The sequence below is a fragment of the Ilumatobacter coccineus YM16-304 genome (genome assembly GCF_000348785.1).
Taxonomy (GTDB): domain Bacteria; phylum Actinomycetota; class Acidimicrobiia; order Acidimicrobiales; family Ilumatobacteraceae; genus Ilumatobacter_A; species Ilumatobacter_A coccineus.
In genome coordinates this window covers 1031998-1089668 of the sequence record NC_020520.1, presented here as the reverse complement: position 1 = coordinate 1089668, position 57671 = coordinate 1031998, and the positions used below count along the sequence as shown (strand labels likewise).

Annotated in this window: 44 protein-coding genes (2 of these 44 only partly in view); 20 read left to right on the top strand and 24 right to left on the bottom strand. The window is 67.9% G+C overall.

Going from position 1 to position 57671, the window contains the following annotated elements; all coding sequences use genetic code 11:
- The 6 genes from YM304_RS04900 to YM304_RS04875 all read left to right on the top strand — a co-directional run.
- On the top strand, window positions 1-902 hold the 3' portion of the coding sequence (locus tag YM304_RS04900) for a GlxA family transcriptional regulator (RefSeq protein ID WP_015440538.1). It extends 139 nt beyond the left edge of the window; the window shows 902 of its 1041 coding nt (coding positions 140-1041); its start codon lies off the left edge, out of view; it ends in the stop codon at window positions 900-902.
- The gene (locus tag YM304_RS04895; protein WP_015440537.1) at window positions 899-1543 is read left to right on the top strand and encodes a DJ-1/PfpI family protein; all 645 of its coding nucleotides are present in this window, start codon (window positions 899-901) and stop codon (window positions 1541-1543) included. The genes YM304_RS04900 and YM304_RS04895 overlap by 4 nt, the downstream gene beginning before the upstream one ends.
- 77 nt (window positions 1544-1620) lie before the next feature.
- Window positions 1621-3111, top strand: coding sequence for a YncE family protein (locus tag YM304_RS04890; protein ID WP_015440536.1), 1491 nt, complete (start codon window positions 1621-1623; stop codon window positions 3109-3111).
- Window positions 3112-3240: 129 nt separating this feature from the next.
- A complete protein-coding gene (locus tag YM304_RS04885; protein WP_015440535.1) occupies window positions 3241-4743 on the top strand; it encodes a beta-propeller fold lactonase family protein in 1503 nt (500 codons plus the stop codon).
- Between the two features lie 96 nt (window positions 4744-4839).
- A complete protein-coding gene (locus YM304_RS04880) occupies window positions 4840-5997 on the top strand; it encodes an Mrp/NBP35 family ATP-binding protein (RefSeq protein WP_015440534.1) in 1158 nt (385 codons plus the stop codon).
- A gap of 25 nt (window positions 5998-6022) precedes the next feature.
- Window positions 6023-6361 (top strand): metallopeptidase family protein, encoded by a 339-nt coding sequence (locus tag YM304_RS04875; RefSeq protein WP_015440533.1) that lies wholly within the window; start codon window positions 6023-6025, stop codon window positions 6359-6361.
- 1 nt (window position 6362) lies between these two features.
- On the opposite strand, the gene YM304_RS22025 is transcribed toward YM304_RS04875, so the two are convergent.
- Window positions 6363-6926, bottom strand: coding sequence for a nuclease-related domain-containing protein (locus tag YM304_RS22025; RefSeq protein WP_015440532.1), 564 nt, complete (start codon window positions 6924-6926; stop codon window positions 6363-6365).
- A gap of 210 nt (window positions 6927-7136) precedes the next feature.
- Here YM304_RS22025 and YM304_RS04865 point away from each other — a divergent pair, with 210 nt between their 5' ends.
- The 3 genes from YM304_RS04865 to YM304_RS04855 all read left to right on the top strand — a co-directional run bounded on the left by YM304_RS04865 (window position 7137) and on the right by YM304_RS04855 (window position 10252).
- Window positions 7137-8921, top strand: a complete 1785-nt coding sequence (locus tag YM304_RS04865; RefSeq protein ID WP_197536929.1) for a DNA polymerase — start codon at window positions 7137-7139, stop codon at window positions 8919-8921.
- Window positions 8922-8987: 66 nt separating this feature from the next.
- Window positions 8988-9782: a DUF4328 domain-containing protein gene (locus YM304_RS04860; RefSeq protein WP_231897650.1), complete on the top strand. Its 795-nt coding sequence runs from the start codon at window positions 8988-8990 to the stop codon at window positions 9780-9782.
- Window positions 9779-10252: a SixA phosphatase family protein gene (locus YM304_RS04855; RefSeq protein WP_015440529.1), complete on the top strand. Its 474-nt coding sequence runs from the start codon at window positions 9779-9781 to the stop codon at window positions 10250-10252. The genes YM304_RS04860 and YM304_RS04855 overlap by 4 nt, the downstream gene beginning before the upstream one ends.
- A 64-nt stretch (window positions 10253-10316) precedes the next feature.
- Here the strand turns inward: YM304_RS04855 and YM304_RS04850 are convergent, their stop codons facing one another.
- From YM304_RS04850 to ccmA, 9 genes are all read right to left on the bottom strand, one after another.
- Window positions 10317-11099, bottom strand: a complete 783-nt coding sequence (locus YM304_RS04850) for a hypothetical protein (RefSeq protein WP_015440528.1) — start codon at window positions 11097-11099, stop codon at window positions 10317-10319.
- On the bottom strand, window positions 11096-11614 hold the full coding sequence (locus YM304_RS04845) for a cytochrome c-type biogenesis protein (RefSeq protein ID WP_015440527.1): 519 nt from the start codon (window positions 11612-11614) through the stop codon (window positions 11096-11098). The genes YM304_RS04850 and YM304_RS04845 overlap by 4 nt, the downstream gene beginning before the upstream one ends.
- Window positions 11611-12228, bottom strand: coding sequence for a TlpA family protein disulfide reductase (locus YM304_RS04840; RefSeq protein WP_015440526.1), 618 nt, complete (start codon window positions 12226-12228; stop codon window positions 11611-11613). The genes YM304_RS04845 and YM304_RS04840 overlap by 4 nt, the downstream gene beginning before the upstream one ends.
- The gene (locus YM304_RS04835) at window positions 12225-14315 is read right to left on the bottom strand and encodes a heme lyase CcmF/NrfE family subunit (RefSeq protein WP_015440525.1); all 2091 of its coding nucleotides are present in this window, start codon (window positions 14313-14315) and stop codon (window positions 12225-12227) included. The genes YM304_RS04840 and YM304_RS04835 overlap by 4 nt, the downstream gene beginning before the upstream one ends.
- Before the next feature lie 64 nt (window positions 14316-14379).
- Entirely contained in the window at window positions 14380-14898 is a 519-nt protein-coding gene (locus YM304_RS22020; protein ID WP_015440524.1) for a cytochrome c maturation protein CcmE domain-containing protein, read from the bottom strand.
- 10 nt (window positions 14899-14908) lie between these two features.
- Window positions 14909-15055 carry a hypothetical protein gene (locus YM304_RS24555; protein ID WP_154723305.1) on the bottom strand — a complete coding sequence of 49 codons (147 nt, stop codon included), beginning with the start codon at window positions 15053-15055 and terminating at the stop codon, window positions 14909-14911.
- The gene (gene ccsA / locus YM304_RS04825) at window positions 15052-15825 is read right to left on the bottom strand and encodes a cytochrome c biogenesis protein CcsA (RefSeq protein ID WP_015440523.1); all 774 of its coding nucleotides are present in this window, start codon (window positions 15823-15825) and stop codon (window positions 15052-15054) included. The genes YM304_RS24555 and ccsA overlap by 4 nt, the downstream gene beginning before the upstream one ends.
- A 48-nt stretch (window positions 15826-15873) precedes the next feature.
- The gene (locus tag YM304_RS04820; protein ID WP_015440522.1) at window positions 15874-16560 is read right to left on the bottom strand and encodes a heme exporter protein CcmB; all 687 of its coding nucleotides are present in this window, start codon (window positions 16558-16560) and stop codon (window positions 15874-15876) included.
- Entirely contained in the window at window positions 16557-17252 is a 696-nt protein-coding gene (gene ccmA, locus YM304_RS04815) for a heme ABC exporter ATP-binding protein CcmA (RefSeq protein WP_154723304.1), read from the bottom strand. The genes YM304_RS04820 and ccmA overlap by 4 nt, the downstream gene beginning before the upstream one ends.
- An 87-nt stretch (window positions 17253-17339) precedes the next feature.
- Between ccmA and YM304_RS04810 the strand changes: the two genes are divergently transcribed.
- Window positions 17340-18803 carry a class E sortase gene (locus tag YM304_RS04810; protein WP_015440520.1) on the top strand — a complete coding sequence of 488 codons (1464 nt, stop codon included), beginning with the start codon at window positions 17340-17342 and terminating at the stop codon, window positions 18801-18803.
- 63 nt (window positions 18804-18866) lie between these two features.
- Here the strand turns inward: YM304_RS04810 and YM304_RS04805 are convergent, their stop codons facing one another.
- Together YM304_RS04805 and YM304_RS04800 are read right to left on the bottom strand one after the other, a co-directional pair.
- Window positions 18867-25670: a beta strand repeat-containing protein gene (locus YM304_RS04805; protein ID WP_162142035.1), complete on the bottom strand. Its 6804-nt coding sequence runs from the start codon at window positions 25668-25670 to the stop codon at window positions 18867-18869.
- A gap of 230 nt (window positions 25671-25900) precedes the next feature.
- On the bottom strand, window positions 25901-26641 hold the full coding sequence (locus YM304_RS04800; protein ID WP_015440518.1) for an enoyl-CoA hydratase-related protein: 741 nt from the start codon (window positions 26639-26641) through the stop codon (window positions 25901-25903).
- Window positions 26642-26667: 26 nt separating this feature from the next.
- Here YM304_RS04800 and YM304_RS04795 point away from each other — a divergent pair, with 26 nt between their 5' ends.
- Together YM304_RS04795 and YM304_RS04790 are read left to right on the top strand one after the other, a co-directional pair.
- Window positions 26668-26946, top strand: a complete 279-nt coding sequence (locus YM304_RS04795) for a hypothetical protein (RefSeq protein ID WP_015440517.1) — start codon at window positions 26668-26670, stop codon at window positions 26944-26946.
- A 59-nt stretch (window positions 26947-27005) separates the two neighbouring features.
- Complete coding sequence (locus YM304_RS04790; RefSeq protein WP_015440516.1) at window positions 27006-27581, top strand: TetR/AcrR family transcriptional regulator; 576 nt, start codon at window positions 27006-27008, stop codon at window positions 27579-27581.
- Window positions 27582-27681: 100 nt separating this feature from the next.
- Here YM304_RS04790 and YM304_RS04785 read toward each other — a convergent pair whose 3' ends face one another.
- From YM304_RS04785 to YM304_RS04775, 3 genes are all read right to left on the bottom strand, one after another.
- Entirely contained in the window at window positions 27682-30489 is a 2808-nt protein-coding gene (locus YM304_RS04785) for an FtsX-like permease family protein (RefSeq protein ID WP_041298018.1), read from the bottom strand.
- A complete protein-coding gene (locus tag YM304_RS04780) occupies window positions 30486-31187 on the bottom strand; it encodes an ABC transporter ATP-binding protein (RefSeq protein ID WP_015440514.1) in 702 nt (233 codons plus the stop codon). Before YM304_RS04780 ends, YM304_RS04785 begins: the two co-directional genes overlap by 4 nt.
- Window positions 31188-31255: 68 nt before the next feature.
- Window positions 31256-31795: a PadR family transcriptional regulator gene (locus YM304_RS04775; protein ID WP_015440513.1), complete on the bottom strand. Its 540-nt coding sequence runs from the start codon at window positions 31793-31795 to the stop codon at window positions 31256-31258.
- Between the two features lie 210 nt (window positions 31796-32005).
- Here YM304_RS04775 and YM304_RS04770 point away from each other — a divergent pair, with 210 nt between their 5' ends.
- A complete protein-coding gene (locus tag YM304_RS04770) occupies window positions 32006-33364 on the top strand; it encodes a carotenoid oxygenase family protein (RefSeq protein WP_015440512.1) in 1359 nt (452 codons plus the stop codon).
- A 183-nt stretch (window positions 33365-33547) separates the two neighbouring features.
- Here YM304_RS04770 and YM304_RS04765 read toward each other — a convergent pair whose 3' ends face one another.
- From YM304_RS04765 to YM304_RS04740, 6 genes are all read right to left on the bottom strand, one after another.
- Window positions 33548-34669 (bottom strand): acyltransferase family protein, encoded by a 1122-nt coding sequence (locus YM304_RS04765; RefSeq protein WP_015440511.1) that lies wholly within the window; start codon window positions 34667-34669, stop codon window positions 33548-33550.
- A gap of 23 nt (window positions 34670-34692) precedes the next feature.
- Entirely contained in the window at window positions 34693-39273 is a 4581-nt protein-coding gene (locus YM304_RS04760) for a DEAD/DEAH box helicase (RefSeq protein ID WP_015440510.1), read from the bottom strand.
- Between the two features lie 87 nt (window positions 39274-39360).
- Complete coding sequence (locus YM304_RS22015) at window positions 39361-41109, bottom strand: hypothetical protein (RefSeq protein ID WP_015440509.1); 1749 nt, start codon at window positions 41107-41109, stop codon at window positions 39361-39363.
- Window positions 41106-41642 carry an RNA polymerase sigma factor gene (locus YM304_RS04750; protein ID WP_015440508.1) on the bottom strand — a complete coding sequence of 179 codons (537 nt, stop codon included), beginning with the start codon at window positions 41640-41642 and terminating at the stop codon, window positions 41106-41108. Before YM304_RS04750 ends, YM304_RS22015 begins: the two co-directional genes overlap by 4 nt.
- 193 nt (window positions 41643-41835) lie before the next feature.
- Complete coding sequence (locus YM304_RS22010) at window positions 41836-44205, bottom strand: HD-GYP domain-containing protein (protein ID WP_015440507.1); 2370 nt, start codon at window positions 44203-44205, stop codon at window positions 41836-41838.
- A gap of 208 nt (window positions 44206-44413) precedes the next feature.
- Window positions 44414-46054 carry an ABC-F family ATP-binding cassette domain-containing protein gene (locus YM304_RS04740; protein ID WP_015440506.1) on the bottom strand — a complete coding sequence of 547 codons (1641 nt, stop codon included), beginning with the start codon at window positions 46052-46054 and terminating at the stop codon, window positions 44414-44416.
- Between the two features lie 275 nt (window positions 46055-46329).
- Here YM304_RS04740 and YM304_RS04735 point away from each other — a divergent pair, with 275 nt between their 5' ends.
- Window positions 46330-48105: a DEAD/DEAH box helicase gene (locus tag YM304_RS04735; RefSeq protein ID WP_015440505.1), complete on the top strand. Its 1776-nt coding sequence runs from the start codon at window positions 46330-46332 to the stop codon at window positions 48103-48105.
- Window positions 48106-48195: 90 nt separating this feature from the next.
- Here YM304_RS04735 and YM304_RS04730 read toward each other — a convergent pair whose 3' ends face one another.
- On the bottom strand, window positions 48196-49608 hold the full coding sequence (locus YM304_RS04730; protein WP_015440504.1) for an LCP family protein: 1413 nt from the start codon (window positions 49606-49608) through the stop codon (window positions 48196-48198).
- Window positions 49609-49734: 126 nt separating this feature from the next.
- Between YM304_RS04730 and YM304_RS04725 the strand changes: the two genes are divergently transcribed.
- The 3 genes from YM304_RS04725 to YM304_RS04715 all read left to right on the top strand — a co-directional run bounded on the left by YM304_RS04725 (window position 49735) and on the right by YM304_RS04715 (window position 52348).
- Window positions 49735-50394 (top strand): metal-dependent transcriptional regulator, encoded by a 660-nt coding sequence (locus YM304_RS04725; protein WP_015440503.1) that lies wholly within the window; start codon window positions 49735-49737, stop codon window positions 50392-50394.
- A 99-nt stretch (window positions 50395-50493) separates the two neighbouring features.
- The gene (locus YM304_RS04720; protein ID WP_015440502.1) at window positions 50494-51000 is read left to right on the top strand and encodes a hypothetical protein; all 507 of its coding nucleotides are present in this window, start codon (window positions 50494-50496) and stop codon (window positions 50998-51000) included.
- Between the two features lie 64 nt (window positions 51001-51064).
- Entirely contained in the window at window positions 51065-52348 is a 1284-nt protein-coding gene (locus YM304_RS04715) for a hypothetical protein (protein ID WP_015440501.1), read from the top strand.
- On the opposite strand, the gene YM304_RS04710 is transcribed toward YM304_RS04715, so the two are convergent.
- Window positions 52336-52821: a pyridoxamine 5'-phosphate oxidase family protein gene (locus tag YM304_RS04710; protein ID WP_015440500.1), complete on the bottom strand. Its 486-nt coding sequence runs from the start codon at window positions 52819-52821 to the stop codon at window positions 52336-52338. The genes YM304_RS04715 and YM304_RS04710 overlap by 13 nt on opposite strands.
- Before the next feature lie 229 nt (window positions 52822-53050).
- Here YM304_RS04710 and YM304_RS22005 point away from each other — a divergent pair, with 229 nt between their 5' ends.
- Together YM304_RS22005 and YM304_RS22000 are read left to right on the top strand one after the other, a co-directional pair.
- A complete protein-coding gene (locus YM304_RS22005; RefSeq protein ID WP_015440499.1) occupies window positions 53051-53659 on the top strand; it encodes a helix-turn-helix domain-containing protein in 609 nt (202 codons plus the stop codon).
- Complete coding sequence (locus YM304_RS22000; RefSeq protein ID WP_015440498.1) at window positions 53656-54393, top strand: hypothetical protein; 738 nt, start codon at window positions 53656-53658, stop codon at window positions 54391-54393. Before YM304_RS22005 ends, YM304_RS22000 begins: the two co-directional genes overlap by 4 nt.
- Window positions 54394-54419: 26 nt before the next feature.
- Here the strand turns inward: YM304_RS22000 and YM304_RS04695 are convergent, their stop codons facing one another.
- Complete coding sequence (locus YM304_RS04695; protein WP_015440497.1) at window positions 54420-56567, bottom strand: HelD family protein; 2148 nt, start codon at window positions 56565-56567, stop codon at window positions 54420-54422.
- Window positions 56568-56716: 149 nt separating this feature from the next.
- Here YM304_RS04695 and hemE point away from each other — a divergent pair, with 149 nt between their 5' ends.
- On the top strand, window positions 56717-57671 hold the 5' portion of the coding sequence (hemE, locus tag YM304_RS04690; RefSeq protein ID WP_015440496.1) for a uroporphyrinogen decarboxylase. It continues 113 nt past the right edge of the window; the window shows 955 of its 1068 coding nt (coding positions 1-955); it begins with the start codon at window positions 56717-56719; the stop codon falls past the right edge of the window.

The window sequence follows — 57671 nt, the reverse complement described above, 5'->3', positions numbered from 1 at the left end:
CTTCACTCGACGGTGGTGTGGTCACCACGGAGAGCGCGGTCCGTCTCGACACCGAATCCTTTGCCTCGATTTTGGAACCGATCGACACCCTCGTGGTCGCCGGCGGGTTCGCCGTCTGGCGTCATCGATCCGACCCTCGTTTCGTCGCTGCACTCGACGATCTCATCGCTCGATCGACCCGTCTGGTCACCGTGTGCACGGGCGCCACGCTCGCCGCGGTCACCGGCGCGCTCGACGGTCATCGCGTCACCACCCACTGGGCCCGTGCGAACCGGCTCGCCGAGGCGCACCCGGCGGTCACGGTCGACGCCGATCCCATCTTCATCCGCTCCGATCTGCCCGGGCGTCACGACGTGTGGTCGTCTGCCGGCGTGACCGCGGGCATCGATCTGTGTCTGGCCATCGTCGAACACGATCACTCGACCGAGATCGCGCAGGAGGTCGGCCGCTGGCTCGTCATGTACCTCCGCCGGCCCGGCGGGCAGTCACAGTTCGCCTCACCCACCTGGATCCGTCAGGCTCCGGTCGGGCCGATCCAGCAGGCGCAGGAGTCGGTGATCGACGACCCCGGTGGCGACCATCGAGTGGCCGCGCTCGCCGCCCGGGTGGCGATGAGTGAACGGCACTTCGTCCGCAGGTTCACCGACGAGGTCGGACTGTCGCCGGCGAAGTTCGTGTCGCGCATCCGCATCGACGCAGCGCGCCACGAGCTCGAGCGCTCCGACGACACGGTCGCCTCCATCGCCGCACGGTGCGGATTCGGTACCGCCGAGACGCTGCGCCGATCGCTGCACCGTCACCTCGGCGTCAGCCCCGAGGCATACCGGCAGCGCTTCTCCCACGCTGCCGATTCGCGCACTCTCATCCAGCATCCACCACACACAGAAAGCAGTTCCGCATGAGCCTCCAGGCCGTCATCCCACTGTTCCCGAAGTTCACCGCACTCGACGGCATCGGCCCGTACGAAGTGCTCCAACGCATCCCCGACATCGACATCACGTTCATCGCCGCGGAGCGAGGGGTGGTCCGCTCGGAGAACGGCATGCTCGGCATCGAGGCCGACGGCACGTTCGACGACTTCCCCACTCCTGACATCGTCGTCTTCCCCGGCGGGCACGGCACCCGCGCCCTCCTGACCGACGAGCAGGTGCTCGACTGGGTGCGCTCGGTGCATCCGACCACCACGTACACCACCTCGGTGTGCACCGGTTCGCTCGTGCTCGCCGCCGCCGGGCTGCTCGAGGGGCTGACGGCGACGACGCACTGGGGAGCGCGTGACGTGTTGACCCAGCACGGTTCGACGCCGGTACCCGACCGCGTGGTCGAGCACCTCGATCGACGGATCATCACCGCTGCCGGCGTGTCGTCGGGAATCGACATGGCGCTCCGCCTCGTCGAGTTGCTCTACGACCGCACCGCCGCCGAAGCCGCGCAACTGATGATCGAGTACGACCCCCAGCCACCCTTCGACATGGGATCGCTCGAGAAGTCGAACGACACCGTGATGACACGAGTGATCGAGTACGCGCAGCACCGCGACTGATCGTTTCGACGCGCCGCGTCGACGCACGTGCGCCGAGGATTGAGTGGGTCTTGAGTGACCTCGTCGATCCTCGACACATGCCACGACGAACACGCATCGCGCTGACCACACTCGGCTTTGCCACCGCGGCGCTGGGAGCGTCTGCCCTCGGAGGCGTGCTCGGTGCAACCGGCACAGGCGCCGGCGCCGACCAGGCGGAGACCGTGTTCGTGCCGGTCACGCCGTGCCGTCTGGTCGACACGCGGCCAGGGCCGTCGACCAACGTCGGCCCGCGGGCGACACCCATCGGCGCGGACGACACCGCGACGTTCACCGCGTGGGCGACGGGAGACGGCAACAGCGACTGCGAACTGCCGACCGACGCCACGGCCATCGTCGCCAACGTCGTCGCGATCGCGCCCACCGCCCGGTCGTTCATGACGTTGCACCCCGCCGACGTCGACAACCCCGGCACGGCCAACCTCAACTACGTCGCCGGCCAGGCGCCGACACCCAACGCTGCGACGATCCCGCTGTCGAGCGACGGTCGCTTCAGCGTGTACAACGCGTTCGGTGACGTGAACGTCGTGGTCGACGTCAGCGGCTACTTCCAGCCGTCGTCGTCGATCGGCAGCCCGGGCCCGGCCGGCCCCGCAGGTCCGGCGGGCGCCGACGGCCCACCCGGTCCGGTGAACCGGATCGACGACGAAGCGATCGCCTCGTTGCGATGGGACCTCGACCCCGGGCGAGAGGGCGTCGTTGCCGTGGGACACCTCCCCTTCGACACCGCAGCGAGCCCGGACCACGTGTTCGCAGCGAACTACGAGTCCGACGACGTCAGCGTCGTCGATCCGGACTCGGCCGATGTCGTCGCGACGATCGCAGTCGGCGACGGCCCGTTCGGCATCGCCTACGGCTTCGGGATGATCTACGTCGTCAACCAACTCGACGCCTCGGTGACCGTGATCGATGCCGACGAACTGAGCGTCGTCACCACCATCACACTCCCCGGCGGATCGAACCCGTCGGCCGTCACGACCGGCGACGACCTCGTCTACGTCACGGCCCAGAGCCTCGACCGCGTCATGATGATCGACCCCACCTCGAACGCACTCACCGGAACGCCGATCGACACCGACAACGGACCGAACGGACTCGCCTTCACCGGCGACGAGCTCTACATCGCCAACCAGTCGGCCGACTCGATCCAGGTCGTCGACACCACGTCGAACGCGATCGTCGCAACGATTCCCGCCGGCGACGACCCCTCCGGAATCGCTTTCACCGGCAGACACGTCTACGTCGCGAACGTGCAGGGCGACGACGTCTCGGTCGTCGACACGACGAGTCACACGATCATCGACACCATCGCCGTCGGCGATGCCCCCGTGACCCTCGCCTACGACGGTTCGCTGCTCCACGTCGCCAACAACAACGACGGCACCGTCCTGGCGATCGACCCGACCATCGACGAGGTGGTCGGGGCGCCGATCGACATCCCCGGCGCATACGACGTCATGTTCGACGGAACCAACCTCTACGTCTCGTCGCTCGCCGACGACACACTGAGAAAACTCCTGACGCGCTGACACCGTGGCGCGCTGACACCGTGACGCACTGACACCGTGACGCACTGACACCGTGGCGTTCCGGTCCGTTCAGGCCACGCGAGCAGGCGTTTGACACTCGGTTGACGGTCCCGTGCATCACTGTCACCCATGAAACACTCACGAGCTGTCACCGTAGGAACCGCCGGCGCGCTGGCACTGGGATCGATCGGAGTCGGTACGCACTTCGTTCGCGGTGCCGACGCGGTCGACGAGACCGTCTTCGTCCCCATCACCCCGTGTCGATTGATCGACACCCGACCCGGCGACGTCAACGTCGGGCCGCGATCGACCAAGATCGCGGCCGACGACACCGCAACCTTCGGAGCCCACGACGGCACCGACGCCGACAGCACCTGCGAGATCCCGGCATCGGCGACAGCGATCGCGACGAACACCGTCGCCATCGCGCCGACAGCCCGAAGCTTCATGACGCTCTTCCCGGGCGACGTCGACAACCCCGGTACCGCCAACCTCAACTACGTCGCCGGCCAAGCGCCCACACCCAACGCCGCGAACGTCCCCCTGTCGCCGTCCGGCGAATTCAACGTGTACAACGCGTTCGGCGAGGTCCACGTCGTCATGGACGTGAACGGCTACTACCAGCCGTCGTCGAACGTCGGGAGCACCGGCCCCGCAGGACCCGCTGGGCCCGCCGGATCGAACGGCACCCCTGGTCCGGCCGGAGCGCCCGGCGCAGACGGTGCAGACGGCGCGCCCAATCGCATCAGCGACGAGCAGATTCTGCTCGGGCAGTGGTACGACGACCCCGGGCGTCCGGCCGTCATCGACGTGGGCGACCTGCCACAGGGCATCGCCAGCGACGGGACCAGAGTTTTCGTGGCCAACCACGACGACGACGATCTGTCGATCGTCGACCCGGTCGCCAACATCGTCACCGGCACGCTCCCGCTCGGCACGAGCCCCCGCGGGATCGCGTACGACGGCACACACATGTACGTGACGACCGACTCGAACACCGTCATCGTCGTCGACCCGGCGACCGAGACCATCGTCGGCAGCCCGATACCCGTCGGCGTCAGCCCGAGAGGCATTGGATTCGCCAACGGGAAGATCTACGTCGGCAACCAGGGATCGGTCTCGGTGATCAGCACCGCGACCAACGCCGTCGTCGCGACGATCACGACCTCGGTCACCGCGTCCCACGCTGGTTTTGCGACCGACGGTGAGTACATGTACGTCACCGACGGGCAGAACAACGACGTGTACGTGATCGACACGGCGACCGACACGCTCGTCGGGTCGGAGATCGCCGTCGACCCGGGCCCCAACTCCATCGTCCACGACGGCCAGTACGTCTACGTCGCGAGCGGCTTCTTCACCAACGTCGTCACCGTCATCGACCCGGTCACGCTGACGGTGATCGACACCTTCACCGTGGGCAGCAGCGCCGGCCACATCGCCTACGACGGCAACTTCCTGTACGTGACCGACTCGACCGACGACGTGGCCCACGTCGTCGACCCGCGCAATCGAGCCGCGGTGAGCACCATCGAACTCGGGTCGAACCCGGGCCGAATCATGTTCAACGGCACGAACCTCTTCGTCATCGACGGGAGCGACGACACCGTCACCAAGGTCCTGCCCTTCTGAGCCACCCCGGACGGTTTGTCTCTGAGACAAACCGTCCGGGTGGGTTTCCACGGGCCATCCCGTGGGAATTCGACGCCGTGTCGCCACACTGGACACATGGCTCAGACTCCCGTCACCGAAGATCAGGTCATCGAGGCCCTCCGACCGGTCGAAGACCCGGAACTCCATCGATCGATCGTCGACCTCGGCATGCTCAAGGCCGTCCAGATCCGCGACAACGGTGTCGTGGGCGTGCTCGTCGCCCTCACCGTTCCCGGCTGCCCGCTGAAGGGCGAGATCACCAAGCGGGTGTCCGAAGCAGCCACCGAACTCGACGGCGTCGAGTCGATCGACCTCGAGTTCACCGTCATGACCGACGAGGAACGTGAGAACGTCCGCAAGCTCGTACACGGTGGCGGCGGAGCGGCCTCGGCCGGATCCAACCAGGCACACGGCCACGCCGAAGGACGCGAGATCCCCTTCGCCAAGAACGGCTCCAAGACCCGCCCACTGCTCATCTCGTCCGGCAAGGGCGGTGTGGGCAAGTCGTCGGTCACCACCAACCTCGCCGTGGCCCTCGCCGCGCAGGGTTACTCGGTCGGCGTCGTCGACGCCGACATCTACGGCTACTCCATCCCCCGCATGCTCGGCACCGACCGCGAACCGGTCGTGATCGACGAGATGCTCGTGCCGCCGGAGATGTGGGGCGTTCGCTGCATCTCGATGGGCTACTTCGTCCCGCCGGGCCAAGCCGTCATCTGGCGTGGCCCAATGCTGCACAAGGCGCTCGAGCAGTTCCTCACCGACGTGTTCTGGGACGAGCCCGACTTCCTCCTCATCGACATGCCGCCCGGCACCGGCGACATCGCCCTCTCGCTCGCCCAATACCTGCCGCGCGGTGAGGTGTTCGTCGTCACCACGCCGCAGCCCGCCGCACAGAAGGTCGCCGCCATGTCGGCCGCCATGGCCGAGAAGGTCAACCTCCCCGTGCGCGGCGTGATCGAGAACATGTCGTGGTTCACCGGCGACGACGGCAAGCGCTACGAGATCTTCGGATCGGGCGGCGGCCAGGAACTCGCCGACGAGATCGGTGTACCGCTGCTCGGCAAGCTGCCGTTGGTCGAAGCGCTGCGCGAAGGCGGCGACGACGGCAAGCCGATCACCGCGGTCGACCCCGAGTCGGAGACGGCGCAGGCGTTCCACGAGATCGCCCGCCAGATCGCCGTCGACATGAAGCCCAAGAAGGTCTACTCCGACGCCCTCAAAGTCATCTGATTCTGGCCCTGGTTGCGTCGTAGTCGTGGAGATCGTTCCGAAGTATCGGTTTGATCGGTTGGTGGCTGATGCGCTCGACGATCTGCCCGACGAACTGCAGCACGTGCTCGACAACGTCGTCGTCCAGATCCACGATCGACACCCCGTCGAGCACGACCTCCTCGGCCTCTACGAAGGCGTACCGCACACCGAACGCACCGGGCAAGAAGGCCCCGACGTCGTGTCGATCTACCGACACGCCCTGTGCGAGATGTGCGAGACCATGGACGAACTCGTCGACGAGGTGTACGTCACCGTCATCCACGAAGTCGCGCACGCCGCCGGCATCGACGACGAACGACTCCACCAACTCGGCTGGGGCTGAGCTACGTCCGTCGAGTCGACACGTCGTCGACGATCACCTGCTGCCCGAGCACCTCGGCGATCGACTTCGCGTCCTTGACCGAGATCGGGCCCGGTGTGCCCACACGATCGACCAACGCCTTGCCCCAGGTGACGCACACCCCGCCGATCTCGACCTCCTTGGCGATCATTCCCCACTTCGCGTTGGTAAAGCACAAGGTCGCCGACACATCGACCCAGTCGAACCCGACCGGCACGAGCAACTGACGCACCCGCTCCGCGGCGAACGACGCCGTCGTGATCCGCCCCTGCTGGTCCTGATCACCGAGATGCAGGCGCTGATCGCCCTTCGGGCCGGTGACCGACACCGCCCCCGACGAGTGCTCGGCCACCACCGTCCAGACACCGGTCGGAGCGACGATGAGATGGTCGATTCGATGCGTGGCATCGGGAATCCGACACCCGTGCAGCACCGCGCCGATCGGCGCGAGTTCTCGATCGAGACGAGCACCGAGTCGGCGCTCGCGGATCGTCGTGCGTCCCCACGAGAATCGCTTCGAGGGCTGTGAGCGACGACGGTCGGCCACGCGTCGATCGGGCGCCGACCACGCCGGTGCGGGTGGCGCGTCGAGCCGCGCCCGCTCATCCGGCCTCGGTGGAGGAAACGACGCAGCACTCACACCGCCCGCATCGGCACGCGATCCGCCCGCCTTGAGCCGCCGACCTGGTTATTTCCATCCGGGATGGAAATAACCAGGTTGGCGGTGGGGGTCTGTGGTCGACGTAACCTGCCGACAGTGGACGAGGGCGACGACACGGGCAGCCTCCCCGACATCGCCGGACTGGCCGACCTCCCGGTCGACCACGGCGCACCGCTCGCCCTCGCGATCGCCACCGATACGGGCGCCGCGATCGTCACCGCCCGAGGCGACGCGCTGTTCGTCGAGCCCGCCGACATCGCCGCCGCCATCGAGCATCTCGACGCTGCGCACTCGCCCCGCTGGGTGTGGTGGTCGAAAGACACGGCCCGGCACCTCCTCGACCTCCACGTTCGAGTCGCCAAGTGCTGGGACCTCGTTGCGTCGCATCGGTTGATCAACGGTGGATGGCAGAGCGACTCCGACCGCATCTGGGCCGCGGCCCATCGCCTCGACATCGCATCCATCCCGACCGACGCTCCCGTCGACCTGTTCACACACGACCTCGACGAGGGCGACCCCGACCAGCCGGTCCGCGCCGACGGCTACCTTCGGCCCGACTGGGTACAGGGCGGATGGGCGAGCGCACCGCAACGTCTCGAGGCGTGGGCCCGCCTGGCCATGCAGGTGTACGACCTGCACCATTCCACCATCCGCTCCCCTGCCGATGACACCCTCGGCCCCACGCCCGACCCGGCGCGTCGGGAGCGGACCGTCTGGTCGGAGTCGGCGGCCGAGATGCTGTGCGCCGAACTCGAACGAGACGGGCTCCCCTTCGACCGTGCGACGGGCGAGTCGATCATCGCCGGATTCGTCGGCCCGCGACCGGCGAACGTGCTCGAAGAACGCGAGCAACTCGAGCGCCGAGACGCCGAGGTGCTGCAGCACCTGCCGCCCGGGATCGACTTCGACCTGCGCAGCCCCGACCAGGTGAAATCGCTGCTCCGACGCGTCGGCATCGAGGTCCCCGACACCCGCGCCTGGCGACTCGAACGCCTCGTCGACGCGCACCCGATCGTTTCGCCGCTGCTCGACTGGCGACGAGCGGAACGCATCCGCACGACCTTCGGCTTCGCGTGGGTCGACGAGCACGTCGGCGCCGACGATCGCTTGCGCGGCCACTGGTCGGGGTCCGACGGTGCCGCCGGACGGATGACCGCCACGGCCGGGCTCCACAACATGCCCGCCGAGCTCCGACCGGCGATCGCGGCCGAGCCGGGTCACGTGTTCGTTCGTGCCGACCTCGGTCAGATCGAGCCGCGCATCCTTGCCGCCGTGTCGGGCGACGCGGCTCTCGCCCGGGCGACGCACGAGGACGACATGTACCTGACCGTCGCGACACGCCTGCGCGTGGAGCGTGACATCGCCAAGGTCGCCGTGCTCGGCGCCATGTACGGCCAGACGACCGGAAAGGGCGCCGAAGCGCTCGCCGGCCTCGAGCGCGAGTACCCCGTGGCCATGGGCTACCTCCGCGCCGCCGACGAGGCCGCGCAGGGCGGCAACGACCTCACCACCTTCGGAGGCCGACGGGTGCGCATGTCGGGGTCGGTCAGCGACCAGATGACCGACAGCGACGTCCGGTCGCGTGCCGCGGCTCGCGGTCGGTACGGGCGCAACGCCATGGTGCAGGGCGCGGCCGCCGAGTTCTTCAAGATGTGGGCCGTGCTCGTTCGGGCTCGCGGTGCAGCTCTGGGCGCCCACGTGGTGCTCTGCTTGCACGACGAACTCGTCGTGCACGCCCCCGAGCAACACGGCGACGACGTGGCCGAGGTGCTCGAACGATGCCTGCAGGAGACGGCGCATCGGTGGGCGCCGGCCGCCGACCCGGCCGTTCGATTCGTGGCCGACACGAGCGTGATCCGCCGCTGGTCGGAGGCGAAGTGAGCGTCGGCGCGACCGAATCCGATGCTCGGCGCGCCGATCGCATGTAGCGTTTCGGCCGTGAGCGACATGCCGCCCCCGAACCAGCCCGGCACACCCCCACCTCCGCCGGGAGGAGCGCCACCGCCACCACCGGCGAATCTGACCCCGCCGCCGGGGTACATGGCCTACAGCGCGGCCCCTACGCCGGCGAAGCCGTTGTCGAGGGTCAAGGGCCTCGCCACGGCGACGATGATCCTCACCGGCATCGCCGGACTCGGCGGCGTCATCACGGCGATCACCACCCCGAGCGCCGTCGACAGCGCCAACGACTTCCTCGCCGGCCGACTCAGCGAAGACGACTTCCTCGACGACTACACCGCCTTCGGCCTGACGCAGTCGCTGCAGAGTCTCGGCACCATCGCCACCGCCGTGCTCACCATGATCTGGCTCTACCGCATGGCGGGCAACGTCCGATCGTTCGGCCGGGCCACCACGTGGGCACCGATCTGGGCCGTGTTCGCATGGATCCTTCCGCCGGTCCTGATCATCATCCCGTTCCTGATGGTGCGCGAGGTCTGGAAGGCGAGCGATCCATCGGCACCACACGACGCCACGAGTTGGAAGCAGAGCCCCGACAACCCGCTGATCTGGGTGTGGTTCGTGGTCTACGGCATCGTGCCGACGATCATCGCTGCCATCTCGTTCGAGTCGTTCCTCGGCGCCGGCTTCAGCCAGGAGGCCGACGAGATCGCCGAGACGCTCGACGACTTCGGCACGCTGCAGATGGTGAGCGCCGGTGTCAGCGTCGTGGCCGCGATCGTGTGGATTCTGGTCGTGCGTCAGCTGACCGCTCGCCACGTCGAACTCACCAACGAACGATGAGTTCCGGCGACACGATCTATCTCGTCCGCCACGCCAAGGCGGGCGAGCGTCGCGTCTGGGAGGGTGACGACGTCGACCGCCCGCTCAGCAAGAAGGGGTGGCGACAGTCGGAGGCGGTGGCCAAGCGCCTCCAGAAGCACGGGGCCAGCGCGCTCTACTCGAGCGCCTACGTGCGCTGCATGCAGACGCTCGAACCGCTCGGCAAGCTGATCGGTCAGCCGGTCCAGGAGGAGCCACGGCTCTTCGAGTACGAGCCGTTCGAACCGGTACTCGACCTGCTCGCCGAAGTCGAGAACCGCGCAGTGCTGTGCAGCCACGGCGACATCATCCCCGATGTCATCGCCGCGCTGCAGCGGCGGGGCATGGAGATCCACACCCCCGCCGACTGGCGCAAGTCGAGCATCTGGGTGCTGCGACGCAAGAAGGGTCGCATCACCCACGGCAAGGTCTGGCCTCCCGCCATCGCCTGATCAGCGGTCGGCTGGTCGACGTTCGGCGGACCGGCCATCGGTCGGACAGCGCGCTCGGCCGGACTCAGGAGTCGGCGGCGGCCGCGTCGGCGCGAATCTCGTCGGCGAAGGCACCGATCAGGTCGGCCATGTCGGCCGGAGGATTGCGTGACTCGCAGTCCTCGACGAACGGCAGCGCTCGCACCGGGTCGTCACGGAAGCTCGACTCGATGATCGCGATGAAGCAGTACGGGTCGGCGTACGTCTCGTCCATGTCGATGGCACGGTCGAGGGCGAGCAGCGCGAGCTCGAGCTGCTGCGCTGACGACGCTGCGTCGAGGTTGTCTCGCGTGCCGAGCGCCAGCGTCCACCCGTAGTAGGCGAGCGCCTCCGGGTTGTCGACACCGCGCTCCTGCTCCGATTCGACGACGCGGAAGAACAGTTCGTTGGCCGCCGGGAAGTTGCCGTCGTTGAGCGCGGCGCGAGCGCTCGCCAGCACGGCCCGCACGTCGTCGCCCGGCGTGAACCCGGTGATCTCCTGGTTGGCGCCGCGTTCGCCCCACGCCTGGGCGAGGGCGATGCCGATGCCGGCCGAGCCGAGGGCGACGGCTGCGACGACGGCGATCGTTCGCGACCAGCGACGCGGCTGCTTCGGGGCGAGCTTGCGCTGGCCGGCTTCGATCTGGCGCAGCACGTCGGCGGCGCGCGAGGTGTAGCCGTCTTTGAGCGTCTCGTAGTCGGCGTCGTCGACGTCGCCCGCGTCGTGTTCTTTCTCGAGATCGCGCAGCGACCGCAGCAGGAAGCGACGCTCTTCTTCGAGTTCGGCGAGTTGGTCGAGGTCGCGTCCGGAGCGGATCGTCGAACTCACGCGTCGCCTGCCTCGGCGCGTTCGGCGTCGTGCTCGTCGGCCATCGCCGCCGCGACGAGATCGCGATCTTCCTGCGTGGCACCGGCGCTCCCGAGCGCTTCGAGGCGCCAGCGCCGGAACGCGAAGCCGAGCATCACGACGCCGATCACGAACCCCATCACCGGGAGCACCCACACGAGCGCATCGAACCCGGACGCCTTCGGCACCAGGAGGATCTCGCTGTTGCGGGCCTCGAAGTAGGCGAGGATCTGATCGTCGGTGAGTTCGTTCTCGCGGACGAGGTCGGCCACTTCGTTGCGGATCGCTCGCGATGCGTTGTTCTGCGATTCGAACACGCTCTCGCCATCGCAGATCGGGCACGCCAGGCGGCGGGTCACGTCGTCGACACGGTCTTGCGGTGTCTGCGGGCCGGCGTCACGCGTGGCACCGACCACCACGAGGACCACGACGATGACGAGCATGAACAGCCAGCCGGGCCACGACTTGAGCCGCCGGTTCAGCGACGATGCGCTCATCCGAACGCCTCGCGGAGTTGCTGCACCGTGACGCTGAGCCCTTCGGCGGTGACCCGCGAGATGAACCGGGCACGGATGATGCCCTCCTTGTCGATCACCCAGGTCTCGGGCACGGCGGCCACGCCGAACGCCACCGAGAACTCGTCGGCCTCGGAGTAGATGATCGGCCAGTCGCCGCCACGCTCGTCGAAGAAGCGCTCGACGCGTTCGGGGGTGTCACCAACGACGACCGAGTAGAACTCGGCGCCGTCGGTACCGAGTTGTGCCTGCTGGTCGACGAACTCGATCAACTCGGGGTGCTCTTGGATGCACGGCACGCAGTCGGACGTGAAGAAGTTGAGCACCACGTAGCTGCCCTTGCGTCGAGACAGGTCGAACGGGGTGCCGTCGTCGAGCGTGCCGACGGCTTCGGGAGCCGGGCGCACCTCGAAGTCGGCGGTGGGGCCGGAGTCGGGTTCGGCGCCCACGAGCAATACGAGCAACCCGATCATGACCACGGCGATGCCGAGGGCGATGAACGGTGCGAGACGCGACGATCCCGAGGTCGACGACGAGGCCGACTCGGGCGCCTGGGTGGTGCTGGCGGTCGTAGTGGTGGTGGCTTCGTCGGTCATGACGCCCCGATCGTCTCGGACTCGGGTTCGTCGTCGTCGCTGAAGTCGGCGGGGTCGAAGCGGTCGACGTCGACGTCGTCGATCTCGTCGGACGACGAGCCGATTCGGGCCAGGTCGGCGTCGTTGCCGTCACCGACAGGCGCCGATACGGGCGACAGCGGATTGCGGCGGCGCGAGCCGGGGAATGCGGCGAGCAGCGTGCCGATCGCCATGACCAGTCCGCCGAGCCAGAGCCACAGGATCATCGGCTTGACGAACACACGGATCGTGGCGCTGGTGTCGCCGGCGACCGCACCGGGTTCGAGGGTGAGGTACACGTCTTTGGTCAGGCCGGTGCGCACGGACGGGGTGCCGATCGCCTGGCCGTTCGCCAGGTAGGTGGTGATGGCCGGGCTGTAGACCTGCTCGCCGTCGAGCAGCACGTTGGCCTTGAGCGCACGCTCGCTGCCGGCGCCGTTGAGTTCGTCGGTGACCGATTCGAGTTCGAACGTGTGGCCGCCCCACGACACGACGTCGCCGACCTCGACCTCGAGGTTGGCCGAGTGCGTGAAGCTGTTCGACGCGGCCAGCGCGACGGCGATCATGATGACGCCGAGGTGGACGATCATGCCGCCGTTGGCGCGTCCGACCAACCCGCGCCAACCCTGGCGACGCGTGGCGAGCACCACCTGGCGCAGTGCCGCACCGGCCGCGAATCCGGCGAGCGCGAACGCGACGAGCGGCGCCCAACCGTCGGCGCCGACGAGCACCGCGGTGGCCAGCGCGCCCACGCCGACCCACGCCGGCCAGAACAGCCGGGTCGACAGGAGCTCGGTCGAGGCCTTGCGCCACGGCAGCACCGGGGCGACGGCCATGAGAAACAGCAACACGAGGCCGATCGGCATCGAGAGGCGGTCGAAGTACGGGGCACCGACGACGGTGCGGCGGTCTTGGAACGCCTCGACGAGCAACGGGAAGATCGTGCCGAGCAGCACGACGAACGCGAACACCGTGAACAACACGTTGTTGGCGAGGAATGCGCCCTCGCGTGACAGCGGCGAGTCGATCGCTCCGGGCGAACGCAGCCGGTCACCGCGCCAGGCGATGAGGCCGAGCGACACGACCACGATCACGGCGAATCCGGCCAGGAGCCAACTGCCGACCGGACCGTCGCCGAACGCGTGCACCGAGTTGATGACCCCCGAGCGAGTGAGGAACGTGCCGAGGATCGTGAGCGCGAACGTCGAGATGAGCAGGCTCAGGTTCCACACCCGCAGCATCCCTCGACGCTCTTGTACGAGCACCGAGTGGATGTACGCCGTGCCGGTCAGCCAGGGCAGCAACGACGCGTTCTCGACCGGGTCCCAGGCCCACACGCCCGACCAGCCGAGCACCTCGTAGCTCCACCAACCCCCGAGCAGGATGCCGATCGTGAGGAACGCCCACGAGAACAGCGCCCAGCGGCGCGTCTCGAGCAGCCACCCCTCGCCGAGCCTGCCGGTGATGAGGGCCGCGATCGCGAACGCGAACGGCACGGTGAACCCGACGTAGCCGAGGTAGAGGATCGGCGGGTGGAACAGGACCAGGATGTGGTTCTGCAGCAGCGGGTTCGGGCCCGGGCCCGACGTGACGCCCGGAGCGCCGTTGGCGAACGCGTCGGCCGGCCCGAAGCTCAGCATGGCGAAGAACGCGGTGACGACGAACATCACCACGAGCGCCCACCCGACGAGCTCGTCGCCGGTCCGTTTGCGGAAGCGCCAGGCGACCGCACCGGTGAACCCGGCGAGCGTCAGCGCCCACAGCAGGATCGAGCCTTCGAGCGCCGACCACATGGCGGCGAAGTTGTACAGCGGCGGCGTGTCGGCCGAGCCGACCTGCTGGATGTAGGCCAGCGAGAAGTCACGGGTGATGAGCGCTCGCTGCATCATCACGACGGCGAGCACGCAGCCGGCGAGCGACAGCCAGGCGTAGCGCTGCGCCTGGCGGAGCAGACGCTGATCTTTCTGGATGATGCCGAGGCCGACCGACAGTGCGCCGAACACGCACGCGGCGAGCATCAGCAGCAGTCCGGCTCGGCCGAATGCGCCGTTGACGGAAGCAGCGATCATCGTGGCGCGACCGTACCGGCGTCGACGGGGGTGGGGGCAGCGGCCACGGGGTGATCCAGATCGTTCAGACGTCGACCGGTTCGCATCCGGCTTCCTCGGCTTCAGCCTCGGCGGCGTCGAGGTTGGCCTCGTTCTCGGCTTCGTACTCGTCGGAGTGCTTCACCTCGACGCGGTCGCCCATGAACACGTCGTTCTCGATCTCGCCGTGCACGACGACGGGGATGCACTCCTGGAAGATGCCGCCCGGTTCGCCGTCGTACTCGACCGGAATGGTGGCGTCACCGAACGACATCGTGAACAACGTGCGCCCACCCACCATCTCGATGGTGCCTTCGTCGACCGTGCCCTGGAGGCGGAGTCGGCGATCGGCCTCGCAACCGTCTCGCTGGTCGATCTCGTCGACGTTGCAGAAGTAGTCGACGGCCGAGTTGAGGAACTGGGTGACGATGACGCCGCCGGCGACCACCACCAGCGCAAGCACGACCAGCGGAATGACGTTGCGCTTGCGTTTGCGGCCGACAGCGGTGCCGTCGGCGTTGGTGCGGGGGGTGAGGTCCATCTCGGGCATGTCGGGTGCGGCCATGATGCTCGGTTCAGGTCCAGTACTTGTCGTCGTCGGCGACTTGTTTTCCAAGTCTTCTGCCCGACGAGACCACGCGCCAGGCGAAGAACCCGACCGTGAGGAACGTGAGGGCGTAGCCCCCGTAGATGAATCCGGCGTCTTCGATGAAGGCGATCATCGTGCTTCTCCTTCGGCGCGGCGAGCGTCGAGTGCGACGTCGAGGCCACTGTCTTCGAGCAGGTCTTCCATCGTCATCGCACGGGTGCGGTGCAACACGAGCCAGACGTACAGGCAGGTGAAGGCGACGACGCCGACCAGCAGCGTGAACAGCATCAGACCGTCCATGTCGATGTCGCCGTCGGTGTCGAGCACCGAGGCCGTCTGGTGCAGGCTGCGCCAGATGACGACCGACCAGTGGACGAGCGGGATCAACAGCACCGAGAGCAGTCCGACCACGGCCGACCGCTTCGCCCGCTGCTGGTGCGTGCCACCGAGGCGGCGGACGGCGAGGTAGCCGATGTAGGTGACGAACAGGAGCGCCGTGGTGGTGAGGCGGGCGTCCCACTGCCAGAAGACGCCCCAGGTGAGGCGGCCCCACATGGCGCCGACGACGAGTGTGACACCGACGAACGCGACGCCGATCTCGGCGCTCGCTCCGGCGGCGCGATCCCAGCCGAGCGAGTGCTTCTTGGTGAAGAGGTACATGCCCGACGCGATCGCCGTGACGACGAACGACAGGTAGGCGAGCCAGATCGTCGGCACGTGCATGTAGAGCAGGCGGACGGATTCGCCCTGGTTGACGTCGGCCGGCGACAGGACGAGGCCGAACAGGACGAGCCACCCCATCATGACGATCGTGGCGATGCCCAGCACTCGCGTGGCGTTGGTGCCGGTTCCGCGACCAGCCGTTGCGGTCGCTGTGGCGGTGGGGTCGTCGATCGCTGTCATGAGATCCAGTCGGTTGTGCTCTGCGCTGAGCTGCCTGTTTCGTCGTGTCTATTCGTCGATCAGCGGACCGAACGCCAGTGCGCCGCCGACACCGAAGGCGACAGCGAAGACCGTCAGCAGGCTGACCCACTGCCAGCCTTCCGACACCGCTGCGCCTGCCGTGCCGAGGGCGGATTCCACCGCTCGGGTTGCTCCGATCAGGACGGGCGCAACCGCGGGGAGCGTCAGCAGCGGGAGCAACGTCTCGCGGCCTTTGAACCCTGCGGCCAAGCCTCCGTACAGGGTACCGACCGCGGCCAGCCCGCACGTCGCGGAGATCAGGGTGGTGACGAGGAGCACAGCCCCTTCGAGGCGAACGGTCTCGCCATACAGCACCACGGCGGTGAGCAGGAGCAACACTTCGAGCACGAGGAGCTGGATCGCGAGGCCGATCGCCTTGCCCAGGAAGATGGCGCGAGCGTCGACGCCGGCCACGCGCATGGCGTCGAGCGCGCCGTCGTCGGCTTCGACCGCGAACGTGCGTTGCACCAGGATGAGCAAGCTGAACATGGTGGCGAGCCACACGAGGCCGGGCGACACGACCCGCAACACGTCGGTGTTGGCGTCGAGCGCGAACGCGAAGATCACCATCGTCACGCCGGCGAACGGGAGCACCTGGTTGGTGATGATCCGACTCCGCCGCTCTATGCGCAGATCCTTTCGTGCGATCAGGCGAGCCACCTGCCACGCGTTCATTCCGCCACTCCCTCGCCGTCCGTCATCTGGTGTCTGACACCGGATGACGGGCTGATCTGGCCAGCGACGACCTCGACGACGCGCGTGGCGAGGGAGCCGGCGCGTTCGAGTTCGTGGCTCGCGACCAGGATCGTGGCACCAGCCGACGCGGCTTGGTGCAGCGTGGCGTCGAGTTCGTCGCGCCCGGCGGCATCGAGGCCCGCGTGCGGCTCGTCGAGCAACCAGAGGCGCGCCCGGCGCGCGACCAGGCCGGCCAGCGCCGTCCTCCGTTTCTGTCCGGCCGAGAGCTTGCGCACCTGCACCTCCGCGAGGCGCGCCGCCACGCCCATGCGCTCCATCGCCGCGTCGATCTCGTCGTCGCTCGCACCGACCGTGGCTCCCCAGAACCGCACGTTCTCGGCCACGGTGAGATCGCCATAGAGCCCGTTCTGATGCCCCAGCAGACCGACGTGCGGGCGCACACCTTCACGATCCGACGACAGATCGTGTCCGAGCACGGTCGCCTCGCCGCGGGTCACCGGCAGCAGGCCCGCACACAGACGGAGCAACGAGGTCTTGCCGGCACCGTTCGGGCCTTGCAGCAGGAGGATCTCGCCTTCGGTCACCTCGAGTGATGCGCCCGCCAGCACGGGGAACTGACCGAGCACGGCGACCACGTCGCGCAGCGACACGACAGTCTGTCCAGCAGGCACGCCGCCACGCTACTTCCGCGAACGGCTCAGAAAACTGTCCGTCGATCGCCGCGTGTCGACCCGACCCGACCACTACCGTCGTCGGAAGTGTCCGAGATCGATACATCGACCAGCGATGGCTCCACGCCCGCAGAACCTGCCGCGCCTGCACCACCGTCCCGTTCCGACGCGATCGCCACGCCTCCTGGCGTCACGGTCACCGACACCGTTGCTTCGTCGTCGCCGGGCGCATCGGCGGCCCGTGCCTCGGCTCCGGTCGCCGCGCCGAGCCTGACGCGTCGAGGGCGACTCCGCAAGTGGGATCGCCCGCCTCCGCCGCACGACTGGCGCTGGTACGTCGGCAACCTCGGCAAGACGCTCATCGCCATGGGCATCTTGATGTTCGGCTTCGTCGCCTACCAGTTGTGGGGCACCGGCATCGAGAACGCTCGTGCACAGAACAAGCTCGAGAACGAGTTCGAGGAGTTGCTCGCGGCCACACCGCCGGTCCAGTTCGACGACGAGTTCGTCATCGTCGACACGCCGACCAACGACGCGCCGGCGACCGATGACGCCGCGGATCCTGACGCAGCGGCCGACGAGCCGGCGCTCGACGGGTCCGACTCCGGCGAGGTTCCGGTGGTCGACGCGCCGGCCGCCGTGCCGGTGGAGGATCAGAACATTCCGCTGCTGGAGAACGGCGAGGCGCTCGCGCGGATCGAGATCCCCGACATCGGCGTCAACGACATCGTGGTGGCAGGCATCGACACCGGCGACCTGAAGAAGGGGCCGGGGCACTTCCCCGACACTCCCCTCCCTGGCCAACTCGGCAACGCCGCCATCGCCGGTCACCGCACCACCTACGGCCAACCGTTCCACAACGTCGACAAGCTGCAGATCGGCGACGACATCGTCGTCACCACGCTCAACGGCGAGTTCACCTACAAGGTCACGGGCACGCAGATCGTGTCGCCGAGCGACTACCAGGTGATCTCCACCAGCGACCCGACCAAGGCGACGATCACGCTGGTGTCGTGCCACCCGAAGTGGACGGCGCAGCAGCGCATCATCATCTCGGGTGAACTGGCGCCGCCCGAGTCCGCTCCCGTCGGCGAGCCGATCCTCAACTACGGCCGCCCGGCTGAGCCGGTGTCGACTCCCGACATCGCGCTGCCTGCCGAAGACGTCGACGGGCAGACCACCGGCGGGCAAGCGTCGGAGGGCGGCAGCGTCACCGGCAACCTCGCCACGGGCGACTCGGTCGACGCTGGTGACGACGTGAGCGGCAGCCTCGCCGACCCGGCGACCAACGCGTTCGATCAGTTCGACTCCGACGAGACGACCGACGGCATCGCCGACGCCTTCTCCGACGGCTGGTTCAGCGATCCGGCCGCCAACCCGCACGTCGGCTTCTGGGGCCTCGTCGTCTCGGCCATCGCCATCGGCGCCTACCTCCTGAGTCGCCGCACCCGCCGCGACTGGATCGGCGGCCTCGTCGGCTTCATCCCGTTCGTCGTGGCGCTCTACTTCTTCTTCCAGAACGTCAACCGGCTGCTCCCCCCGAACCTCTGACCCGAGCCACACCAACCTGGTTATTTCCATCCGGGATGGAAATAACCAGGTTGGTCGGGCGCATCAGGGCAGCGTCGGCGTCGGGCAGGTCGTCGGCCCTGCGGTGAACGTGCCGGATGCGATCACCGTTGCGTTCGCGTGGTCGTTGGTGTTGAGCAGGTGCGCCTCGGCTGCGGCCTCGGTCGGTGTCGACAACCCGACGAGAGCGATCGACGACGAGTTGGCCGTCGCGAGGAACCCGTCGAGTCCGCCGTTGGCCTGTGCCGTGTTGCGATCGGCTCCGGCATTGGCGCCGTTCATGTCGAGACACAGGGCAGTCGACGGGCCGCTGGCCGAGACGCGGTACGCCTCGCTCGACACGGCATGGAGCGCGCGCATCGTGTTGCCGTGCAGCGTTGCGTTGGCCGTGGCGTTGCTGAAGTCCAACCGTGCGGGGATCGAGGCCTGACTCGGGACTTCGATCGTGTTGTTCGTCAGCGACACGTCGACGACATCGACGTCGGATCCGGTGATGACCGTCACCGCGTCGAAGGACGACGCGGTGGCCATCGATGTCATCACGTTGTCACGGATGGTGACATCGTTCGGTCCGCTCGTTCCGCTGAAGGAGTACCAGAGGGCATGACGCGCCACCGATGTCACCGTGTTGTCGGCAAACAGGTGGCGACCGGTCGACGATTCGGCGCCGATCACCGCCAGCAAACCATCGACGTCGACGTTCTGGATCGTGTTGGAGGAGAACTCGGTGTTCATCGCGCTCGAGCCGTTTGCGCGGAGCGTCATCGCCGTCGAGGTCGTTCCGCCGAACCCGGTCTGTGCTCCGATCTCACGGAAGATGTTCGATCGGAACTCGACGTCGAGTGCCGCTGAGTCGCCCGTCAGCAACGACACTCCGGAGGCTCGGCCACCGGCGAGTTGGGCGATGCCCGAATCGTCGGAGAACACCGAGTCGGCGACATACAACTCGGTGGAGCCCGTGCCGTTCATGCTCAACCCGAGCGCTTCGTCCTTGATGCCGTCGAACGTCGTGCCGTTCACGATCTCGATGCGTCCGCCCGCCGAACCGGTCAGTTCGAACGACACCGCCCCGCCGCGACTTCCCGTCGAGGTGCCCGTGAAGGAGGATGCGTCGACGGTGAACCGGTCGAGCGTGCCCGACGAGTTGACGACCCGCACCGCGAACGCGTTCTCCTCGGCGAACCCACCGAACGTCGAGGCACGGATGATGTTGGTGCCCGTCAGTTGCGACGCGTTGACGCCGCGCTGCACTCCTGGCGCAGCGTTGTCGGCGGACACGTCCATCGATGTCGCCGAGAAGTCGGCAGTTTCCGAGAGCTCGATGGCCGAGCCCGTGGTTGCGCTGATCGTGCCACCCGAACCGTTCGCCAGATTCGAGCCGTCACCGGTGATGGTGACACCGCCGCTCGTGCCGGTGTCAGCCAGCTCGATGCCGTGAACTCCGCCGCTCGCGCTCACCGAGCGGAAGGTGAGACCCGCCGCGCCGATCGTGGTACCGCTCACGACCTCGAGTGCCGTCCCGGTCGACGCCGTCGTGTCGATCGAGTTGTTCGGACCGAGGATGGTCAAGGTGCCTCCGGACGATGCCGTCAATCCCGGCAGGGTGCCGGCCGCCAGCGAGGTGTCGACGTCGACGCCGCCCGTGAAGGTGATGGTGGCGCCGATGTTGCTGGCGAGACGGATGCCGATCCCGTTGTCGTCGATGGCCCCGGCGAGCGTGATCGTGCCGCCGGTGTGCGTCGTCGCCTCGACGGAACGCCCCGTCGACGTGGTGTTGATCGACGCACCCATCGTCACGTTGCCGTTTCCGCCGGAGATGTCGAGGCCGCGATACGACGCATTGACGATTGCGCCGCCCGTCACGACGAACGGACCGGTCCCCGCGTTCGTGAGACGAATGCCGCTGACCGCATTCGTCGCCGAGACGGTCGTGAACTTCATGCCGGCCGCTCCGATGTCGGTGTTGACCATGCTGATCGCGGTGCCGCCCGTCGTCGTGATCGAGTTCGCGTTCGCCGGGTCGGTCACGACGACCGAGCCCGCTGCGGCCGCAACGAACGCGTCCGAGCCCCCGGTGGAGAGCGTCAGCGTGCCCGTGAACGACGCAATCGAGGTCGATCCCGACCCCTCGTTCGTGTACAGGTAGATGCCCGCACCGCTGACCGTCGTGATGTCGCCGCTGAAGTCGAACGTCGCCACGCCCGGCGCGTGCGAGTTGATGATCTCGATGGCTCGACCGGTGCCGCCGGTGACGTCGCCGCCGTAGGAGACGTCGCCGCTCACCGCTTCGAGGTCCACCGTCGGAGCCGAGCCCGAGGTCACCGAACCAGCGGCGATGGCAAGCGCTCCCGACATCCGCGTGAGGGCGATCGCCGAGCCCGTGCCGGCGGTGGAGGTGACCGTTGCGAAGTTCGCCGGGCTGCTCCCGGCGCCGCTGAGTTCGGTGTCGGTCACGTCGATCGCGGTACCGGCAGTGACCGCGACGGTCGACGCCGTCCCGAGGATCTCGAGGGTGCCCGCGTCGTCGGTGACGATTCCCGTCCCATTCGCGGCGACCACGTCGAGCGAATCGAAGGTGGTGGTGATCGAGGGCGAGCCGACGATCGAGACGCCGGTCTGAGCCTCCACCTGCGTCGGGCCGAAGCCGACATCGGTGGTCTGGGTGTCGATCGAGATGGCTGCACCGGTGTCGGCGACGACGTCGACCTCACCGTCGAAGCTGATCTCGGCCGAGCTGTCGACGATCACGATGCCGTTCGTGAGTTCGCCACCCGTGCGCGTGAGGCTCGTGTCTCCCGTGACCGTGAACGCTCCCGACACGGTGTCGAGATTGATGCCGTGGGCGGTGGTGCCCGGCCCGCTGTTGAGCGCGGTGACGCTGGTGAGCACCATGCCGTCGCCGGCGCCCAGACCCAGCGCGACCGGGTCGATGTCGACCGCGGCGCCGTTGACCGTGTTGATGGTGCCGGCATCGGTGTCGAGTTGGAACGCCCCGGCCTTGCCACCGGCGTCGCGGACGTACAGCCCGGTGCCGTCGGTGTTGCCGATGTCGAGCGTGCCGAAGTCGATCGATCCGCTGACGTCGTTCAGGCGCAGGCCGTCGCCGACGATGTCGGCGGGCGTGGCCGGGTCGCCGATGGACGAGTCCCCGGCTTCGACGGTCTGGACACCGATGGTGACGTCGTCGGCGTCGAACGTGACGGTGTCGAAGAGCAGGCCACCCGCTCCAGCCGACGCGACGTCGACCGACTCGACTTCGCTCACCGTGACGATGCCCGAGGTGGCTGCGCCCGAAACCGACAGACCTGCGCCGGTGGCGCCGGAGAGTTCGAGGTCGGAGAACGCAACGCGAACACTCGCCGTGCCCGTGGGGCGCACATCGATCGCGTCGCCCTGTCCTTCGATCCGGAGGTGACGGATCTCGACGCCCTCCACGGCACCCGCCGATGCTGCGATGGTGATGGCGTCGCCGGCCGAGTTGTCGATGAACGGCCGAGCGTTGGTGTCGGCGATCTCCTCGAGCATCAGACCGGCGGGGAGCCGACTCGGCGACTCCTCCTCGACGGCCTGGCCGAAGAGCTTCTGGCCGTCCTGGAGTTCGATCGATCCGTCGAGCGGCGCGTCGGTCTCGAACACCAGGATGTAGTCGCCGGGCCCGGAGGCGGCCTCGGCGCCGGCGAGCGTCTCGAACGCGTCGGTGGAACGGCCGTCGCCGCCGGCCGGGTTCTTCGTCGCGTGGACGGTGTCTTCGACGTACCAGACCATGTCGGCGACCGTGAGCTCGATCGTCACGTTGGCCGTACCGCCGTCGCCGTCGGTGAGCGTTGCGGCGTAGCTGTCGGCGCCTTCGAAACCGGCGGCCGGCAAGTAGGTGAAGTCACCGTCGTCGTCGAGCACGATCGTGCCGCCTTCGACCGTGGTGAAGGTGCCGGCGACGTACGTGACCACCGCCGAGTCGGCGTCGGTGGGCGCCGCCTTGGCCAGTGCGTCGGTGGTGTCGGTCGTCGACGCGACGCGACCAGCGACCGGTGTGTCGTGGTCGTCGGCATCGGCGCCGTCGACGCGCAGCAACGTGTTGCCGATCGCGTTGTAGCTGATCGTCGCGTTGGTGGGCACCGGATCGAAGTTCACGCCGCTGACGTTGACGATCTTGTCGGCGCCGGCCGACGCGAGTGCGCCGTCGTCGACGCTGAACGTGATCGTGCGATTCGCCGTGCTCGGAGTCGAACTCGCGTTGGCGAAGGTGACGGTCCGGAGCACGGCCTGGAAGTCGGCCGCCGACTGAGCGGTGGCCGGGTCGATCGTGAGCACCCCGGTCGTCGGCGCGTACGAGATGTCGCCGGCGACGATGCCACCCGATGCCGACGCGGACAGCGTGTCGACGCTCGTCTCGAATCCGGCGCTGATGGTGACCGTCGCGGCGTCGAGCAGGTCACCGTCGGGGTCGCTGACGGACACGCCGCCGTCGACCACGGTGGGCGAATCGCCCTCGGTGAACGAGGTCGACCCCGCCGTCGTCGTGACGATCGGGGCTTCGTTGACGTCGGTGACGTTCACCGACAACGCACGCGAGTCGGTCAGCGCACCCGAGTCGGTCACCGTCACGGTCACCGAGTACCCGTTGTCGCCACCACTGTCGCCCGGCGCCTCGAAATCAGGAGCCGACACGAACGACAACACACCCGACCCATCGATCGCGAACAGACCCTGATCCGGGCCCGACAACGAATACGACAGACCAGCACCCTCCACGTCACCCTCGGGATCCGACGCCTCCACATCGACCACCAACGACGAATTCTCCGACACCGACACCGTCGACGACACCGGCGCCGTGACCGTCGGGGCTTCGTTGACGTCGGTGACGTTCACCGACAGCGCACGCGAGTCGGTCAGCGCACCCGAGTCGGTCACCGTCACGGTCACCGAGTAGCCGTTGTCGCCACCACTGTCACCCGGCGCCTCGAAATCAGGAGCCGACACGAACGACAACACACCCGACCCATCGATCGCAAACAGCCCCTGATCCGGACCCGACAACGAATACGACAGACCAGCACCCTCCACGTCACCCTCGGGATCCGACGCCTCCACATCGACCACCAACGTCGAGTTCTCCGACACCGACAACGCCGACGACACCGGCGCCGTGATGACCGGCGGGTCGTCGACGACGAGGGCGTCGACCGCCGTCGACACCGCAGTCGCGTTGTCGGACGGTTCGGAGTCGACCTGATCGGACAGCACCGAGAAGTTCGCGACCAGCGTTCCGGCGGCTGCTGCGTCGACGTCGACATCGATCTCGTAGGTCACGGTCGCGCCGGCCGCGAGCTCGCCGATGGTGCACGACGGCGCTCCGCTCGGATCTTCGATGCAGCCAGTGGTGGTGCGGAACACGACACCGCTCGGCAGCGTGACCAAGCCGGCCACGCCGGTCGCCGCGACCGAGCTGTTGTTCGTGACGGCGACCGTGTAGGTCAGCGGCTCGCCGGCATCGACCGGATCGGGCGCGCTCGACGCACTGATCGACAGATCGGTCTCGTCGACGCCGACGTTGATCGGCGCCACGTAGCCCGACCCGTCGACGACGAGATGCGCGCCGCTCGAGGTGTAGATGCAGACGTCGCCGGCCGCATCGAACTCGGCAAAGATCTCGTTGGCGCCGGTCACGCCCGGGCTGTAGTTCATCGACGCGACCACGGGTCGCTGTTCCTCGCACGGGTGCACGGTCGCGTATCCGAACCCGTCGGGCTGGACGACGACGAGGTTCAACAGGGCTGCGCTGGCCCCTGCCGGAATGCCACCGCGCCCAGCGACTCGAACCCGGTACTCGGTGTCGCCGAGTCGGCGTCCCTCGCCTTCGAAGGTGCCGTCGATCGTGTCACCGATGTCGCGCGTGTCGACGAGCCGAACCGGCGGCTGATTGCGCAGGTTGGTTCCGGTCGGCACATACCCCACGACGTCGATCACGAGATCGACCGACGTCGTGGTCTCGACACACACGTTGCCGTTGCCGTCGACGTCGAGGAGCAACTCGTTGGCTCGCGTGGTATCGGTGACGTAGTTGAGCGACGACGCGGTCGGCGGCGTGGCGAGACACGGGTGCGCGACGAGGTTGCCCGGGCCGTCGGGACGCACGGCCGCGATGTTGGCCAGCACGGAATCGACGCCTTCGGGGATCCCGATGCGGCCGGCGATGTCGACCGTGACGGGCTCGCCCGGTGTGGTCCGGCCGCCGCCTTGGGCCTCCCCGTCGTACGTGGTGGAGCCGTCGCGCGTGTCGACGATGCGGCGCGGGGCGAACGACACGAGCGGGCTCGCGGCCGGCACGAAGCCGCCGACGTCGATGGTCAGATCGGTCGACGCGAAACTGAAGACGCAGAGTGACCCGGTGTCGGAGAGCGCCGCGACGATCTCGTTGCCGACGGGCAGCGATGGCACGTAGTTGAGCGACGAAGCGAGCGGGCGTGGCTCGGCACAGTCGAAGATGGTGAGGTAGCCGGTCGATTCCGGGCGCACGGCGGTGACGTAGACGAGGGCGGCAGCGGCGTCGGCGGGGATCTCGCCGCGTCCAGCCACCTCGATCTCGATCGTGTCACCGGCCGCCAGCCGTCCGATGCCGTTCGACTCGCCGTCGAACGTCGTCAGGCCGGTGCGGGTCTCGGCGAATCGGGCGCGTTCGGCGACGACGATCGTCTCCGCGGTCTGCGCAGCGGCCTCGCTCACGGCCGATGATGACGGCTCGACGCCGGTCGGGGCAGCGGAGGCAGACGCCACCGGAATCACTACGACGGCGGCACCGACCAATGCGGTGACCACCAGGTTCGACCATCGACTGCGTACGTTCACGGCGCTCCTTCCGACCGCCCTGTCTGAGCGACCGGGCGCCAACATAGAACGTGACTACCCGCACATCAACGAATCAGAACGAATCCTGACAGTGACATGATCGAATGCTGCCGAATCGGCCTCCGACTCGCTAAACGTCCTGCACAGCGGCTATGGCAGCCACTCCCAACCACGCTGAGCGACGCCACCAACCTGGTTATTTCCATCCGGGATGGAAATAACCAGGTTGGTCAGGTGCCGGTGAAGTCGGGGCGGCGCTTCTCGAGGAATGCGGTGCGGCCTTCTTCGGCGTCGGCACTGGCCCACGCCGCCGATCGTGCAGCTTCGAAGCGTTCGGACGCGTCGGGACCCACCCCTTCGAGGCCGAGCTTGTGCGCCGCGATGGTGAGCGGCGCGAGCGCTGCGAGACGCGACGCCCAGCTCAGCGCGTCGTCGAGATCGCCGAGGCGGTGGATGCCGCCCGTGCGGTGCAACTGTTCGGCGGTGTAGGTCTCGGCGGCGATCAACATGGCCCGAGCGATGGGCGGCGAGAACTCCGCAGACGCCCGTTCGAGCGTCCAGAGGTCGACCGCCAACCCGAGCTTGGCGGCGGGGATGCCCAGCACGCTGTCGGGTGTGGCCACGCGCAGATCGCACGCGACGACGAGTTGCGTGCCCGCCCCGAGCGCCGGGCCGTCGATCGCCGCCACGACAGGCACCGGGAGCGCACCGAATCCGCGCAGCACGGCGTTGAGATCGGTGGCGAACTGCCCCTCCTCCACCCCGGTCAGATCGGCACCCGCCGAGAACGCCGGCGCCGCACCGGTGAGCACCACGGCTCGGACGTGACGCGGTGCCTCCGAGGCGAGCCGCTGCTGGATCTCGAGGAGCTGGAGCAACGTCGCGTGATCGACCGCGTTGCGGCGCTCGGGACGATCGAGCGTGATCAACTCGATGCGGTCATTGCGTTCGACTCGGACTGATTGGCTCATACTGCGCCGTACGCTACGCGGCGGATATGACGAACCACGAGAGCACGAACGCCAGCGACGACCCGGTTCGGGTTCGCCGAGCGAAGATCGCGAAGTGGACGTTGCTCGCGAACCGCATCGGCTACCTGTTCGTCGCGCTCGCCATGGCGCTGTTCGTCATCGCGTTCGCGTTCGGGTTCACCGCCGTCATGGCCACGCTCGTCATCATCGCCTTCGTCATCGGTTGCGTACTGCTCGCCCCGACGATCATCCTCGGCTACGCCGTCAAGGCTGCGGAGCGTGACGATCGTGAACGCGGCCTGTAGCCGCTCATGACGCAACCGATGACATCGCCGATCTGGCGGGTTACCATCCGGTAACTCATATGTCCCCACGACTCCCCGCCAACGCACGACGCGAACAGATCCTCGAGGTCGCGCTCGACGTCTTCGCCGCTGCGGGGTTCCACGGGGCGTCGATGAACGATGTCGCCGAGGCCGCCGGAGTCACCAAGCCGGTGCTGTACCAGCACTTCGACTCCAAGCGCGAGCTCTATCAGGCGCTGCTCGAAGAGGTCGGCAACCAACTCCTCGAAGCGATCGCCAAGGCGACCGCCGAGGCCACCGACGGCAAGAGCCAGACCGAACTCGGCTTCCGGGCCTACTTCCGCTGGGTCTCCGACGACCACGATGCGTTCAAGCTGCTGTTCGGTCCGGGCACGTCGAGCGACGACGAGTTCGCACGGGTCATCGCTCGCATCACGTCCGAGGCGGCCAACGCCACCGCGCCGCTCATCGCCGTCGACATCGACGAGAGCCATCGCCGCACGTTGGCCCACGCCCTCGTCGGCCTCGCCGAAGGTGCGAGCCGCCGCCTGGTCGAGTTGGGCGACGAGTTCGACCCCGACGCCATCGCGAAGGAAGTCAGCGCCCTCGCCTGGGCCGGCCTCCGAGCCCTCTGAACCGCGTCCCGCCACTCTGGTCCGGCTCCCGCCACTCTGGTCTGGTCCGGATGAGTTTCGGAGAACGGCGTACACCCAGACCAGACCGGCGGATCTCGGTTCACACGACCGACGCGGTCGACGCGGTGATCGGACGAACTCGCTGAGCGATCGCCGACACGACGAAGGTCGCACTCGCGGCGATCGCCGGCACGGCGAACAGCAGCGCCAGCACCAGGAGCACCGGGAACGGCGCGGTCGAGTCGTTGGCTCGGCCGATGACCCACATCGTCGCGTAGCCCGTCGGAATCGCCACCACCGCCGCCCCGGTCGTGATGACCCAGGCCTTCGCTGCGGCGACTCGACGGAGCGTCTTCGGCGCCGCGCCGACCGCGTGGAGCACGTCGCGTTCGTCACGGCTCTCGGTCGCGGCGAGCGACAGGCCGATCGCCACCACGAGCAGCACCATCACCAGCGAGGCCAGCGCGACACCGAGTTGGATCAGGCCCCACGGGGTGCGGGTGATCGGGCTGTCGGTCCAGACGTACCAGACGTTGCCCTCGTTGACGTCGACCCCGTCGAACCCGGGCGCCGAGGCCTCGACCACGAAGGCGTCGGGTCCGTAGTGCGGCTGCAGTTCGTTGATCGCGTCGCGTTGCCGCTTCGTGATGTCGGCGGGGTTGTCGATGAAGTACTGGGCCACGGCGGCGTCGAGTCCGTTCTCCTCGACGAAGCGCTCGCTCACGACCGCTTCGGCGACGTACCTGCCGTTCGAGTCGGCCACGTACCCGAGCACTCGGGGGTCACGGGTCGCGGGCGAACCGTCGACCGTGTCGACCCCGTCGGTGAACCCGTCGCCGTCGTTCTCGACGAACACCTCCGACCCGACGACCTCGACGATTCGACCGTCGCTGGCGAGAAACTCACCGCCGTGTCCCGCCCAGCCGCCGAGGATGCCCTGCTCGTCGAGCGCTGCGACGAGCTCGTCGGAGTAGTCGAGCCGGTCGAGCAATGCCTCGTCGGCGACGGCGATCTGCGTCAGACGAGGCCGTTGCCCGTCGAACGTGTCGCCCACGTACAGGCCGGTGTTGACGTTGTACGGCGGCGGATCGACGACCAGCATCGTGATCGGCGTCCAGGTCGCATCGGGCAGCAACGTCTCGAGTGGCTCGCGGATCAGCGTCGGCAACTCGGTCGGCGGCTGTGGCGACTGGTCGAAGATGCCGGTGCTCGAGATCTCGTCCATCGCCGGCGGGTTGCCGAACCAGTCGGCCTGGAACGCCACCGACACGGTCCGGAGATCCGGGTCGTAGTCGCTGGCGTGGTCGGAGTTCTCCGCCGTGCGAGCGACCGTCGCTCCGGCCACCGCGAGGGCGATGACGGTGGCGACCGCAGTGAGAACGGCAGCGGAACGCGCCCGCCCTCGGTCGAGTGAACGAGCGGCGAGGCGGATCACACCTCCGAAGCGGCTGCCGACCACGCCGATGCCCGCCACGATCAGCGGCGACGCGCAAACCATGCCGAACAGGATGGCGAGCGAGCCGAGCACGGCGATCGCCGCGGTGAAGTCGTCGGCGCTTTGCGTGCCGGCGGCACCGAACAGCAGAAGCAGTCCGCCGACCAGGAGCACGACACCGGTCGGGGCGAGCCAGTTGGGCGGCGTCGACACCGGGCGCCGCCCCGCCAACGCGGTCAGCACCGGAATGCGCGCGGCAGACCGAGCCGGCACAAGGGCTGCGCCCGTTGCGGCGACAACCGCCGTGAGGGCGATCACGATCATGTCGATCGGGACGATGTCGAGCGACCCGGTCTCGCGACCGGCGAATCGGTCGAGCCATCCGTAGTGATCGCCGACGCCGACACCGACGAGAGCGATCGCCAAGCCGACGATGGCACCGAGCGCTCCCGTCCAGGCACCCTGCAACGCCATCGTGCGTTGCACGAGTCGTTGCGGAGCACCGTTGGCGGCGAGCTGACCGATGGTGACGAGTTGACGCCGCGCCGACGTGGCGAATGCCGCGGCGATGACGATGCCGACGGCCACGAAGGCGACCATGCCGGCGACCCACCCCCAGGCGAGTTGCTGCCCGGTCACGTCTTCCTCGCCGTACGTCCACTGATCGGTGCGGCCGTAGGCGTTGGAACCCTGAGCCCGGTAGCTCTCGAGAATCGCGGCCTGTTCCTCCTGTGTCAGGTCGGACGGGAGATCGATGAGGGTCGCGATCGACAGCTGGTCGTCGATCACCAGATCGCGATCGAAGTTCGGGATGACGATCAGGTTCTGTTCGTAGAACTGTGCTCCCCCACCGATGCCGACCACGTCGAGGGTGAGGTCGGGCCGCACCAGTCGCAGCCGGTCGCCGACGTCGACGCCGAACTGGTCGGCGAGGCGCCTGCTGAGGAAGGCCTCGTCGGGCCCCTCGGGGACTCGCCCGTCGGTCACGGCACCGGCTCCGTCGAACATCGGGTCGTCGAGATCGGCATCGTTGAGCTGGACGTACTCGGTCGCGACCGCGCCATCGACCTCGGCGCGAATCGGCGAGTAGATCGACATGACCTCGGCGAAGCTGGATCCGTCGGGAAGTGGCGGCGCCTGATCGCCGAGGACCTCGGTGTTGCGGTCGAAGCCGAACGGACTTCCCGCGCTCGTCGCCACGATGACGTCGGCGCTGCCGTACTGCTGCGTGAACGTGTCGCCGTTCGCCGGAGCGGTGGTTCGCGCCACGATGCTGGCCGTGGCCATGCCCATCACCGGGATGGCGATGAGCAGCATGACGAGCAACGTGCGCCCGGGCCGGCGGCGCACCTCGCGTCGAGCAAGCCGCGACGCGAAGTTCCACGTCGCCGTCGGAGACGACGAGCGCGTGCGGGTCGACTCGGGGGCCGCCGATGCGTCGGGAGCGGCCGGTCGATCGTCGAGGAGTGTCATCGGATCGAGCTGTCGTCGAACGCGGGAGCGGACTCGTCGACCACGCGACCGTCACGCAGGAAGATCACGCGGTCGGCCCACGAGGCGAATCGCGGGTCGTGGGTGACCATCACCACCGACACGCCGCGGTCGCGAGCGAGACCCGCGAGCAGTTCGACGACCTGGTCGCCGTTGACGGTGTCGAGTGCGCCGGTCGGCTCGTCGGCCAGCAGCAGGCGGCGGTCGCCGATGAGCGCTCGGGCGATGGCGATGCGTTGGCGTTGACCGCCGGAGAAGTCGTCGGGATAGCGATCGAGGTGTTGGTCGAGGCCGACCTGTTCGAGCGCGGCGCGGGCGATCTTGCGGGCCTGTTTCGAGGGCGTTCCGTCGAGTTCGAGCGGCAGCATCACGTTCTCGAGTGCGGTGAGCGCCGGAATCAGGTTGAGCGATTGGAAGACGTAGCCGACATCATTGCGTCGGAGCTCTGCCTGCTGGGCGGGTGACAGGTCGGCGAGGTCGTTGCCGTCGACGATGACTCGGCCGGCGCTCGGTTGTTCGAGCGCTCCGGCCAGGTGCAGCAGGGTCGACTTGCCGCACCCCGATGGCCCCATGACGGCGACGAATTCGCCGCGTTGGACCGTGAGGGAGACGTCGGTGACCGCACGCACTTCGGTCGATCCGGAGCCGTAGCTCTTGACGACGTCGAGGTACTGGAGCATGGGAGTGTTCACCTTCTGAGCCGGTGGGCTCGTAGCGAGAGCGTTGGTGGTGTCGCGGGGTTGGTCGGTCATGAGTTGGCCTTCAGCGTCGAGATACGGGCTTCGCAGACTTCGAGCCATCGCAGGTCGGCTTCGGCACGGACGATGAGGGCGTCGGTGACGAGCAGTGCGGCGAGGCCCTCGCCGTTCGAGATCGCTCCTGGCGGATGGACCGCGCTGCGTTCACGACGACGCATCTGCAGCAGGGCGGTGAGCGCCGACCGCTGTCGGGTGAGCACGTCGAGCGCATGGTCGGGGCCGTGCTCGATCGCCATCAGGACCTTGAGCATCAGTTCATCGCGCGGTGGCGGTTCGTCGGCCGGAACCGCTTGCCACCAGTCGCCGAGTTCGTCGACGCCGGCCCGCGTGATCGAGTAGAGCTTCTGGTCGTCGTCGCCGAGTTCCATCGTGACGAGGCCATCGCGTTCGAGCCGATCGAGGGTGGTGTACACCTGGCCGACGTTGAGCGGCCACACGCCGCCCGTGACCGATTCGAACTCGGTCTTGAGCTGGTACCCGTAGTGCGGGTCATCTCGGAGAAGGGCGAGCAACCCATGCTTCACTGCCATAGCGGCCTCGATCTCATAGTTACCAAGTATGCATACTCGGTATCCAGAAAGCAATACCCAGTATGCATTTCGTCACATGATGTCTCAAACGGTGTCTGACACCGGATGACTGGCCACCGACGAGACCCGGCACCGCGCTCGCCATTCGGTGTCTGACACCGTTTGACGGTTTAGGTTGACAGGTGTTCACTCATCTGGTTGGATGTCGGCATGACCGATGCTGTACTTCCTGATCGCCGACCGAGCGAGAACATCTATCTCTCGGGCAACTACGCCCCGGTCGAGCAGGAGCTCACCGCCCACGACCTGCCGGTCGAGGGAGAGATCCCCGCCGAGCTCGAAGGCCGCTGGCTGCGCAACGGGCCCAACCCCGAACTCGAGGTCGACCCGGCGAAGCACCACTGGTTCATGGGTCACGGCATGGTCCACGGCGTGCGCCTGCGCGGTGGCAAGGCCGAGTGGTATCGCAACCGCTACGTGAGCCCGGCCGAAGATCGCGCCGCCGGCAAGTTCGGCGCCAACACCAACGTCGGTGGGTTCGCCGGCACCACCTGGGCCATGGTCGAAGCGGGCAGCCCGCCGATCGAACTCGCCTACGACCTCACCCCACTGGGCGAGAACCGGTTCAACGGCACCCTCGACGGCCCCTTCACCGCCCACCCGAAGTACGACTCGGCGACCGGTGAACTGCACTCGATGAACTACCAGTGGCCCGACCTCGTCGACCACGTCAACTACACCGTCGTCGGCAGCGACGGCACGGTCACGAAGAACCTCGCCATCCCCGTCCCCGACATGCCGATGATGCACGACATGTCGCTCACCGACAAGTACGCGATCGTGTACGACCTGTCGGTCACGGTGAACTTCGACGTGCTCGCCGCGGGCTACCCGTTCCCGTTCAAGTGGGATCCCGACCGCCCGTGCCGCGTCGGACTGCTCCCCCGCGACGGCAGCGCCGACGACATCGTGTGGTGTGACGTCGACCCGTGCTACGTGTTCCACCCGCTCAACGCGTACGACATGCCCGACGGTCGAGTCACGGTCGACGTGTGTCGCTACGACGACCTCATGGTCGACGACCGCAACGGCCCGTTCACCGAGAAGCCGCCGACGCTCGACCGGTGGATCATCGATCCGGTCGCTCGCCGCGTCACCGAGACGCGCATCGACGACATGCCTCAGGAGTTCCCGCGCCACAACCCGCGCGTCGGGCTCGAGGAGCACCGCTTCGGGTACACCTCGCAGGTCAAGCCGCGCGAGGTCAACCTGCACGGGGCGGTCAACAAGTACGACTTCGCGAACGGCAGCGTCGAGCGCCACGAGTTCGGTTTCGGACGGGGCGGCGCCGAGCCGGTGTTCGTCCCGAAGGCGGGGCGAGACGAGGAAGATGCCGGCTGGATCCTCACGGTCGTCTACGACGCCACCACCGACTCGAGCGAACTCCACGTGCTCGACGCCGAAGACTTCACCGGGCCCGCGGTCGCACAGATCGCACTCCCCCAGCGAGTGCCCTTCGGGTTCCACGGCAACTGGGTTCCCGACGCCAGCGTCGCTCCCCCCGCCTGACTCGACACCCCGTCCGACCTTCGAGCCACGGGCTCACTCGACCGGGTGCTCGGGATCGAGCGATGGCGCGGTCACGGCACGACCGTCGTCGAGAGCAGATCATCACCGCTCGCGGAATTGACAACCTGGGTTGTCGGGCTGACAACCCAGGTTGTCGATTCTCGGGGCGAGTATTTGGGAGGGTCACGTTCGCGGACGGGCTGGATGCACCGACTGGTCGGTCGCCGTGCGGCGGGCGAGCAGGGATCGAGCGAGCCGCTGCGACGGCAACTCGACGAATCGATGTGACGCCCACGCCACCGCATAGGCAACCGCGAAGGCGACGACGATCGCCGCCGTGAACGGCACTCGGCCCACCAGGACGTCGAGCACGTAGAAGCCGATCACGCCGTGCACGAGATACAGCGAGTAGCTGATCTCGGAGGTTCGAGCGATCGCTGCCGGCACGCGAATCGACTCCTCGAACAGGAGCGCCACGACGAACAGCGCGAACGCGAATCCGACGCTGATCATGTAGCTGTTGTCGGCCGGCGAGAACGCCGTGTGGATCCGCCGGATGCCGAACACGACGACGAGATAGGTCGCGAGCGTGAACACCGCGTAGTCGACGGTGGTGATGCGCCGCGTCCACCGCAGGTACACGAGTTGGCCGAGCAGCAGGTATGGCACATAGGCGACCGCAGCGGCGAACAGGAAGTAGCTCGCGCCGAACGACCGGGCCGTGAGGATGATCAGTGCGCACGCACCAAGCAGGCAGCCGTTCGCGACGAGCGGCCACCGCTTGAGCAGCGGCAGCGTGATGAACACGCCGATGTAGAACAACATCTCGATCACGAGCGTCCACGCCACGGCGTTGGCGACGAACGTGGGGACACGGAAGTAGTTGGCAAGCGTCATCGTCTGGGCGTACTCGCCGATCGAGAGACGCTGCGTGCCCTGGATGAAGGCGATCGCGATGATCAACAGGATCGACACGATCAGCGGCGGATAGATCCGGAGCACTCGTTTGACGGCGAACTGGAGACGCGTCTCGCGTTGCGCGACGTGCGTGATGACGAAGCCCGAGATGAGGAAGAACACGGCCACACCGAAGAAGCCGAAGTCCTGGATGATGCCGAGCGGTTCGCTCACCCAACGCCGGATCACCCGATTGGCGACCCATGACCGCCCGTTGGACTCGGGCCAGATCGCGCCGAGGTGGTCGTACACGACGAGGAGTACGGCCACGCCGCGCAGCAGATTGAGGAACTCGATCGTGCGGGCGGTGACACGCGGTGTGTCGTTGCGAAGCGGGTTGAACAGCACAGCGACCTGCGAACCTAGTGCTGCTACGAGCGGTGGGTCATGCCGCGGTAGCCGTCGGCGAACCCGGCGGTGCGCAGCAACTCCACGAACCCTTCCGGTGCGTCGGCGCCGGTGAGCGGCTCACCGTCGACCTTGCGGATCTCGATCGACTTGGCGCGTCCGTCTCGAACGAGGCCCATCAGCGCCGTCGCCCACGACGTGTCGATCAGCGTGTCGGGGAACGTGACGAGGTGATGCGCTCGACGATCGAACCACGCCAGCAGCTTTCCGGCGCGCAACACGACGAGCGACGACGCGCTCCGGGCCGGACGCCCGGTGGTGGTCGGCCACGGGAGCGTGCCGCCGTACGGGTTGGCCGGGTCGGTCGACGCCAGGACGATCGGGTCGGGCTGATCGTCGGGATGGAAGATCGGGTCGGGCGTGTCGCGGGCCGAGCGCAGCCGATCGACCGCGCCCGGGATCGCGAACTGGGCAGCACCCAACCCGTCGACGAAGTAGCCGCGGCGAACCTGCCCGCGTTCTTCGAGCACCTTGAGCACGCCGTACACGTTGGTGAATCCACCGGCGATGCCTTCGGCGAGCACACCTTCACGCGTGACCACGCCGTAGCGCTCGATGAGTTGCAGCGCTTGCGCGTGCGCCGCCTCGGTCGGGTGCGGTGCCGGTTCGAGCAGCGGAGCGACGAGGCTCCAGCGGCCCTGACCGGCGGGCGGTCCGATGCGGTTGAGCCGACCGGGACGTGGGCGCACACCCGCCCTCGACTTCCGCGTCGTCGAGCCACCCGACTTGACCTTGGCGCCGGCCACCACGGCGCGCAGCGGAGCGAGCGAGTCGTTGGTGACCTCGCCGGCCCACACGAGGTCCCAGAGCGCGGCGAGCAACTCGTCGTCGGTCGAACCGGGCGCGGCCGACCGCAACTGGTTCCAGAAGCTGGCGCCGCGCTCGGCGAGCAGCTCGCGGATGGCGTCGTGCAGCGCGCCGTCCGGGCGCTCTCGATCTTCCCAACCTGGAGCGAGCATCGGGAGTTGATCGGCGAAGGTGAGCCGAACTCGACCGTCTTTCGCCCCGACCGCGCCCGCACCGATCCAGATGACCTCACCGGCGGTGCACAACTCGTCGAGCATCGACGGCCGGTACGCCGCCACTCGCGACGGCAAGACGTCGGACTCGATCGTCGAGGCGACCAATGCCGCGCCCGACAACACGCCGAGCGCTTCGACCAACGCTTCGATGCCGCGGCGCTGCGCCGGGATGTTGTGCCACGCCGGCAGGAACCGTGCGAGCGCCTCCTGCTCGACCGGCTCGACCTCCTTGCGCAGCGACGCGAGTGAGCGTCGGCGCAACTGGCGGAGCACGTCGACCTCGCAGAACTCGCGAGACACGCCTTCGGGGCGGAATTCGCCGATGACGAGCCGCTCCTCCCCTTCGAGGGCGGCCAGTGCTCCGGCGATCCGCTCGGTCGGAGCGTCGAACCGGCGGGCGACGTCGGCAGCGAGGAAGGGGCCGTGCGTTCGGGCGTAGCGACCGACGAGTTCTTCGAGCGGGCGAGCGACCGGGTCGGTGAACGCCATCGGCAGCCCGACCGGAATCGCACAGCCGAGCGCGTCGCGATAGCGGGCGGCGTCTTCGGCCGCGATGTAGCGGACTTCGCCACCGACCCCGATCTCGATGGCCCGCTTCTCGTCGAGGAGTTGTCGCAGCGCTGCGGCGGCATCGACCTCGTCGTCGACGCATCGCAGGTCGATCTCGGCGGTGGTGAGGTCGCCGACCTTGCGCAGCACGTCGTGCAGTTCGTCGGCCGAGCGGGCACGTCGGTACCCGGTGAGGCACTGCAGTTCGAGCTCGACGTCGGCGAGCACGTCGGGATCGAGCAGGTCACGCAACTCCTCGGCGCCGAGCAGATCGCGCAACAGGTCACGGTCGAGCGCCAGTGCGGCCGCCCGACGCTCGGCGAGCGGGGCGTCGCCTTCGTACATGTAGGCGGCGATCCAGTTGAACAACAGACTCGACGCCATCGGGCTCGCCTTGCCCGTGTCGACGGTGACCACGCGAATCGCCCGCGACCGCAACAGCCCGAGCACCTCGCGCAGCGCCGGCACGTCGAACACGTCTTGCAGACACTCGCGGGATGCTTCGAGCAGGATCGGGAACGTCGGGAACTTCGATGCCACGGCGAGCAGGTCGGCCGCGCGCTGGCGCTGCTGCCAGAGCGGCGTTCGCCGATCGGGTCGCCGCCTCGGCAACAGCAGGGCGCGGCCGGCACACTCGCGGAACCGAGCGGAGAACAGAGCGGTCTGCGGCAGCGTCGACACCACGAGTTCGTCGATGTCTTCCGGGTCGATCAGCAGCGACTCGACCGGCAGTTCGTCGGCCGACTCGGGCAGCCGGATGACGATGCCATCGTCGCCCCACATCGTCTCGACCGGAATGTCGAAGCGATCCATGAGCTGCCGCTCGATCGCCATCGCCCACGGCGCGTGCACCGGCGTGCCAAACGGGCTGAGCAGACAGATGCGCCAGTCGCCGATCTCGTCCTGGAACCGCTCGACGACGATCGTCTTGTCGTCGGGAACCGCCCCGGTCGCCTCGACCTGCTCGTCGAGATACTGCACCAGATTGTGCGCCGCGAACGCGTCGAGCGAGTAGTGCTCCATCAGTCGGGCGACGCCCGGATGCGGACCATCGGCGACACCCGTTTCGTCGTCGACGGCGTGTCCGACACCGAGGTCGCGGATCTCGCGGATGAAGGCGCCGAGGGCTCGCCCCAGTTCGAGCGGGCGACCCGGACGGTCGCCGTGCCAGAACGGCATCTTGCCGGGCTGGCCCGGGGCCGGCGACACGGTGACGCGCTGGAAGGTGATGTCTTCGATGCGCCACGTCGACGCCCCGAGCACGAAGGTCTCACCCGGCCGCGACTCGTACACCATCTCCTCGTCGAGCTCGCCGACGCGAGTTCCGTCGGGCAGGAACACGCCGAACAACCCACGGTCGGGAATCGTCCCGCCCGACGTGACGGCGAGCCGCTTCGACCCGTCGCGAGCACGAAGCGTGTTGTTGACGCGATCCCAGACGATGCGCGGCCGCAGCTCGGAGAACTCCTCGCTCGGGTACCGGCCCGCCAGCAGATCGAGCACGTTGTTGAGCAGCTCGTCGGAGATCTCGGCGAAGTTCGCGCAGCGTCGGACGAGCGACGTGACCTCGTCGACCGAGCACTCCTCGACCGCCGCCACGTGCGCCACGATCTGCTGCGCCAGGACGTCGAGCGGGTTGCGGAGGAACCGGCTCGATTCGATCTGACCATCGATCATCCGCCGGGTGACGACCGCCGCTTCGAGCAGGTCGCCGCGGTGCTTCGGGAAGATCGATCCACGCGACGGCTCACCGACCTGGTGGCCGGCGCGGCCGACACGCTGCATGCCTCGGCTGACCGCGCCGGGCGACTCGACCTGGATGACGAGGTCGACCGCGCCCATGTCGATGCCGAGTTCGAGCGACGACGTCGCCACGATCGCTCGGAGTTCGCCGCGCTTGAGTTGGTCTTCGATCACCACGCGCTGTTCGCGAGCGAGCGACCCGTGGTGCGCTTTGACCAACTCCTCGACCATCGCCCCCGTCTCGGGGTCGACGATGCCCGGCACACCTTCTTCGACGGCCAACTCGTTCAGTTTCGCCGCGAGTCGCTCGGCCGAGCGACGGGCGTTGCAGAAGATGATCGTCGACCGGTTGGCCAGGATGCGCGTGAGGATCTCGGGGTAGATGCTCGGCCAGATCGACGTGCGCCGCTCGGTGAGCGCTGCGGTCGCCGGGCCGGAGACCAGTTCGGTCTTGACCTGGCCGAGCGTCGACATGTCTTCGATCGGGATGACGACCTCGATCTCCATGTCTTTGCGAATGCCCGCGTCGATGATGGTGACCGGACGGAGCGTGCCGGGTTGCCCATCGTGGCCGGGGGTCTCGTAGCCACCGAGGAACTCGGCGATCTCTTCCAACGGCCGCTGGGTTGCCGACAGCCCGATGCGCTGCGGCGGCTTCTCGGTCACCTCGTCGAGCCGTTCGAGCGTGAGCGCCAGATGCGCCCCGCGCTTGGTGGTGGCCATGGCGTGGATCTCGTCGATGATCACCGTCTCGACGCCCACGAGCGTTTCGCGGGCCTTCGACGTGAGCATGAGATACAACGACTCGGGCGTGGTGATCAGCAGGTCGGGCGGGCGCCGAACCAGCTTCTGTCGGTCGTTCGACGGCGTGTCGCCGGTGCGCATGCCGACCTCGGGAGCCACGAACGGTTCGCCCAGTCGTTCGGCCGCCAACTCGATGCCTTTGAGCGGTGCGCGCAGGTTCTTCTCGATGTCGAAGGCCAGCGCGCGCAACGGCGAGATGTAGAGCACGCGGGTGCGGTGCGACCGCTCCTCGGGCCGCGGCGTGGTCGTGAGCCGGTCGATCGAGGCGAGGAACGACGTGAGCGTCTTGCCCGACCCGGTGGGTGCGCAGATGAGCGTGTGTTCGCCGTTGGCGATGTGCGGCCAGCCCTTGACCTGCGCGGGAGTGGGCGACGGAAACGACGACGCGAACCAAGCACGCACGGCCGGCGAAAATGCCTCGAGCACCGAGTGATCAGCGATGTGTCAAGGCTATCGACATCAGCCGCCGAGTGCGAACGCTCGTTCGCTCAGCGCAGCGACAGGGGTCACCGCTCAGATGCAGAACTCGACCGAGTAGTCCTGGTGGCCGCGGCCCGGTTGACATCGCCAGCCGTAGGTTCCCGACACGAACCGCCACAACCCGTCGCCGACGTCTCGTTCGAGTCGGATCACGAGTTGCGTGCTCTCGGTGGAGTCGTCGAGCAACCCCGACGTGGTGATCGTGAGCTCCGACGTCGCCTCGTCGAACTGGATGTCGACACGCTCGTTCGGACCGCTCCACGGCGACAGCTGCAGGCCGAGCAGGATCGGATCGACAGCCCAACGCGGCTGATTCGCCGCGATGTGATCGTTCAAACCGGGCGCCGAGGAGGTGCCGGCGTCGATGTCGACCTCGGGTTGCCCGGGCCAACCGCCGGTGCCGACCTGCTCGAGGGAGCGACGGACGAAACCGTCGCCGTCGGCCACGACGACGGTGCCAGCAGGCTCGATCAACCAGATCTCGGCCCCCTCGTCGAGCAGGTACACATCGGCCGGGTCGATGCCGTACTGCGGCCAGTCCGTCTCGAAGTCGACGACGAACGACCGGCCGAACTGCATCGAGTAGATGCTCATCACGGCACCGCCATCGGCGGCGGCCGCCAGCCACGGCATGCCGCGGGGGAACGACGCCACCGTCGGCAGTCGGAATTCGGTCTCGTCACCCGACGAGTCGATCCGCACCAACTCGTTGCCGGCGTCACCGAGGTCGAGGCGGAACACCGGGGCGTCGGACTCGATCGGTGAACCGTTGCGATCGACGTAGCCGAGCACGGTCGCGTCGGCCGATGGCCGCGTCAGGTCGGGTCCGCAGCACCCGACGACTGCCAGGCCGGTGCGGGTGGGGACGAGGTCGCTGTCGCCCGACCCGTCGAGCCCCTGCCAGCGCTCGACGACCGAACCGGCGGACGGCCCGCTCAGCGCCACGGCGATGAGGTCGCGCATCACGTCACCTGCACCGACAGCGAAGTACGACAGGTACGCCACGTCATCGGGACCGACGTGCTCGACGACCACTGCCGCACCGATCTCCGAATCGGGATACGGGTCGGCGAACTCCTGGTCGACCTGCACCTCGGCGAGGAGTGCGTCGCCGAGCGTGGTGTAGGTGCGCAGCGTGTTGTCGGTCGGGTCGAACGCAACGATGCGGCCATCCTCGGTCGAGTCGAGTTGCGTGCACACGTTGACCTCGACACAGTTGCGCGGGATCGCCAACCGGGCCGGGTCGACGGAGGCTGGCGCAACCGTGGTGGTCGGCACCACGGTCGTGGTCGGCAACACCGCCGTCGTGGTCGGCAGCACGGTGGTCGTGGACTCGTCCTCGCCGTCGACCCCCACCGAAGGAGTCGTGGTCGGCACGACCGTCGTCGACGCGGCCGGTGCCGTCTGCTCGACCGTCGTCGTGGCGGCAATCGTCGTGACGACCGGCGATGCCGGGGCGTCGAGAGACGATGCCGGAGGAAGCGAGTCGCCGACCGCAGTGCGTGTGTCGTCGGAACGACCGTTGACCACGACGAGGCCCCCGATCAACAACGCCACGACCGACGCGGCAGCGCCGATCATCCAGGCGGTCGCTCGGCGATCACGTCGCGCGGCGAGGTCGTCGACCGGCAGCGGCGGCAGTGACTCGGCGTCGCCGACAGCGATGCGATCGCGGACCGACGCGAGTGCCTGCTCGGTGTCGGCGTCGGTCACCGAGCGTTCGAACGAGTCGAACGCTGCCATGGCGACGCCGCGCAGTTGATCGTCGTCACGTTCCTTCACGATTCGGCTCCCTTGTAGCGAGCCGCGGCGTCGGGCAGCGTCGCCTCGAGCCGCCGCCGCAACGTGGATCGCGCCTTCGACAGCGCGGATTTCACGGTGCCCGTGGCGACGTTCATGATCTCGGCGACGTCGGCGACCGATTGATCTTCGGCGTAGTAGAGGGTGGCGACGAGTCGCTGCTGCGCTGTGAGCGAGGCGGTGAGGTCGGCCCAGCGTTCGCCGACCGCGAGGTCGGCCACTTCGTCCCGGGTTCCGTCGGCAGCCGACTCCGCCCGTGACCCCAGCCGTTCGACCGCTGCGATCTCCGACGATCGAGTTCGGTGATGGTCGATGAGCAGGTTGCCCATCACGCGACGGCACCACGCCAGCGGAGAGTCGTACGACGCGAGGCGATCGCGATGGTTGTACGCCCGTAGCAGCGTCTCCTGTGCGAGGTCTTGAGCGATCGACCGATCGACCGACGTGGCCATGCCCATGGCGACGAGACGCGGATAGCTCGTCCGGAAGAACTCGTCGTAGTCGTCATCGGTCACTGGCGGTTTCCGTCCTCACACGTGCTTACACGGATCAGCGGGCCGACGGGTTGCCCGGTTGTCTGGCATCGCCACGATCGAACCGTACGCCGCCGGCGCGTGCCCCGTGACGCGACGAGGCCCGGCCTCGACAGACGGGTATCGAGACCGGGCCGAGTCGCGAGCGTGCGAACACGCCGCGCTCTTCGACGAACTAGTCGTCGTCGGAAATCAGGAGCTGGGAGGGATAGGTCTGCGTGCCGAAGGCGAGCCACGCATCGCTGTCGGACGAGTCGAGCACGGCGACGCGGACTTCCAAGCGGCTGCCGATGCCGATGCTGGTGTCGATGTCGCCGAAGTGGAGCTTCTTCTTCTTGAAGCGGTCGGCATCGTCGAAGTTCATCACGTCGGAGCCGAGCAGCGAGCAGGATCCGATGAGTGGGCAGCGGTAGAGGCCGGCCTCAACGTCGAGGTCGACATCGGCGAAGTCTTTCGCTGCGGCGTACAGGTCGAGATGGACATCGCCGTCGATCGACATCGGCGACAGCAACGACGCCGTGAAGCGGAGCACCTTCGTCGGGTTCGATCCGGTGATTCCGGCTGCGCTCCGAGCGATCAGCGAGCCTGCTGCGCTGTCGCGATCGGTGTCGTAGTTCGGCAGCGCGATGTCGGGCGGCGCCTGACTCCGCAACGTGTGATAAGCGAGCGCCGGAATGTCGAGCACGCTGTCGCCGCCGAGGTACAGGCGTACCGCGTCGTCATCGTCATCGTCATCGTCATCATCGTCGTCGGGGACGGTGGTCGTCGTCGTGGTCGTCGTGGTGGTGGTCGTGGTGGTGGTGGTGGTGGTTGCCGGCAGCGTCGTCGTGGTCGTGGTCGTCGTGGTGGCCGCAGGCACCGTCGTGGTCGTGGTGGTTCCGGTCGATGCCGGGGCCTCGGTGGTCGTGGTGGTGGCGCCGGCGGGAGCGACCGTGGTCGTCGCGGTCGAGCCGACGATGGTGGTCGTCGTGCTCCCGGACGCGGCGGTCGGCACGGTCGTCGTGGCACTGGCGCCCGACGTGGGCGCAACCGTCGTCGTCGGCCGCACCGTCGTGGTGGTGGTCGCAGCGTCGGCCGCAGGAACGGTCGCGCGAGGTGCCGACGGTGCCTGCGCGGCGTCTCCGACCGGCAGCGTGGTGCTCGGCGGCGGGATCACGACGCGTCCGGTGCCGCGACCGAATGCATCGGCTGCCGCTTCGGTCTCCGACGGGACGAAGCGCTCCGACTCGAGGTCGAACAGCGTCTTCGAGGGCGCTTCCAACGGAGCGACGCTGTCGACGGTGGTGACGACCGGTTCGGGTTCGAACGCCACGAGATCGTGTTGCTGCTCGGGAGCGGCTGCGGCGATTCCGGCGGTGCTCGCTGCGACGCTGACCGTCACCGCTGCTGCGGTGCTGAACACACCCGATGAACCAGCGGCGACCGCCGTGGTGCCGGCGGCGCCGACCGTCGATGCCGAGCCCGAAGCGATGGCCGAGGTCGACGATGCCGCGGTCGACGCGCCAGAACCCGAACCGACGGAGCCGGTCGCCTGACCGGCGTGGACGACGCCGGTCGGCTCGAAGAGCGCGAGTTGGGCGAACCACGCGAGCGGGCCGTTCATCAGACGGAGACGGCCGAGCGAGATGTTGAGGAACGACCGGACGACGACCGGGTCGAACTGCGTTCCCGAGCACTTGGCCAACTCGGCGCGAGCCGCAGCGGCCGCCATCGGCTTCTTGTACGAACGCGCCGACGTCATCACGTCGTACGAGTCGGCGACCGACACGATCCGGGCGGCGATCGAGATGTCGGTTCCGGCCAGGCCGCTCGGATAGCCCTTGCCGTCGAAGCGCTCGTGGTGCTCCCATACGGCGCGCAGCGAGTCGCCGAGCCAGTCGGCGAGCGGCTCGACGAGCGCCCGGCCTTCGGTCGGGTGAGTCTTGATCGTCTCGAACTCTTCGTCGGTGAGCCGGCCGGGCTTGTTCAAGATGTCGGTCGAGATCGCCGTCTTGCCGACGTCGTGCAGGAGCCCGGCCCAACGAATCTTGTCGAGTTCGGTCTCGGTGAGGCCCATCTCGTCACCGATGAGGTGGGTGTACGCACGGACCCGCTCGGAGTGTCCGCGGGTGAGGCGATCGTGCTGGCTGAGCAGACCGACGAGTTCGAGCAGACGTTCGGCTGCCTCGGCGGGCGTCTCGTCCGCTCGACTGGTGCGGGCATCGTCGATCTTCTTGCGCAGTTGGTTGGTCGTGCCGGTTCGCATCGCGATGCGGAATCGTGACGGTGCCTGATCGGGGAACAGGAGCGTCAACTTCAGGAGCGTCGAGAGCGGCAACAGGCGGCGAGCGAGCCGATCGATGACCGTCATCGCGATCGTCGAGGCCACGACGATGCCGAGCCAGCGGGTGATCCGCATCGAGGTCGTCTCGGCGAGCGGGAGCTGCGTCGACAGGACGAAGGCGACGACCATCGCCGTGATGAACGGAACGACGAAGATGGCGACGCGGATCGCGGCGGCGATCGCCGGGTGTCCCTTCCATCGTTGTTCGTTCGTGTCCGCCATGGCTGCTTTCCGTCCTCGGATGCACCGACCTGTCGTCTGGTGCACTGCCGCGAAGCAACACTAAAGACGCGAAAGCGCCACGGCTAGTGGCTAAACGACCTCTTGACGTGATCTTGCGGCAGTTCGACCGCCACTGGCCCCGAATCACCACCGACGGCCAACCTCCGCCACCGCGCGTGAGGGTCGAAATCGCGCCCCCTCCGGGCTGTCAGCGCTCGATCACGGTCCCGTCGACGACCTCGATCGTGCGAGTGAAGCGCACCGTGTCGAGCAGTTCGCGATCGTGAGTCACCAGCAGCAGCGTCCCGGCGTACGCGTCGAGCGCCACCTCGAGCTGCTCGATGGCTTCGAGGTCGAGATGGTTGGTCGGTTCGTCGAGGACGAGCAGGTTGGCGCCGTTGGCCATCAGCATCGCCATCGAGGCCCGCGTCCGCTCACCGGGCGACAGGGTCGAACCCGGTCGACCGAGTTGCTCGGGCCCGAGGCGGAACTTCGCCAGCAACTGCCGCGCATCGGCGACGAGCATCTGCGTCGATCGGACGAATCCGGCGAGCAGATCGTCGTCGCCGACGAACGCGTCGCGGGCCTGCTCGATCTCACCGACCACCACGCTTGCTCCGGTCGACGCTCGCCCCGACGTCGGCGCGACGCGCCCGAGCAGGAGGTCGATGAGCGTCGACTTGCCGGCCCCGTTCGGGCCGGTGATCGCCACGCGGTCTCCCCATCCGAGATCGAAGTCGACCGGCCCGAACACGAAGCCGGGCCGCTCGACGACCGCCTGCTGCAACCAGCCGACCGCATCGCCACTGCGACCGGCGGTCGGAATGTCGAGGTGCAGTTCCCACGGCGTGCGAGGTTCCTCCACTGCGCCCGTGCGATCGAGCCGCTCGACGGCCCGTTCGGTACGTGCCGCACGACCCGCCAACTGTTCGGTCTGATTCAGTTGATGATGGCGAATGTGCTTGTCGGTCTCGCCCGAGCGACGCAACCGGCCCCGCCCCTTGGCCGACCACTCTCGCTCGCGTTGCCCGCGGTCGAGGAGGGTCTGGCGTTTCGAGGCGTACTCGTCGTAGCGGTCCTGTGCGCGCTGGCGAGCCAACGCCCGCTCGGCCAGGAACGCCGCCCAGCCGCCGTTGAAGCGCTCGACACGGTGGTCGTGATGGTCGATCTCGAGCACCCCGGTGACCGTTCGATCGAGGAACGCCCGATCGTGGCTGACGACCAGGACCGGCGCGTCGACCCCCAGCACCCAGCGCTCCAGACGTTCGAGGCCGTCGAGATCGAGATCGTTCGTGGGCTCGTCGAGCAGGAACACGTCGAAGCGCGACAGCAACAGCGACGCCAGGGCCACGCGCGCCGCTTCACCGCCCGACAGCGACGACATCGGCTGGTCGTGCAAGCGCTCGTCGAGGCCGAGCTCGACCCAGGTCTCGGCGACCCGGCTCTCGAAGTCGGCGGCGCCGAGCGCCAGCCAACGTTCGAGGGCCACGCTGTAGTCGTCGGCCGCACCGGCCGCGTCGTTCCCGAAAGCTTCGGTGGTGCGGTCGAGTTCGCGCTGCGCAGCCGACACTCCGGTGCGACGGGCGAGGTACTCGTCGACCGGCTCGTCGGTCCGATCGGGTTCCTGCGCGAGGTAGCCGATCGCCGCGGTCGGCGGCATCGCCTCGACCGATCCGGCATCGAGATCGACCTGCCCGGCGAGCGCTCGCAGCAGCGTCGACTTGCCGATGCCGTTCGGCCCGACCACGCCGAGCCGGTCACCGGGAGACAGCGTGAGGTCGACCGATTCGAGCACCGAGAGCGGTCCCCGATTGACGGTGAGATTGCGAGAGATGAGTGAAGCGGTCACGAGGACTCCGTTGAGCGAGACGGCCGATGCGGGCCGAGAAACGGGCAGAAACGGGCAGCCGCAGCGTCGGCGCGGCCGGTCGAGATCGGCGCAGGCCCCATGCAGTCGGGCTGGTGTCGCGGCCGTCTCGGTCGTCAGTGCTGCTTCATGGGACTCGACAGTAGTCTCGACTGCCCGCCGTCGAACACTGGATTGTGCAGCACCGACGACGCCGACCCCCTCTCCGCCATCTCGAACCGACCCTTCCCGCCCGAACCCTTCACGACCCTCCCTTCATGTCGACGATCACCCTCCGCCCGTGGCAGCGCGCCGCGTTCGACCTGTTCATGAACGGTGCGCGGGCCGGAGGCGATGCGGTGCGACCCGACGGCAGCGCCGAGGTGGCCCCCGACTTCCTCGCCGTGGCGACGCCCGGTGCCGGAAAGACCACGTTCGCGCTCACCTGCGCCCGGGCCGTGCTCGCCGAGAAGAACCGACCGCTCGTCATCGTCGCCCCGACGAGCCACCTCAAGATCCAGTGGGCGCAGGCGGCGCATCGCCTCGGCCTCGAAGTCGACCCGTTCTGGTCGCCCAACGACGGCCTCGCCAAAGACGTCCACGGCCTGGTCACCACGTATCAGCAGATCGCCACCGGCACCGCGGCCAAGAAGCTGGCCGGGCTCGCCCACGACGGATTCGTCATCCTCGACGAGGTCCACCACGCCGGCACCGAACGGGCCTGGGGCGACGGCATCCGCAAGGCGTTCGCGCCCGCCTACCGTCGGCTCTCGCTCTCGGGCACCCCGTTCCGCAGCGACGCCGCGCAGATCCCGTTCGTCCGCTACGACGCCACCGGCGAAGGCGACCTGGCCCACGCCGACTTCACCTACGGCTACGCCGACGCACTGCGCGACGGCGGCGTCGTGCGGCCCGTCTACTTCCCTCGCGTCGACGGTGAGATGGAGTGGACCACGGCATCGGGCGACGTGATGTCGGCCAACTTCCAAGACGAACTGACCAAAGACCAGGCGTCGATGCGACTGCGCACCGCGTTGAGCCTCGAAGGCGAGTGGATGCCCGCCGTGCTCTCCAAAGCGGTCGAACAGCTCCGCACGATCCGCACGTCACCGGCATCGCAAGGCGGACAGCCCGACGCCGGCGGCCTCGTCATCGCCATGGACCAGGAACACGCGCAGGGCATCGCCCGCCTGTTGCGCGACCGGTTCTCGGTGCCCGCCGACGTGGTCGTGAGCGACGATCCCGGCGCGTCGAAGAAGATCGAGCAGTTCTCGAAGAACGATCGCCCATGGCTCGTGTCGGTGCGGATGGTGTCGGAAGGCGTCGACATTCCGCGACTGCGTGTCGGCGTGTTCTCGTCCACCACGTCCACCGAACTGTTCTTCCGGCAGGCGATCGGCCGTTTCGTCCGCTGGCAGGCCGGGCGCACCAGCCAGAAGGCGTACGTCTACATTCCCGACGATCCCCGGCTCCGTGGCCACGCGTTCTCGATCGCCGAAGCCCGTCGCCACGTGCTCCGTCCGCCCGGCGCGGAGAAGGACGACGACGACTTCCAGGAAGACGGCGGCCTGGAGAAGCAGGTCCACGAAGACGACGCCGAGCAACTCGCGCTGTTCACCGTGGTCGGCTCGTACGCCACGGGTATCTCGATGCACACGGTCAACGCCGACGGCGGCGTCGTGGCCAGCGAAGGCGACGACACGTTCGTGCCCACGTTCGAGCTCGATCCGCCGCGCTTCGACGACGAGCCCGACCCGCCCGAACCGTTCTTCTCCGACGACCCGGCACTGGGCGTCGAACTCGAGGAGATCCCCACCGAGGCCGGTTTCGTGCCGTCGGGGTCGATGAGCGTCGGCGAACGCAAGGACGACCTGCGTACACGCAACGCTCAGGTGGCCAAGCGCCTCGTCGACATCACCGGCTGGAACCACGCCAAGGTGCAGGCCGAGATGAACCGACTCGCCGGCGTGTCACGCGTGGCCTCGGCCACCAACGAACAACTCGCCCGCCGCCTCCGCTACAGCGAATCCTGGCTCCGCAAACTCTCCCGCTGACCCAACCTGGTTATTTCCATCCCGGATGGAAATAACCAGGTTGCTCGAAGCTGGTGACGCGGCTCCCGGAGCGATGTCATCAACTTGCGGTCAGGTGGCGTAGCCGGAGGGCTGGCCGGCGATGACGGCGGCCTGCACCGAGTTGACGATGTCGCGGATCTGGGCGTAGTCGGGGTTGCCCGGCGTGATCAGCGGCGGGGCGAGGCCGACCGATTCGCTGATCGCCGAGTTGTCGCCGAGGCGATCGAGCAGGTCGTTGAACTCACCCGACGACAGCGAGGTGCGCATCGAGTCGTCGAGCGCGCCGGTCACGCTGCCGAAGGCTCCGAGCGCGTCGGTCGCCGACACCTGCGAGCCGAGCGCCGCCATGAGCTGACGCTGACGACCCATGCGCTGATAGTCGGAGTCGGCCGAGCGCGACCGGGCGTAGGCGATGGCGAGCGCACCGTCCATCTCGACGACGCCCGGACCGATCGAGGTCGGCAACTCGCGTTCGCCCGGAAGGCTCGGCGGCAGCGGCACGCTCTGTGCGAGTTCGAGGGTGACGCCGCCGACCGCGTCGATCACCTCGGTGAAGCCCTGCATGTTGACCAGCGCGAAGTCGTCGATCTCGACGTCGAGCGAGTAGCCGAGTGCTTCGACCAGTGCAATCGCCTCCGGCTGCAGACCGCTCGCTCCGTAGTACTCGACCAGTGCCGGGTCGGAGTTGACGTGGGTGAACAGCGCGTTGGCGAGATCGTCGAAGCCGTTGGGGAACTCGGCGGCGAGGGGCGATCCCGGCGGGAACTGCAGCGAGGTGAGGTTGCGCGGGATCGAGGTGAGCGCCACGCGGCCCGAGGCTTCGTGCACGGTCACGAGCATCATCGTGTCGGTGCGCATCCCCCACCGCCCGGGGCCGGCGTCGCCGCCCATGATGAGGACGTTCTTCACCGCCGACGGATCGACGGGGGCCGACGAGGTCGACGTGGCCGAGCCGTCGGGGCTGAACAGCGGATCGGAACTCTCGGAGGCGAACACACCGCCGAGCGCCGAGCGAGCCGAGTTGACGTCGCTCACACCGGCGAGCACCGGGAGGCTTCCGGCCACGACGACGGCGGCAGCGATCGAGGTCTTGAGCCAGATGCCGGCCGTGTGGCGGAAGCGGGCGGCGATCTCACCGATGGCGATGAAACGGGTGATCACTGCGAGCAGGCCGACGATCATGGCGGCGAGCAGGAAGGTGGGGTCGAGCGCGAAGCCGACGAGTTCGCTGCGGTTGACGTAGATCAGCGCCAGCAGCACGATCGGCAGCACGACGCCGAGGCCGAGGAGGCCGATGGCGACGAACGGCGCCCGGCGAAGGGCGGCGCTGCCAGGCAGCACGATCGACGCGGCGAGTTGCGCGCTGATTCCGGCCGAGGTCGTCGGCCGTTCGGTGGGTTCGGATGCGTCTCGTTCGGCATCCCAATCGTTCTCGAGACGGCGCAAGCCGTCGAAGACTCCAAGGTCACGGTCGTCGATCACGGCCAAGAAACTACGGCCTCCAGCGACCCGATCCTCGTCAACCGCAATAACTATTTACAGACGATTTCGCAGGTGTTGTCAGAGCACCTGGCGACAGGGCGGAGCGGTAGAGATACACTGCCGTTCATGCCCGCCGCCGGAGAACATCACCCAGCCTTCGAGGAGTACTGCGAATGCATCTTCGAGCTGCGGGAAGACGATCTCGACGTCATCCAAGCTCGCATCGCCGAACGCCTCCAGGTGAGCCGCCCGGCGGTCAGCGAGATGATGAAGCGCCTCGAAGCCGAGGGCCTCATCACGTCCGATGACGGCATCCGCCTGACCGACACCGGCCGCAAGCTGGCCGAGTCGGTCGTGCGCCGCCACCGTCTCGCCGAGCGCTTCCTCACCGACATCTTGAAGCTGTCGTGGGCTGAAGCGCACCACGAGGCCGGCAAGTGGGAACACGTCATCAGCGATTCGGTCGAAACGGCGATGATCGACCTCCTCGGCGACCCCACCACGTGCCCGCACGGCAACCCGATTCCGGGCAGCCAGTACGTGGCGCCCGACTCCGAACCGCTCGCCAGCGTCGCAGTCGGCCACGAGTTCACCGTGCGCCGCATCACCGAAGAACTCGAGTTCGAACCCGGCCTGCTCGAGTTTCTCGAGGAGTCGTCGATCCAGCCCGGCGAGCGCGGCACGGTCACCGCGTCGTCGCCCGACGGCACGCTCACCATCGAGATCGACGGACGCCACGTCGGCGTCGGCTCGTTCGCGAGCGAGCGCATCCTCGTCACCGGCTGACCGCGTTTCACCGTGCCGTCGGGCACCGTCGCGAACGTTTCACGAACCACTCGGCGTGATGCCACCACTCTCGGCCCGGCAGCGGGCAGACTCAGCGGCATGAGCGGTCACTCCCCCGAACTCCGTCGCCCGATGCTGGTGCTTGCAGCGATCGTGCTCGGCCTGTCCGCGTGCGGCACCACGACCACCGACGATCCGAACGTCCTCGACGAGGCCGACCTCACGGGCGGTGAGGGGCGCGAGATCGCCGACGACGACGTCACTCCCCTCGACGGCGAGAAGATCGTCGATCCCGATGCACCAGCGACGACGGTCGCGATCGAGGGAACGGCCGGTGAACTGCTGCCGGAGATCGGCATCGACATGAGCCGCCTGAGTTCGGAGATCGCCGCCGAGGGCGACGAAGACGAGACGATCGCCCGCATCGAAGGGGCCTGGGCGGCAATCCGCAGCGAGATCGAAGCCGATCGACCCGAACTTCTCAACGGCATCCAAGCCACCGTCGACATGGCCCGGACCGCAGTCGATGCGAACCGTCCGGCCGATGCCGACAAGGCGTTCAGCCTGCTGACCGATCTCATCGATCAGTTCACCGGCGACGGCTGAGCTGGCCCCTCCCGTCCACGCCGCTGACGTGGCGGACGCCCCCCGCTGAGGCAGACTTGCCCGGATGATTCGGCAGGTGGCATCGGTGATCTGCGCGGCCGCGGCGATGGCCGGAGCGATCGCCACGAGTGCGACCGCCGCACCCGAACCGACTCCGGAGCCGTTGACCGAGTCGCTTCCACCGGGCGTGGTCGGGTTCGAGGTGGAGCACGAGTCGTTGCTCGCTCCCGACATCTGCCTGCCCGACACGACACCGGCGTCGCTCGACACGCTCTTCTTCTCCGAACCGGCGAGCATCATCGGCGCCGACTATCCGCGCACGCTGCCGCTCCCGTCGGGCGAGGTGCTGTGGACGTTCCAAGACGCCAAGATGCGCCTCCCCAACGGCGGCATCCGGGTGCTGCACAACATCGGGATGGTGCAGCACGCCAACTGTTTCACCCTGCTGCGCAGCGGGACGACGTCGAACCCGAGGTCGTGGCTGTTCGCCGACCAGACGACGCCGATGGTCACCTGGCACTGGCCGCTCGACGCGGCGATGGGGACCGACGGCAACGTGTACGTGTACGTCGCCGAGATGCGCGAGATCCCGCTCCCGGAGCCCGACCCCGATGATCCCGACGCTCCCCCGCCGGGCGACGGCTACCTCGACTTCACGGTGCCCGTCGCCACCCGTGTTGCCCGGGTAAACCCCGAGACGTGGAACGTCGAGTGGTACGGCACGGCGTACGACGTGTCGGCCGATCTGTACGGGTTCTCGATCGAGTCCGACGCCGAGTGGACCTACTTCTTCGCCCAGTGCCACCGACAGTTCGGGTTCGACCCGTACATCTTCGGTGTCCTCGCTCACGACCGGTCGTGTTCCGATCGGGTCACCGTGGCCCGCGTGCCGCGCGGGCAACTGTTCGAGCCGTACCGGTACTGGAACGGTCTCGAGTGGGTGCTCGACAAGTCGCAGGCCGTGCCGATCATCGATCAGTCGGGTCGTTTCGCCAGCCCGACACAGTTCCTGTTCCGCAACAATCACTGGACGGCGGTGACGAAGCTCGACGACTGGTGGGGTGACGAGATCGTGGTCGAGCAGGCCCGCCGTCCGACGGGTCCGTTCGACGAGATCGCTCGGTTCCGGGCGCAGCCGAAGTGCGATGTGGACTGCAACACATACTTCGCGTCGTGGGCCGATGGACAGAATGACGAGGTCGGCGACGCCCCGTTGACTGTGTCGTTGTCACACAATCGCTGGGACGGCACCGCCACGTCGTTCTACCGGCCGACGTTCTTCCACATCGATGCCCCGCCCGACATCGCCGCGTCAGCCGATCGGTGCGTGCTGGGTCACTGCGACTGACGCCAGGTCAGCACGTCGCCGGTGCCGCTCAGCAGCATCGTGCCGGGGAACACCCGCAGCCACGTCGGTCGGAGTTCGAGCACCGCGAAGCCGGGGGCGTCGGGGTCGGTCCATCCCGGAATCAGCGTCGGGTCGAAGCCGACGGGTTCGGGTCCGTTGAGGAACCGATCCCACACGGCGTGTCGCCCCTCGGAGGATTCGACCCATCGACTGTCGCAGTCGGCGGTGCACGTGTCGTGCTCGGGGCTCCAGTAGGTGAGGCTCAGGCGCGATTCGTGTGCGAGGTCGTCGGTCTTCGGCGACCCGGGAAAGGTGCCGAACCAGCCGACGAGTTCACTGCCGTCCCACTCCCAGATGGGGTGGACGATGCGTGATCGCGGTTGCCCCGTGCTGCTGACGGTGGCGGCGGTGGCCCACACGATGCGGTGGGCCATCTCGACGAATGCGGGAGCGGTGGTGCTGAGTTCGTTCATGCGTGTCTCCTCGTGTTGCGTGCAACCCGGGATCGGGCGTGCGGTCGGAAAAGGACGACTCAGATGATCATGCCGAACAACGTAGCTCGCCCGAAATCAGCGATTCCACCGCATTTCGGAAAGGGAACTTGAACTCCGGCTGTCAGCGTGGACAGAGGAACCGGGAGCACCATCGACACCGGTCAAATAATACGTTGCATATCTAACGTATTATTCGTACCTTGTCGGTATGGCTCCGCTCAGTGTCGATCAGGCCGCCGAAGCACTCGGCGTGTCCCACGTTCAGGTGGGCCGGCTCATCGACGCTGGCGAACTGGATGCAGAGCGTTTCGGTCGCAGCTGGGCCATCGACGCCGACTCGTTACACCGATATCGCATCCTGCGGCCACAACGAGGCCGCCCCCTCGCCGAACGTGCCGCCTGGGCAAAGGTGCTCGACGCTGAGCCGCCCAACGACGTCGACGAGGCCATCGACCTCGCTCGTCTCGTGCGCCGACGAAGCCGCAACGAGCGGGTCCGCATACTGCCCGCCCTCGACGGCCGCATCGACCACGACCAGCGTGTTCGCCACGGCGGCGCGCACGCCGCCATCCATCACGGTGCTGGAATCGGCCGGACGGTACAGCGCGATCTCTACATCAGCGCTCAGGACGCCGCGGCGTTCCGCTCCGAGTTTCACGCTGATCCGAACGCGGGTGACCCGAATGTCGTACTTCGCATCGTCGATGACCTCACCGACATCGACCGCCGTTTCATGCCACCGATCGTTGCCGTGCTCGATCTGCTCGATGCCGCCGACACACGCGCTGCCGCCGAGGCGCTCCGCGTCGTCCGATGACCACCGTCGACTTCAGCCGACTCCACCCTGCTGGCCTTGCCACGTGGACGGCGATCGGCCGCTTGGTCGCCTCGACCGACACTCAGGCGTGGGCGGTCGTCGGCGGCCAGATGGCGGCCATCCACGCAACCATCTGGGGCGTCGATGTACCCCGGGCGACCGACGACGGCGACATCGTGGTCGACGTCCGCTCGCACACCCGCGCTGCGCTGCGAAACGTCGCTGATGCGCTCGTTGCCGACGGCTTCGGCTCGGAACAGTCGTCTGAGGGGATCGTCCGCTTCGTCAAGGGCGACGCCAAGATCGATCTCCTCGCACCCGACGGGCTCGGGCGGGGTCCGGTCGAGACCGGGAAGGGACGTGTCGTGCAGGCGCCCGGTGCCACCCAGGCGGTCAAACGTGCGGAGCCTGTCATCGTCGAACTCGCGACGGCGCGGTTCGAAGTCCGCACTCCGAATCTGCTGGGTGCGATCATCGCAAAGTCAGCTGCAGCGACCGAGGTGATCTCCGCCTCCCGTTTCGACAAGCAGAAACACGAGCGCGATCTCGCGACGCTCCTCATGTGCGCAGCGCGAGATTCGTCGCTGGAGCAATGGGCCGAGGCCATGACGAAGAAGGATCGAAAGCGCCTGACCGCTGCTCGTCGAGCATTCCACGACGCCGCGCACCCTTGCTGGTCCGACGGCGCCAACCGGAGCGATCTCGAGGCCGTGCTCTCGCTGCTTCTCGGTTGAGTCGATCGAGGCCGGCTAATGCGAGCTCAGCGCATCGGGGCTGGGAGGTCGTCGGCGTGGACGACCGTGAGGCGTTGCGTCGAGCGGGTGAGCGCGACGTAGAGCGCTCGCATACCGTGTTCGATGTCGGACACGATGCGGCTCGGCTCGACCACGATGACGCCGTCGAGTTCGAGCCCCTTGACCACGCTCACCGGCACGAGGGTGACGCCGGCATCGAGGCCCGTTCGCGTCGCCGTGCCGTGGTTGACACCAGCAGCGGTCAGCGCCTCGGAGATGTCGAGCAGCATGCCGTCGGGCGCCACCACACCGAGGCTCGCGCCGGGGATCGCCTCGGCCATCAGTTCGACCTCGCGACGAACCGTGTCGGGCAGCTCCGCGAGCGACGGGGCGCGCACGATCGACGGGCCGACGTCACCGACGCGCACCGACTCGGGCGCTCGCAGGCCCGGCGTGGCGGCCGCCATGACCTTGGTGGCGAGCTCCATGATCTGGCCGGGGATGCGGTAGCCGACCGACAGGCCGATGACCCGCGGTGGCTTGCGATCGGGCAGGTACTGCAGCACGTCGTCCCAGCCGTCGGGCGCGAGTGCTCCGGTGGCCTGGGCGATGTCGCCGACGATCGTCATCGAACCGCTGAGCGAACGACGCGTGGCCATCTTCAACTGCATCGGCGTGAGGTCTTGCACCTCGTCGATCACGATGTGTCCGTACGTGCGGATCTCGTCGAACTCGTCGAGCTTGCCACCCTTGCCCGGCTTGGGGCCGAGCACGTCGAACGCGTCGTCGAGCAGCGCGACGTCGGCGAGCGTCCAGCGGACGTCGTCGACCGATGCCGACCGCGGCCGGAACAGCAACAGCGCCTCCGTCTCCGACATGACGCCGCGAGCGGCGAGCTTGAGGAGCGCCTTCGATCCGAACAGGTCGTGGAGCAATTGCGCCGGGGTGAGCACCGGCCACATCCGGTCGAGCACTTCACGCATCTCGAGCGTGCCGCGGAACGCGTCCTTGATCTGGCGCGGCCCGACCTCGGCATCGCGTGACGAGGCGGCGAACGCGGCGTAGACCTCGTTCTCGACGTAGCGACGGCCGGCGTTGTGCCGCTTGAAACGGCGACGCGCGTTCTTGACGATGCGGGCGCTCTCCTGTGCCCGCAGACGGATGTACTCGGCGCCGAACGGTAAGACGACGTCGTCTTTGAGCGGGCGGCGGCGATCGGCGACCGCGTTGTCGATGAGGTCCGACATGCGATCCTCACCCTTGAGGCGCGCCGTGTCGGGCGAATCGTCTCCCTCGTCTCCGGGTCGCAGGTACTGCACACCGCGGACGAGATCGGCGAGCACGACCTGCTCGACGCCGGCCTCGCCGAGCGACGGGAGCACCCGTTCGATGTAGCGCAGGAAGACACGGTTCGGCCCGATGACGAGCACGCCCTGGTCTTCGAGCGGGAACCGGTGGGTGTAGAGCAGGTAGGCGGCACGGTGCAGCGCCACGACCGTCTTGCCCGTACCCGGGCCACCCTGCACGACGAGCACACCGTGCTGCGGCGAGCGGATGATCTCGTCTTGCTCACCCTGGATGGTGGCGACGATGTCGCCGAGCGTGCCGGTGCGTCCACGTTCGAGCGAGGCGAGCAGCGTCGAGTAGCCGCGCAGCCCCGAGTCGGCCGAGACCACACCGCCGGAGCCGCCGTCGAGTCCGTCGTCGTGGCCGACGCCGAGGTGGCCGGCGCCGAACAACTCGTCTTCGATGCCGAGCAGGTTGCGACCCTCGATCGAGAAGTGGCGCCGACGAGCGAGCCCCATCGGGTCGCGGCCGGTCGCCCGGTAGAACGGCTCGGCGACGGGCGCACGCCAGTCGATCACGACGGGTTCACGCTCTTCGTCGGCGACGGCGAGTCGGCCGATGTGGAACGACTCGAACTGATCGGGTGACTCGGCGACCCGGTCGATCCGACCGAACACCAGCGACGCATCGCCGAGGTCGAGGTCTTCGAGTCGCCGCACGACGGCGCCGTCGAACGCGTTGCGTTCGAAGCGCGCCTGGAACGTGCCGCCCATGTCGGCTTCGTTCATGTCGCGGATCTTGAACGCAGCCAGGCGGCTGGTTTCCAAGCACTCGTACGCGTGATCGATGTACGCCTGCTCGTCTGCGAAGTCGGGGTGCTGCGTCATGGGCGCAGAAATGCTATCGGCGTGGCTGCACAACGCTGATCTCACCTGCGTCACACCGGTCGCGAGTGCGTGCGGCCGACCCGGGGTCGTGCGTCGGAACCACGTGCGGCCGACCCGGGGTCGGAGGCTCGCCGATAGCGTCATCGCCGATGTCTGACGCTGTAGACGTGCCCTTCCTCGACGCGGCCCACGGTCGCAGCGGGCGTCACACCCCGGTGTGGTTCATGCGCCAAGCCGGACGCTCGCTCCCCGAGTACAAGTCGGTGCGCGGCGAAGGCTCGATCCTCCACGCCATCAAGCAGCCGGACGTGGCGGCCGAGATCACGCTCCAACCGGTGCGCCGCTACGGCGTCGACGCGGCGGTGCTCTACTCCGACATCGTGGTGCCGCCGCACGCGGTCGGTTTCGGCATCGACGTCGCCCCCGGCACCGGACCCGTCGCCGACGTGCCGTTCCGTTCGCGAGCCGACCTCGATCGCCTCCGTCCGCTCGAAGTCGACGACGTGAGCTACGTGGTCGACACGGTGAAGCTGCTCGCCGCCGAACTCCCTGCCGACGTGCCGCTCCTCGCCTTCGCCGGCGCACCGTTCACCGTGGGCAGCTACCTGATCGAAGGGCGGCCGAGCAAGGACTATCGCTACACCAAGGCGATGATGTACGACGACGAGTCGCTGTTCAACGACGTGATGGACCGCCTGGCCACCTCGGCGATCACCTTCATCAGCGCGCAACTCTCGGCGGGCGCCCGCGCCTTCCAGTTGTTCGACTCGTGGACCGGATCGCTGAGCAAGCGTGACTACGAGCACTTCGTGAAGCCGCACTCGACTCGCGTGTTCGCCGAGTTGCACGAACGCCACCCCGACGCCGCGTACATCCACTTCGGCATCGGTTGCGACCACCTGCTCGAGTCGATGTACGACGCGATGCCGGCCGATGGTCGGCGCGTGCTCGGTCTCGACTGGCGCACGCCGATCGACGAGGCGCGCAGCCGACTCGGCGACGACCTCGTCGTGCAGGGCAACCTCGATCCGGCGCTCGTCCTCGCCGGCGAGTCCGCTGCGGTGCGCGGCGCCGAGCAAGTGCTCGCCGACAATCGACGAGCCG

Bases quoted from the DNA above. Each gene is read 5' to 3' on its own strand.
- YM304_RS24555 (WP_154723305.1), bottom strand. From the start codon at position 15,055: ATGATCGCCTTCATCGAAGACGCCGGATTCATCTACGGGGGCTACGCC.
- YM304_RS04800 (WP_015440518.1), bottom strand. From the start codon at position 26,641: ATGAGCCAATCAGTCCGAGTCGAACGCAATGACCGCATCGAGTTGATC.
- YM304_RS04860 (WP_231897650.1), top strand. From the start codon at position 8,988: ATGCCGCCCCCGAACCAGCCCGGCACACCCCCACCTCCGCCGGGAGGA.
- ccsA (WP_015440523.1), bottom strand. From the start codon at position 15,825: ATGACAGCGATCGACGACCCCACCGCCACAGCGACCGCAACGGCTGGT.
- YM304_RS04845 (WP_015440527.1), bottom strand. From the start codon at position 11,614: ATGAGCGCATCGTCGCTGAACCGGCGGCTCAAGTCGTGGCCCGGCTGG.
- YM304_RS04785 (WP_041298018.1), bottom strand. From the start codon at position 30,489: ATGACACTCCTCGACGATCGACCGGCCGCTCCCGACGCATCGGCGGCC.
- YM304_RS04790 (WP_015440516.1), top strand. From the start codon at position 27,006: ATGTCCCCACGACTCCCCGCCAACGCACGACGCGAACAGATCCTCGAG.
- YM304_RS04885 (WP_015440535.1), top strand. From the start codon at position 3,241: ATGAAACACTCACGAGCTGTCACCGTAGGAACCGCCGGCGCGCTGGCA.
- YM304_RS04840 (WP_015440526.1), bottom strand. From the start codon at position 12,228: ATGACCGACGAAGCCACCACCACTACGACCGCCAGCACCACCCAGGCG.
- YM304_RS04720 (WP_015440502.1), top strand. From the start codon at position 50,494: ATGAGCGGTCACTCCCCCGAACTCCGTCGCCCGATGCTGGTGCTTGCA.
- YM304_RS04780 (WP_015440514.1), bottom strand. From the start codon at position 31,187: ATGCTCCAGTACCTCGACGTCGTCAAGAGCTACGGCTCCGGATCGACC.
- YM304_RS04695 (WP_015440497.1), bottom strand. From the start codon at position 56,567: ATGACGCAGCACCCCGACTTCGCAGACGAGCAGGCGTACATCGATCAC.
- YM304_RS22010 (WP_015440507.1), bottom strand. From the start codon at position 44,205: ATGGCGGACACGAACGAACAACGATGGAAGGGACACCCGGCGATCGCC.
- YM304_RS04835 (WP_015440525.1), bottom strand. From the start codon at position 14,315: ATGATCGCTGCTTCCGTCAACGGCGCATTCGGCCGAGCCGGACTGCTG.
- YM304_RS04770 (WP_015440512.1), top strand. From the start codon at position 32,006: ATGACCGATGCTGTACTTCCTGATCGCCGACCGAGCGAGAACATCTAT.
- YM304_RS22000 (WP_015440498.1), top strand. From the start codon at position 53,656: ATGACCACCGTCGACTTCAGCCGACTCCACCCTGCTGGCCTTGCCACG.
- YM304_RS04880 (WP_015440534.1), top strand. From the start codon at position 4,840: ATGGCTCAGACTCCCGTCACCGAAGATCAGGTCATCGAGGCCCTCCGA.
- YM304_RS04775 (WP_015440513.1), bottom strand. From the start codon at position 31,795: ATGGCAGTGAAGCATGGGTTGCTCGCCCTTCTCCGAGATGACCCGCAC.
- YM304_RS22005 (WP_015440499.1), top strand. From the start codon at position 53,051: ATGGCTCCGCTCAGTGTCGATCAGGCCGCCGAAGCACTCGGCGTGTCC.
- YM304_RS04710 (WP_015440500.1), bottom strand. From the start codon at position 52,821: ATGAACGAACTCAGCACCACCGCTCCCGCATTCGTCGAGATGGCCCAC.
- YM304_RS04715 (WP_015440501.1), top strand. From the start codon at position 51,065: ATGATTCGGCAGGTGGCATCGGTGATCTGCGCGGCCGCGGCGATGGCC.
- YM304_RS04895 (WP_015440537.1), top strand. From the start codon at position 899: ATGAGCCTCCAGGCCGTCATCCCACTGTTCCCGAAGTTCACCGCACTC.
- YM304_RS04820 (WP_015440522.1), bottom strand. From the start codon at position 16,560: ATGAACGCGTGGCAGGTGGCTCGCCTGATCGCACGAAAGGATCTGCGC.
- YM304_RS04890 (WP_015440536.1), top strand. From the start codon at position 1,621: ATGCCACGACGAACACGCATCGCGCTGACCACACTCGGCTTTGCCACC.
- YM304_RS04735 (WP_015440505.1), top strand. From the start codon at position 46,330: ATGTCGACGATCACCCTCCGCCCGTGGCAGCGCGCCGCGTTCGACCTG.
- YM304_RS04855 (WP_015440529.1), top strand. From the start codon at position 9,779: ATGAGTTCCGGCGACACGATCTATCTCGTCCGCCACGCCAAGGCGGGC.
- YM304_RS04795 (WP_015440517.1), top strand. From the start codon at position 26,668: ATGACGAACCACGAGAGCACGAACGCCAGCGACGACCCGGTTCGGGTT.
- YM304_RS22020 (WP_015440524.1), bottom strand. From the start codon at position 14,898: ATGGCCGCACCCGACATGCCCGAGATGGACCTCACCCCCCGCACCAAC.
- YM304_RS04725 (WP_015440503.1), top strand. From the start codon at position 49,735: ATGCCCGCCGCCGGAGAACATCACCCAGCCTTCGAGGAGTACTGCGAA.